The 56,774-nt window shown below is 39.5% G+C and carries 65 protein-coding genes and 2 pseudogenes (1 of these 67 running past the window's edge); 62 read left to right on the top strand and 5 right to left on the bottom strand.

Annotated elements, in window-relative coordinates; all coding sequences use genetic code 11:
- Together FN732_RS05135 and dnaE are read right to left on the bottom strand one after the other, a co-directional pair.
- On the bottom strand, positions 1-541 hold the 5' portion of the coding sequence (locus FN732_RS05135; protein ID WP_142935461.1) for an acetyl-CoA carboxylase carboxyltransferase subunit alpha. The gene continues 401 nt to the left of window position 1, outside the view; the window shows 541 of its 942 coding nt (coding positions 1-541); it begins with the start codon at positions 539-541; its stop codon lies beyond the left edge, outside the window.
- Between the two features lie 10 nt (positions 542-551).
- The gene (gene dnaE / locus FN732_RS05130) at positions 552-3,998 is read right to left on the bottom strand and encodes a DNA polymerase III subunit alpha (RefSeq protein ID WP_142935459.1); all 3,447 of its coding nucleotides are present in this window, start codon (positions 3,996-3,998) and stop codon (positions 552-554) included.
- Between the two features lie 131 nt (positions 3,999-4,129).
- On the opposite strand from dnaE, the gene pstC reads away from it, so the two are divergent.
- The 23 genes from pstC to FN732_RS05015 all read left to right on the top strand — a co-directional run bounded on the left by pstC (position 4,130) and on the right by FN732_RS05015 (position 23,923).
- On the top strand, positions 4,130-5,059 hold the full coding sequence (pstC, locus tag FN732_RS05125) for a phosphate ABC transporter permease subunit PstC (protein WP_142935457.1): 930 nt from the start codon (positions 4,130-4,132) through the stop codon (positions 5,057-5,059).
- A 3-nt stretch (positions 5,060-5,062) separates the two neighbouring features.
- Positions 5,063-5,905: a phosphate ABC transporter permease PstA gene (gene pstA, locus FN732_RS05120; protein ID WP_142935455.1), complete on the top strand. Its 843-nt coding sequence runs from the start codon at positions 5,063-5,065 to the stop codon at positions 5,903-5,905.
- A 9-nt stretch (positions 5,906-5,914) separates the two neighbouring features.
- The gene (gene pstB, locus FN732_RS05115) at positions 5,915-6,694 is read left to right on the top strand and encodes a phosphate ABC transporter ATP-binding protein PstB (protein ID WP_142935453.1); all 780 of its coding nucleotides are present in this window, start codon (positions 5,915-5,917) and stop codon (positions 6,692-6,694) included.
- A 142-nt stretch (positions 6,695-6,836) separates the two neighbouring features.
- Positions 6,837-7,172: an NADH-quinone oxidoreductase subunit A gene (locus FN732_RS05110; RefSeq protein WP_142935451.1), complete on the top strand. Its 336-nt coding sequence runs from the start codon at positions 6,837-6,839 to the stop codon at positions 7,170-7,172.
- Complete coding sequence (locus FN732_RS05105) at positions 7,169-7,639, top strand: NADH-quinone oxidoreductase subunit B (RefSeq protein WP_142935449.1); 471 nt, start codon at positions 7,169-7,171, stop codon at positions 7,637-7,639. Before FN732_RS05110 ends, FN732_RS05105 begins: the two co-directional genes overlap by 4 nt.
- 11 nt (positions 7,640-7,650) lie before the next feature.
- On the top strand, positions 7,651-8,118 hold the full coding sequence (locus tag FN732_RS05100; RefSeq protein WP_142935447.1) for an NADH-quinone oxidoreductase subunit C: 468 nt from the start codon (positions 7,651-7,653) through the stop codon (positions 8,116-8,118).
- A complete protein-coding gene (locus FN732_RS05095; protein WP_142935445.1) occupies positions 8,118-9,287 on the top strand; it encodes an NADH-quinone oxidoreductase subunit D in 1,170 nt (389 codons plus the stop codon). The genes FN732_RS05100 and FN732_RS05095 overlap by 1 nt, the downstream gene beginning before the upstream one ends.
- A 9-nt stretch (positions 9,288-9,296) precedes the next feature.
- Positions 9,297-10,241: a complex I subunit 1/NuoH family protein gene (locus tag FN732_RS05090; protein ID WP_142935443.1), complete on the top strand. Its 945-nt coding sequence runs from the start codon at positions 9,297-9,299 to the stop codon at positions 10,239-10,241.
- 12 nt (positions 10,242-10,253) lie between these two features.
- Complete coding sequence (locus FN732_RS05085; protein ID WP_142935441.1) at positions 10,254-10,775, top strand: 4Fe-4S dicluster-binding protein; 522 nt, start codon at positions 10,254-10,256, stop codon at positions 10,773-10,775.
- Positions 10,775-11,254, top strand: a complete 480-nt coding sequence (locus tag FN732_RS05080; RefSeq protein ID WP_142935439.1) for an NADH-quinone oxidoreductase subunit J — start codon at positions 10,775-10,777, stop codon at positions 11,252-11,254. Before FN732_RS05085 ends, FN732_RS05080 begins: the two co-directional genes overlap by 1 nt.
- Entirely contained in the window at positions 11,254-11,562 is a 309-nt protein-coding gene (gene nuoK, locus FN732_RS05075; protein ID WP_142935437.1) for an NADH-quinone oxidoreductase subunit NuoK, read from the top strand. Before FN732_RS05080 ends, nuoK begins: the two co-directional genes overlap by 1 nt.
- A gap of 2 nt (positions 11,563-11,564) precedes the next feature.
- A complete protein-coding gene (locus FN732_RS05070) occupies positions 11,565-13,394 on the top strand; it encodes an NADH-quinone oxidoreductase subunit 5 family protein (RefSeq protein WP_142935436.1) in 1,830 nt (609 codons plus the stop codon).
- A gap of 10 nt (positions 13,395-13,404) precedes the next feature.
- Positions 13,405-14,850, top strand: a complete 1,446-nt coding sequence (locus tag FN732_RS05065) for a complex I subunit 4 family protein (RefSeq protein ID WP_142935433.1) — start codon at positions 13,405-13,407, stop codon at positions 14,848-14,850.
- Between the two features lie 10 nt (positions 14,851-14,860).
- A complete protein-coding gene (locus FN732_RS05060) occupies positions 14,861-16,276 on the top strand; it encodes an NADH-quinone oxidoreductase subunit N (RefSeq protein WP_142935431.1) in 1,416 nt (471 codons plus the stop codon).
- A gap of 61 nt (positions 16,277-16,337) precedes the next feature.
- A complete protein-coding gene (locus FN732_RS05055) occupies positions 16,338-17,336 on the top strand; it encodes a 3'-5' exoribonuclease YhaM family protein (RefSeq protein WP_246051339.1) in 999 nt (332 codons plus the stop codon).
- The gene (gene purM, locus FN732_RS05050; RefSeq protein WP_142935429.1) at positions 17,308-18,345 is read left to right on the top strand and encodes a phosphoribosylformylglycinamidine cyclo-ligase; all 1,038 of its coding nucleotides are present in this window, start codon (positions 17,308-17,310) and stop codon (positions 18,343-18,345) included. Before FN732_RS05055 ends, purM begins: the two co-directional genes overlap by 29 nt.
- Entirely contained in the window at positions 18,342-18,989 is a 648-nt protein-coding gene (gene purN, locus FN732_RS05045) for a phosphoribosylglycinamide formyltransferase (protein ID WP_142935426.1), read from the top strand. Before purM ends, purN begins: the two co-directional genes overlap by 4 nt.
- Positions 18,989-20,209: a M16 family metallopeptidase gene (locus tag FN732_RS05040; protein ID WP_142935424.1), complete on the top strand. Its 1,221-nt coding sequence runs from the start codon at positions 18,989-18,991 to the stop codon at positions 20,207-20,209. Before purN ends, FN732_RS05040 begins: the two co-directional genes overlap by 1 nt.
- Entirely contained in the window at positions 20,190-20,681 is a 492-nt protein-coding gene (locus FN732_RS05035; protein ID WP_142935422.1) for a 2-thiouracil desulfurase family protein, read from the top strand. Before FN732_RS05040 ends, FN732_RS05035 begins: the two co-directional genes overlap by 20 nt.
- On the top strand, positions 20,678-21,754 hold the full coding sequence (locus FN732_RS05030) for an NAD(P)H-dependent flavin oxidoreductase (protein ID WP_142935420.1): 1,077 nt from the start codon (positions 20,678-20,680) through the stop codon (positions 21,752-21,754). The genes FN732_RS05035 and FN732_RS05030 overlap by 4 nt, the downstream gene beginning before the upstream one ends.
- Positions 21,751-22,440: a tol-pal system protein YbgF gene (gene ybgF, locus FN732_RS05025; RefSeq protein ID WP_142935418.1), complete on the top strand. Its 690-nt coding sequence runs from the start codon at positions 21,751-21,753 to the stop codon at positions 22,438-22,440. The genes FN732_RS05030 and ybgF overlap by 4 nt, the downstream gene beginning before the upstream one ends.
- Before the next feature lies 1 nt (position 22,441).
- Entirely contained in the window at positions 22,442-22,825 is a 384-nt protein-coding gene (locus FN732_RS05020; RefSeq protein ID WP_142935416.1) for a hypothetical protein, read from the top strand.
- Positions 22,826-23,923: an inositol-3-phosphate synthase gene (locus tag FN732_RS05015; protein WP_142935414.1), complete on the top strand. Its 1,098-nt coding sequence runs from the start codon at positions 22,826-22,828 to the stop codon at positions 23,921-23,923.
- Between the two features lie 15 nt (positions 23,924-23,938).
- On the opposite strand, the gene panD is transcribed toward FN732_RS05015, so the two are convergent.
- Entirely contained in the window at positions 23,939-24,319 is a 381-nt protein-coding gene (gene panD / locus FN732_RS05010) for an aspartate 1-decarboxylase (RefSeq protein ID WP_142935412.1), read from the bottom strand.
- Positions 24,320-24,429: 110 nt separating this feature from the next.
- Between panD and amrB the strand changes: the two genes are divergently transcribed.
- From amrB to fliQ, 37 genes are all read left to right on the top strand, one after another.
- The gene (amrB, locus tag FN732_RS05005; RefSeq protein ID WP_142935410.1) at positions 24,430-25,239 is read left to right on the top strand and encodes an AmmeMemoRadiSam system protein B; all 810 of its coding nucleotides are present in this window, start codon (positions 24,430-24,432) and stop codon (positions 25,237-25,239) included.
- Positions 25,240-25,276: 37 nt separating this feature from the next.
- Positions 25,277-25,549 carry an ArsR/SmtB family transcription factor gene (locus FN732_RS05000; RefSeq protein WP_246051338.1) on the top strand — a complete coding sequence of 91 codons (273 nt, stop codon included), beginning with the start codon at positions 25,277-25,279 and terminating at the stop codon, positions 25,547-25,549.
- On the top strand, positions 25,549-25,875 hold the full coding sequence (gene trxA / locus FN732_RS04995) for a thioredoxin (protein WP_142935406.1): 327 nt from the start codon (positions 25,549-25,551) through the stop codon (positions 25,873-25,875). The genes FN732_RS05000 and trxA overlap by 1 nt, the downstream gene beginning before the upstream one ends.
- 3 nt (positions 25,876-25,878) lie before the next feature.
- Positions 25,879-26,799, top strand: coding sequence for a thioredoxin-disulfide reductase (gene trxB, locus FN732_RS04990; protein ID WP_142935404.1), 921 nt, complete (start codon positions 25,879-25,881; stop codon positions 26,797-26,799).
- Position 26,800: 1 nt separating this feature from the next.
- On the top strand, positions 26,801-27,361 hold the full coding sequence (locus FN732_RS04985; protein WP_142935402.1) for a TlpA family protein disulfide reductase: 561 nt from the start codon (positions 26,801-26,803) through the stop codon (positions 27,359-27,361).
- A complete protein-coding gene (yihA, locus tag FN732_RS04980) occupies positions 27,361-27,945 on the top strand; it encodes a ribosome biogenesis GTP-binding protein YihA/YsxC (RefSeq protein ID WP_142935400.1) in 585 nt (194 codons plus the stop codon). The genes FN732_RS04985 and yihA overlap by 1 nt, the downstream gene beginning before the upstream one ends.
- Position 27,946: 1 nt before the next feature.
- Positions 27,947-29,509, top strand: a complete 1,563-nt coding sequence (locus tag FN732_RS04975; RefSeq protein ID WP_142935398.1) for a DNA repair protein RecN — start codon at positions 27,947-27,949, stop codon at positions 29,507-29,509.
- Positions 29,509-30,870, top strand: coding sequence for an ArsB/NhaD family transporter (locus tag FN732_RS04970; protein ID WP_142935396.1), 1,362 nt, complete (start codon positions 29,509-29,511; stop codon positions 30,868-30,870). Before FN732_RS04975 ends, FN732_RS04970 begins: the two co-directional genes overlap by 1 nt.
- Positions 30,871-31,377 (top strand): YqhA family protein, encoded by a 507-nt coding sequence (locus FN732_RS04965; protein ID WP_142935394.1) that lies wholly within the window; start codon positions 30,871-30,873, stop codon positions 31,375-31,377.
- Positions 31,378-31,386: 9 nt separating this feature from the next.
- Positions 31,387-32,415, top strand: a complete 1,029-nt coding sequence (gene fliG, locus FN732_RS04960) for a flagellar motor switch protein FliG (RefSeq protein WP_142935392.1) — start codon at positions 31,387-31,389, stop codon at positions 32,413-32,415.
- Positions 32,416-32,423: 8 nt separating this feature from the next.
- Positions 32,424-33,446: a flagellar motor switch protein FliM gene (locus FN732_RS04955; RefSeq protein WP_142935390.1), complete on the top strand. Its 1,023-nt coding sequence runs from the start codon at positions 32,424-32,426 to the stop codon at positions 33,444-33,446.
- Positions 33,370-33,897 (top strand): flagellar motor switch protein FliN, encoded by a 528-nt coding sequence (gene fliN, locus FN732_RS04950; protein ID WP_142935388.1) that lies wholly within the window; start codon positions 33,370-33,372, stop codon positions 33,895-33,897. The genes FN732_RS04955 and fliN overlap by 77 nt, the downstream gene beginning before the upstream one ends.
- A gap of 2 nt (positions 33,898-33,899) precedes the next feature.
- Positions 33,900-34,616 carry a flagellar basal-body rod protein FlgF gene (flgF, locus tag FN732_RS04945; RefSeq protein ID WP_142935385.1) on the top strand — a complete coding sequence of 239 codons (717 nt, stop codon included), beginning with the start codon at positions 33,900-33,902 and terminating at the stop codon, positions 34,614-34,616.
- An 11-nt stretch (positions 34,617-34,627) separates the two neighbouring features.
- Positions 34,628-35,428, top strand: a complete 801-nt coding sequence (flgG, locus tag FN732_RS04940; protein ID WP_142935383.1) for a flagellar basal-body rod protein FlgG — start codon at positions 34,628-34,630, stop codon at positions 35,426-35,428.
- Positions 35,358-36,356, top strand: a complete 999-nt coding sequence (gene flgA, locus FN732_RS04935; protein ID WP_142935381.1) for a flagellar basal body P-ring formation chaperone FlgA — start codon at positions 35,358-35,360, stop codon at positions 36,354-36,356. Before flgG ends, flgA begins: the two co-directional genes overlap by 71 nt.
- 11 nt (positions 36,357-36,367) lie before the next feature.
- Positions 36,368-36,997 carry a flagellar basal body L-ring protein FlgH gene (locus tag FN732_RS04930; protein ID WP_246051337.1) on the top strand — a complete coding sequence of 210 codons (630 nt, stop codon included), beginning with the start codon at positions 36,368-36,370 and terminating at the stop codon, positions 36,995-36,997.
- A 9-nt stretch (positions 36,998-37,006) separates the two neighbouring features.
- Positions 37,007-38,095 (top strand): flagellar basal body P-ring protein FlgI, encoded by a 1,089-nt coding sequence (locus tag FN732_RS04925; protein WP_142935377.1) that lies wholly within the window; start codon positions 37,007-37,009, stop codon positions 38,093-38,095.
- A gap of 13 nt (positions 38,096-38,108) precedes the next feature.
- Positions 38,109-38,390: a flagellar biosynthesis protein FlgJ gene (locus tag FN732_RS04920; protein ID WP_142935375.1), complete on the top strand. Its 282-nt coding sequence runs from the start codon at positions 38,109-38,111 to the stop codon at positions 38,388-38,390.
- Complete coding sequence (flhA, locus tag FN732_RS04915; protein ID WP_142935373.1) at positions 38,387-40,468, top strand: flagellar biosynthesis protein FlhA; 2,082 nt, start codon at positions 38,387-38,389, stop codon at positions 40,466-40,468. Before FN732_RS04920 ends, flhA begins: the two co-directional genes overlap by 4 nt.
- On the top strand, positions 40,465-41,589 hold the full coding sequence (locus FN732_RS04910) for a flagellar biosynthesis protein FlhF (protein WP_142935371.1): 1,125 nt from the start codon (positions 40,465-40,467) through the stop codon (positions 41,587-41,589). Before flhA ends, FN732_RS04910 begins: the two co-directional genes overlap by 4 nt.
- The gene (locus FN732_RS04905; protein WP_142935369.1) at positions 41,586-42,440 is read left to right on the top strand and encodes an AAA family ATPase; all 855 of its coding nucleotides are present in this window, start codon (positions 41,586-41,588) and stop codon (positions 42,438-42,440) included. The genes FN732_RS04910 and FN732_RS04905 overlap by 4 nt, the downstream gene beginning before the upstream one ends.
- Positions 42,441-43,058, top strand: coding sequence for a sigma-70 family RNA polymerase sigma factor (locus FN732_RS04900; RefSeq protein ID WP_142935367.1), 618 nt, complete (start codon positions 42,441-42,443; stop codon positions 43,056-43,058).
- Between the two features lie 21 nt (positions 43,059-43,079).
- Positions 43,080-43,655, top strand: coding sequence for a hypothetical protein (locus FN732_RS04895; protein ID WP_185954252.1), 576 nt, complete (start codon positions 43,080-43,082; stop codon positions 43,653-43,655).
- 46 nt (positions 43,656-43,701) lie between these two features.
- Positions 43,702-44,688 (top strand): hypothetical protein, encoded by a 987-nt coding sequence (locus FN732_RS04890; RefSeq protein WP_142935363.1) that lies wholly within the window; start codon positions 43,702-43,704, stop codon positions 44,686-44,688.
- Complete coding sequence (locus FN732_RS04885) at positions 44,685-46,607, top strand: tetratricopeptide repeat protein (protein ID WP_142935361.1); 1,923 nt, start codon at positions 44,685-44,687, stop codon at positions 46,605-46,607. The genes FN732_RS04890 and FN732_RS04885 overlap by 4 nt, the downstream gene beginning before the upstream one ends.
- On the top strand, positions 46,594-46,968 hold the full coding sequence (flgB, locus tag FN732_RS04880) for a flagellar basal body rod protein FlgB (RefSeq protein ID WP_142935359.1): 375 nt from the start codon (positions 46,594-46,596) through the stop codon (positions 46,966-46,968). Before FN732_RS04885 ends, flgB begins: the two co-directional genes overlap by 14 nt.
- Before the next feature lie 2 nt (positions 46,969-46,970).
- Entirely contained in the window at positions 46,971-47,378 is a 408-nt protein-coding gene (gene flgC / locus FN732_RS04875) for a flagellar basal body rod protein FlgC (protein WP_142935356.1), read from the top strand.
- An 8-nt stretch (positions 47,379-47,386) separates the two neighbouring features.
- Positions 47,387-47,671 (top strand): flagellar hook-basal body complex protein FliE, encoded by a 285-nt coding sequence (fliE, locus tag FN732_RS04870; protein WP_142935354.1) that lies wholly within the window; start codon positions 47,387-47,389, stop codon positions 47,669-47,671.
- A 10-nt stretch (positions 47,672-47,681) separates the two neighbouring features.
- The gene (gene fliF, locus FN732_RS04865) at positions 47,682-49,277 is read left to right on the top strand and encodes a flagellar basal-body MS-ring/collar protein FliF (RefSeq protein ID WP_142935352.1); all 1,596 of its coding nucleotides are present in this window, start codon (positions 47,682-47,684) and stop codon (positions 49,275-49,277) included.
- Complete coding sequence (locus tag FN732_RS04860) at positions 49,274-49,960, top strand: hypothetical protein (protein WP_142935350.1); 687 nt, start codon at positions 49,274-49,276, stop codon at positions 49,958-49,960. Before fliF ends, FN732_RS04860 begins: the two co-directional genes overlap by 4 nt.
- Positions 49,920-51,251 carry a FliI/YscN family ATPase gene (locus tag FN732_RS04855; protein ID WP_142935348.1) on the top strand — a complete coding sequence of 444 codons (1,332 nt, stop codon included), beginning with the start codon at positions 49,920-49,922 and terminating at the stop codon, positions 51,249-51,251. Before FN732_RS04860 ends, FN732_RS04855 begins: the two co-directional genes overlap by 41 nt.
- Positions 51,226-51,861, top strand: coding sequence for a flagellar hook assembly protein FlgD (locus FN732_RS04850; protein ID WP_142935346.1), 636 nt, complete (start codon positions 51,226-51,228; stop codon positions 51,859-51,861). The genes FN732_RS04855 and FN732_RS04850 overlap by 26 nt, the downstream gene beginning before the upstream one ends.
- A gap of 1 nt (position 51,862) precedes the next feature.
- Complete coding sequence (locus FN732_RS04845; protein ID WP_142935344.1) at positions 51,863-53,482, top strand: flagellar hook protein FlgE; 1,620 nt, start codon at positions 51,863-51,865, stop codon at positions 53,480-53,482.
- Between the two features lie 5 nt (positions 53,483-53,487).
- Positions 53,488-53,994 (top strand): flagellar basal body-associated FliL family protein, encoded by a 507-nt coding sequence (locus tag FN732_RS04840; protein ID WP_142935342.1) that lies wholly within the window; start codon positions 53,488-53,490, stop codon positions 53,992-53,994.
- 2 nt (positions 53,995-53,996) lie between these two features.
- On the top strand, positions 53,997-54,227 hold the full coding sequence (locus FN732_RS04835; protein WP_142935340.1) for a FliM/FliN family flagellar motor switch protein: 231 nt from the start codon (positions 53,997-53,999) through the stop codon (positions 54,225-54,227).
- Between the two features lie 245 nt (positions 54,228-54,472).
- On the top strand, positions 54,473-55,195 hold the full coding sequence (fliP, locus tag FN732_RS04830) for a flagellar type III secretion system pore protein FliP (RefSeq protein WP_425456873.1): 723 nt from the start codon (positions 54,473-54,475) through the stop codon (positions 55,193-55,195).
- On the top strand, positions 55,192-55,461 hold the full coding sequence (fliQ, locus tag FN732_RS04825; RefSeq protein ID WP_142935336.1) for a flagellar biosynthesis protein FliQ: 270 nt from the start codon (positions 55,192-55,194) through the stop codon (positions 55,459-55,461). Before fliP ends, fliQ begins: the two co-directional genes overlap by 4 nt.
- Positions 55,462-55,474: 13 nt before the next feature.
- On the opposite strand, the gene FN732_RS09720 is transcribed toward fliQ, so the two are convergent.
- Complete coding sequence (locus FN732_RS09720; protein ID WP_246051340.1) at positions 55,475-55,615, bottom strand: hypothetical protein; 141 nt, start codon at positions 55,613-55,615, stop codon at positions 55,475-55,477.
- On the opposite strand from FN732_RS09720, the gene FN732_RS04820 reads away from it, so the two are divergent.
- Together FN732_RS04820 and FN732_RS04815 are read left to right on the top strand one after the other, a co-directional pair.
- Entirely contained in the window at positions 55,557-56,240 is a 684-nt protein-coding gene (locus FN732_RS04820; RefSeq protein ID WP_246051335.1) for a flagellar biosynthetic protein FliR, read from the top strand. The two genes, FN732_RS09720 and FN732_RS04820, sit on opposite strands and share 59 nt — an antisense overlap.
- A pseudogene (locus FN732_RS04815) lies at positions 56,241-56,561 on the top strand (EscU/YscU/HrcU family type III secretion system export apparatus switch protein); the annotation flags it as partial.
- Here the strand turns inward: FN732_RS04815 and FN732_RS04810 are convergent.
- Positions 56,549-56,774, bottom strand: a pseudogene (locus FN732_RS04810) (integrase core domain-containing protein); the annotation flags it as partial. The pseudogenes FN732_RS04815 and FN732_RS04810 sit on opposite strands and share 13 nt — an antisense overlap.

Genomic DNA, 56,774 nt, shown 5'->3' with positions numbered 1-56,774 from the left:
ACATCTCAAGTAGGTTTCTTGCTATTGCTTCAGATTGACCGTGCTCCTCGGCCTCTATTCCCGGGAAAGCCCCAGGAGTATCAACTAACGTTATTATTGGTTTCTTAAACTTTTCAGCAAGCTTCATAACTCTTAGGGCTTTTCTGTAGTCCTCAGGAAGGGGCATACCAAAGTTTCTCTCTATCTTTTCTCTTGTTTCCCTCCCTTTCTCCTGGGCTATCACACAGACGCTCTCCCCTTCAAACGTACCAAACCCTGCTATTATTGCCTTTCCATCTCCACAGTGTCTGTCCCCGTGGAACTCAACAAAATCTGAAAATACAGCTTTTATAAAGTCTATCGAATGGGGTCTGTTGGGGTGGCGGGCAAGCTGAACCCTATCCCAGGCAGAAAGTCCTCTGTAGAACTCCTCTATTTTTCTCTCAAACTTTTTTTCTATTTCCTCAATTACTGCAGGGTCGTGTTTTCCCAAGCTCTTTAATTCCTCCAATTTCCTTCTCAGCCTGTCTACCTGTTTTTCAAATTCATACACTCCAGCCATTTTTTCAACCTCAGTTTACTCTTATTTGACCGTTTGGCAAGAGACCTTGAAGCTGTTTTAAAAGTTCTCCCTCAAGGGGTAATCTCAAGTCCGGGTCTATTTGCAATTTTGCAAAACAGTCCGGAAATTCAATTTCAACAACAACAGGTTTACCGTTAGGGGAAGAATTTTCCTCTAAGAAGCCTTTAATATCCAAGAGCACGTCTTCCGTTAGCTGAGAACTGTCCATCCTTAGAACAACTTCCCTCGTAGATTCGGAGATTACATTAGATAGGTGGTTAACCTCCTTTGCTATAACGCTCTTTGTCTCATCCTCTTCCCTGACCTGCCCTTTTATTGCTACCAAGTTTCCCTCTGTGAGAATTCCAGATACTTCTCTATATAGGTTGGGGAAAACGAGAACCTGGACAGTTCCATCCAAGTCTGTAATCTCAACAGTAGCCCAGAGGTCTCCCCTCTGAGTTCTCTTTGTTTTTACTTCAGTTACAGCCCCAACTAAAGAGACCTCCTCTCCGTCCTTCCAACTTTCCCTTTCACTCGTTGAGTTAAAACGAAAACTTACGATATCCCCGTACTCCTCAAGGGGATGTCCTGAGAGGTAGAAACCTATTGCCTGCCTTTCGTACTCCCACTTGATTTTGTCCATCCACTCTGAAACGTTTGGAAATTCCTTGTCAATTACTGAATTGTCATCCCCAAATAGACTCATCAGTCCCCTATTTTTTGTTTTTTGAATGCTCTGTGCAACTCCCATTGCCTTGTCTAAAACCTCATAGTTTGCTGCCCTTGAAATTCCCGTTGAGTCAAAGGCACCTGCCTTTACGAGGGATTCAATCACCTTTCTATTAACGACTCTTAAGTCCACCCTCTGGCAGAAGTCGTATATGTCCTTAAAGGAACCTTTCTCCTTCCTTACCTCCTCAATGTGAAGGGCTGCTTTCTCTCCAACGCCTTTAATTCCTGCAAGACCAAACCTTATTCCCCCCTCCTCTATGGTGAAGTAGGCTGAACTTCTATTAACATCGGGAGGGAGAATCTGAATGCCGTTTTCCCTGCAGTCCTTTATAAGCTTTACTATTTCGTCGGTTTTATCAAAGTCGATGGACATCATTGTGGCCATTAACTCTTTGGGATAGTGAGCTTTCAAGTAGGCCGTTACGTAGGCAAGGAAGGCGTAGGCTGCAGAGTGGGACTTGTTAAAACCGTACTCTGCAAACTTTGCTATATCATCAAAGAGCTTTTCTATCTTTTCTTTCGGGTATCCCCTCTCAACGGCACGGGATACAAATATTCCCCTCTGCTCGTCCATGATTTCTTTTTTCTTTTTACCCATTGCACGCCTTAGAAGGTCGGCTTCTCCCAAGGAATAGCCTGCAAGGACGTTGGCAATCTGCATTATCTGTTCCTGATAGATGAAGAGTCCATAGGTTTCCTTTAAAATTGGCTCAAGCTCTGGGAATATGTAGTCAACCTCCTCAAGACCGTGCTTTCTCTTGATGTAGCTCTCTGCCATCCCTGAGTTTAAGGGACCGGGACGGTACAGGGCCACAAGGGCAATGATGTCCTCAAAGATACTTGGCTTTAACCTCTTCATTAGGTTTCTCATTCCGTTTGATTCAAGCTGAAATACGCCGATAGTGTTTCCTTCCTGTAAGAGCTTGTAGGTCTTTTCATCATCCAAGGGGAGCTCCGTTGGAACTATCTCTACTCCGTGCCTTTCCTTTATGAGCTTTATTGTTCTGTCAATAATTGTTAGTGTTTTAAGTCCTAAAAAGTCCATCTTTAAAAGACCTAATGACTCAACCTGACCCATGTCGTACTGAGTTGTAATGTCTCCATCCTTGCTCTTTGCAAGGGGTATGTAGTTTGTAAGCGTCTCTGGAGCTATAACAACTCCTGCGGCATGGACTCCGGTTTGCCTTGCAAGTCCCTGTAATCTCTTTGCAATTTTTATTAATCTTTCAACAGTTTTGTCCTTTTCAATTAGCTCCTTTATCTCTGGAGCTCTCTCAACTGCATCCTCAACCGACTTTGCATCGTTTGGAATGAGCTTGGCTAACTTATCTACCTCCTTAGGAGGAATTCCCAAGACCCTTCCAACGTCCCTCACCACCATTTTTGTTTTCATCGTTCCAAAGGTAATAATCTGACAGACCTTATCCTCTCCGTACTTTTCACGGACGTACTGGATAACCCTGTCCCTTCCCTCCTGACATATATCAACGTCAATATCCGGCATTGTTACCCTTTCAGGGTTTAAGAACCTCTCAAAGAGGAGGTTAAACCTTAAAGGGTCAATGTCGGTTATTCCTATTGCGTAGGCAACAAGTGAACCTGCTGCTGAACCTCTGCCGGGTCCTACCGGAATTCCGTTCCTCTTTGCCCAGTTTATAAAGTCCCAGACGATTAGGAAGTATCCCGGAAATCCCATGTTGTTTATAATTTCAAGCTCGTGGTTTAACCTGTCGTAGTACTTCTTTACCGTTTCTCCATCCTTTATTCCCTGTTCCTTCAGTCTCCTTTCAAGTCCCTTCTCTGCAAGCTTTCTCAAGTAGCTTTCGTAGGTGTAACCTTCAGGAACTGAGTACTTTGGAAGGAGATACTTTCTGTTTTCAAAGGTTTCAAGTTTTTCATCTATCTTTTCTGCAATTTTTAACGTGTTAAATATTGCTTGAGGAATGTCCTTAAAGGTTTGAAACATCTCTTGACCATTCTTGAAGTAAAACTCCTTACTTGGGAACCTCATCCTCTTTTCGTCTGCAAGCTTTTTACCTGTCTGAAGGCAGAGGAGAACGTCGTGGGCCTCCCAGTCCTCCTTGTTGAGGTAGTGGGCATCGTTCGTTGCAACTAACTCAACGTCAAGCTTTTTAGAAAGCTCTATCAAGAACTCGTTTGCCTTCTTCTGTTCAGGAATTCCGTGGTACTGGATTTCAAGGTAGAAGTCATCTCCAAAAAGCTCCCTGTACCACTTTGCAGCCTCAACTGCCTCCTTCTCCTTTCCCATAAGGTATAGGGCTGGAACTTCCCCCTGAATACAGGCAGAGAGGGCAATGAGACCTTCACTGTACTTTTCCAATACTTCCTTGTCGATTCTCGGCTTGTAGTAGAATCCCTCTATAAAGGCGATTGAGCTTAACTTCATTAAGTTTTTCAAACCTGTATCGTTCTTTGCGAGGAGGATGAGGTGGTAGGTTCCCTTTTCACTGTCCTTTCCCCTATCAAACCTTGAGCCCTTTGCAACGTAAAACTCCTGACCGATTATCGGTTTTATTCCTGCTTCCTTACAGGTTTTGTAGAGCTCGTAGGAGGCAAACATGTTTCCGTGGTCTGTTACTGCAACTGCAGGCATTCTGTACTCTTTAGCCTTCTCTGCTAAATCCTTGATTTTTATTGCTCCGTCTAAGATTGAGTACTGAGAGTGAAGGTGTAGGTGGACGAAATCTCCCGGCTTTACCATCCTTGAACTCCTTTAACGTTTTGCAATAGGAAAAGTTATTCTACACTTTCCCCGTTAACAAATTCCTAACCTATTTGGAATAGTATTAACTCTATTGTTAAAATTGGCTTCACACTAAGAGGAGAAATGAAATGGAGTATAGAAGGGACCGTTTAGCGGATTGGCTCTTCGGAAATGTAGCCTTCGTTTCAGTTATCCTTGTTGTTCTAATTCTTTTTGCTCTCTTTATAGTTCTTTACAGTGAATCAAGGCTCTCCATAGAAACCTTTGGAGTTTGGAAATTTATCAAATCAACAGTCTGGAATCCTCCAATGAACAAATTTGGGGGAGCTCCTGCAATATTTGGAAGTGTTGTAAGTACAGTGATATCAATCATTATTGCTGTCCCCGTTGCCATTGGGATAGCAATTTTCCTAACTGAAATAGCTCCTCACTATCTGAGGACTCCCGTTGGTGTTGCAATAGAGCTTCTTGCTGCAATTCCAAGTATCATTTATGGAATGTGGGGACTTTTCTTCTTTGCTCCGTTTATGAGAGATAAACTACAGCCGATTATCCATGCAACTTTAGGGAAAATCCCCGTTATCGGAAGCTGGTTTTCCGGTTACACCCCCGGAATAGGACTTTTAACGGCGTCGATAGTCCTCTCAATAATGATTCTCCCCTTTACAGCTGCCATATCGAGGGATTCCTTCAAAATGGTTCCAGACATTCTAAAGGAGTCTGCCTATGCCTTAGGGGCTACAAAGTGGGACGTTATGAAGGATGTTGTTATACCTTACGCCAAACTTGGAGTTATTGGAGGGGTTATTCTCTCCCTTGGAAGGGCCTTAGGTGAAACTATGGCTGTTACTTTTGTCATGGGAAACCAACCGGTTATTCCCAAGTCCCTTCTGGAACCTGCTACATCGATAACTGTTACACTTGCCAACGAGTTTACAGAGGCAGATACCGACCTTTACCTATCGAGCCTATTCTACTTGGCACTCATTCTCTTTGTGATGAGTTTTCTCGTTATCTTTATTGGTAAGTTTGTTTTTCTAAAGAAGGTTGAGAGGTAGGAAGTGGACGCAGTTAGGAGAAGGAAGATTGTTAATGGTTTTATTTTAGTTCTCTCAACCCTTGCTGCCCTATTTGGAATAATGTGGCTCTTCTGGATATTGGGAACCCTTCTTTACAAGGGATTCTCAACCCTCTCCTTACAGGTTTTTATAGGAGACCCTCCTGCTCCTGGGGATAATACAGGTGGACTTAAACACGCAATAGTAGGACAAACTCTAATTGTTCTGACTGCTTCAGTAATAGGAATCCCATTTGGAATTCTTGCAGGTACTTACCTTTCTGAGTACGGAAAGAACAGTAGATTGGCAAACTTTGTCAGGGATTTATCCGACGTCTTAATGAGCGTGCCTTCCATCGTTGTTGGTACATTTATATATGCGATTGCCGTAAAGCCTATCGGCCACTTTTCAGGGTTTGCCGGAGCTCTATCACTTGCAATAATGATGGTTCCCATAATTCTTAGGACTACAGATGACATGCTGAGAATGGTTCCGCCGGAGCTCCGTGAGGCTGCATATGCCCTTGGAGCTACAAAGTACAAGGTTATTAAAGATGTTGTTTACAGGGCTGCAATAACAGGTATTCTCACAGGTGTGATTCTATCAGTTGCAAGAATTGGAGGTGAAACAGCTCCATTACTCTTTACCTCATTCAACAATAACTTCTTTACTTTAAATATGTTTCAGCCTATGGCTTCTTTGACTGTCACGATGTACGACTATGCAATGAGTCCTTACGAGTACTGGCAGAACTTAGCTTGGGCAGCTGCAATTATTCTTACCTTTGGTGTACTTGGAGCAAATATTCTTGGAAGGATTATCGCCCATTACAAGTTCAAAAGATAGGAGGGATTAATGGCCTTTGTTATAGAACCTACAGAGAGTATAAAACTTGAAGTTCAAAACCTCAACTTCTACTACGGGAATAACCACATTCTAAAAAATATTTCGTTCAAAATTCCTGAAAAGAGAGTTACTGCACTTATTGGTCCCTCAGGATGTGGAAAGACAACACTTTTAAGGTGCTTTAACAGAATGCACGACCTCTATCCCGGGAACAGGTACGAAGGAAAAATTCTCTTGGACGGAGAAAACATACTTGAACCGGACTACGACCTTATAAAACTGAGAATTAGGGTTGGAATGGTCTTTCAAAAGCCCACAGCTTTTCCCATGTCGATTTTTGACAATGTGGCCTACGGATTGAGGCTTCAGGGAATAAAGAACAGGAAGGAGCTTGAGGATAGAGTTGAAAAGGCGTTAAAGGATGCAGCTCTATGGGATGAGGTAAAGGATAAACTCAACAAGCCGGCAAGTGCCCTTTCAGGAGGTCAGCAGCAGAGGCTGTGCATTGCGAGAGCTATAGCAGTTGAGCCCGAGGTTTTACTTTTTGATGAGCCAACATCTGCACTTGACCCTATTTCAACGGCAAAAATAGAGGAGTTGGTTGTTAGCTTTAAGGATAAACTTACAGTTCTAATAGTTACACACAACATGCAGCAGGCCGCAAGGGTTTCAGACTACACCGCCTTTATGTACTTGGGAGAGCTTATAGAGTTTAATAGGACTGAGGAGATGTTCATTAAACCCAAGGAGAAATTGACAGAGGATTACATCACAGGAAGGTTCGGTTAAATCCCACCTGTTGAAAAACAATACCTCTTTTGTTATAAACTTTCTATCATTCAAAATACTTAATCTTTTGTTTTTGCAGATTGTTTACAAATTGTTTACATTTTAGTAAAATTCCAATATCACACTGTGAAGGAGAGGAAGAATGCTCTACAGCTTTATCGTGTTCATAATAGTTATGACATTGGCAGGTCTTTCTCTGTGGCTTCTGTCCGTTTCTATAGCTCCTAAGAATCCCCATCCTGTAAAGGAGGATACCTACGAGTGTGGCTTACCGGCTCCAGAACCTATCATTTCAAGTGTTAACTTTCAATACTACTTCTATGCAATCATCTTTATAGCCATGGATATAGCCGGTGTCTTCTTCGTCCTCTATTCCATTGGAAAGGGAGACCCTAAGTTTGGCTGGATATTTATTCTCTTCTCTCTTCTCCTTATGATTCCGCTTACCTACATAATGGTCGGAGGAAATAGAAAATGATTTTAAAGTTTTTTGATTGGAGCAGGTCAAATTCTCCCTGGGGAGTTCACTTTTGTAGTGGCTGCTGCTCTTTGGAAGTTCTTGCCCTTATGGGGCCAAGGTTTGACTGGGAAAGGTACGGATTTATGATGACCCCAAGTCCAAGACAGGCAGACTTCATAATTGTTACAGGTTTGGTTTCCAGAAAGGTTCTTCCAGTTCTCCTGAGAGTTTACCAGCAGATGCCAGAACCGAGGTACGTTTTTGGAATGGGAGCATGTGCAGCAGGCGGAGGGCCATACTGGGATTCTGACTTTGTAGCAGTTGATGTTTCCCAGTACATACCCTTTGATGTTTTTGTAGCGGGATGTCCCCCCAATCCGGAAGCAACCCTTGAGGGACTTTTGAGATTGAAGGAGATAATCAAAAGGGATAGGGAAAATGTAGCAAGGAAGTTTCCAAACAGGATGGAGGAAATTCAGTACTAAAGGGGAATAGTATGTTGGAAGAGGTAAAAGAAAGAGTTAAAAGTAAATTTGGTTTTGAGAGTGAAACTTACGACATAAATATGATTCTTATTCATGCTACGAGGGAGCGTATAAGGGATTTAATGAGGTTTTTAAAGGAAAATGGGTTTTCTTACGCTCATACAGTTTCGGTTGTTGACTACACTCCTAAAGGGAAGGGATTCCAAGTTAACTACATTGTTGAGGATGTATTCAACAAAAAACTCGTTATGGTAAGGGTAGAACTTCCTCCTGAGAATCCTTCCATTCCCAGTGTTTACGATATTTTTCCTCCTCTACAGCCTCACGAGAGGGAAGCATGGGAAATGTTTGGAGTTGAGTTTGTAGGACATCCACGATTAGAAGTTATGCTTCTCCCTGAGTGGGCTAAAGGATGGTTCCCACTCAGAAAGTCCTACGATTTCAAGAAGCATAGAAAGCCGAGTAAGGAGAAGAAATAATGGGAAACAGTATTAACTTGGCAGGTTATACATTTGTCGTTGAGGAGACAAAAGAGGTTAACGGAGAAGACTTAGGTCTCCTACAGGAGAAGATTTTACAGCTCAACTGGGGGGTTCAGCATCCAGCTTCTGGACCTATGAGGTTAAAGGTATGGGTTGATGGTGATGAAGTTGTAAAGGTAGACCCTGACATCGGTTACGTTTTGAGGCTTCTTGAAAAGCTGGTTGAGTATAGAACGTGGATAAATGCAATCGTAAACGTTGAGAGAGCCTGCTTTATTGATAATTTCGGGACTATGACGGGATACTCCATTGCTGCCGAGAAAATTGCTCAAGTGGAAGTTCCTAAGAAAGCAGATTACGTTAGGACTATTCTGTGTGAAGGGGGAAGGATAGTTAGCCATTTAATAGGCTTAGGGAGTTTTATCGGTGTTTTAGGAGTTGCAACCCCTATACAGTGGGCTCTCATTGCCCGTGAAAAGTTTTTAGATGCCTTTGAAATCTATTCGGGCCAAAGGATAGCAACGGCTTCTATTGTTCCTGGAGGAGTTAGATATGAACCCACAGGAGCATTCATCGAAAAGATGATTTTAGCCGTTGACTTTTTGGAGAAAGAGTTTATCCCGAGGTTTGGTGAAGTTTTTGTTGACAATCCAACGTTGAAACTCCGCTCTCAGGGTGTAGGAGTTGTTCCAAAGGAGAAGGCTGTAGAATGGGGACTCGCAGGACCTGCTCTCAGGGCTTCAGGTGTTCCTTCAGATATTAGAAAGGACTATCCGTATGCTGCCTATGGAGAGTTGGATTTTAACGTTGTTACGAAAGAGGAGGGAGATGCCTATGCAAGGTATCTTGTTATCTGGGAAGAACTTCAGGAATCTGCAAAGATAATAAGACAGGCAGTAGAGGGAATGCCTGAGGGTGAGTGGAGAACGAAGTTTCCGATTAAGGTTCCTCCGGGGGAGGCTTACGTCAACGTTGAGTGGGCCAGAGGCTGTTTCGGTTTCCACTTAATAAGTGATGGAGGAACAGGGCCTTACAGGTTGAAGATGAGGGCTCCCTCCTTTGCAAATCTCTGGGCCATGCCGGAGTTTATGAAGAACGTTAAGCTTGCTGACGTTCCCGTTATATTTGCTTCCCTTTACATGTGTCACGGTGATATAGACAGGTAGGAGGATAGTATGGAAGCTTGGCTTAAGGCAATTTTCTTTCCCGGTTTTCTCTTCTTGCTGATAGTTTTCTTGGGAATTTTCTACATGGAGAGGAAAGTCCTTGCAGATGTTCACTTAAGAACTGGTCCATACTACGTAGGTAAATGGGGAATTCTTCAAACAACGGCCGATGTTTTTAAACTACTCCAAAAGGAATTCATAATACAGAGGAGGGCGAACAAACTTCTCTTTTCCCTCATACCTTTTGTTGCCTTTTTAATGGTTGCAGCTCTAATTGCTTTTATTCCATTTTCTGAAAATAGTTACATAGTTAGTACGAGCTTTGACCTATTGATAGTTCTTGCTCTTGTTACAGGTATGCCTCCCGTTTTCTTCTATGCCGGTTGGGCCTCGAAGAGTAAGTACTCGTTTATTGGGGGACTTAGGGTAGTTAACCAAATGATATCCGGTGAGATTCCCCTCTGGCTCTCTGCACTGGCAGCAGCCGTTTTCTTCGGAACTCTAAACCACTTAGAGATTGTTCATAAGAGCTCCTTTTTGAGCTTTCTAATACTTCTTCCGGCTTTCCTGATTTTTATCACTGCCGCTTTGATAGTCACCGATAGGCCTCCGTTTGACATTCCAGAGGCAGAACAGGAGATAGTTTATGGATTTCTAACAGAGTTTGGAGGGTTTAATTACGCCATTTTGGTTCTCTCAAAGCTTATAGAGCTCTTCGCCCTCTATTCCGTAGCTGTTGTTCTATTCTTAGGTGGTTTTAAAGGACCAATCCTCCCAGGAGTTGTTTGGTTCTTGTTGAAAATCTTTTTCCTCTACGTCTTCACCTTTGTCGTTAGAGCCTCAACTCCCCGTATAAAGATGGACCAACTTTTAAGATTCTGTTGGAAGGCTCTAACACCTTTAGCTCTTTTGAACTTGGCTTTTGTTATTTTCGTAAAAATGTTTATTTCCTAAAAGGAGAGGAAGATGGGAGAGAAAAATGCTTTAAGAATACCGATAGAAGCAACAAAGAAGGTTTTGAGGGTTACAAAAGCACTCTTCTCGCCAAAGGCTACAGAGGTCTGGTGGGATAGAGGAGTTAGGAGGGAGCTCCACTACAGGGGTAAACACAGGATAAATGCAGAGCTCTGTATCGGCTGTGGAATGTGTGCAAGGGCATGTCCTGTTAAGTGTATAGATATGGTTCCCACAGGAGTAAAGAAACCAAGGGCTGTTCCAAAAGTTAGAGGAAACGAGTGTATGTACTGTGGTTTGTGTGAGGATGCCTGCCCAACAAAACCAGAAAAAGCGATTAAGTTAACTGACCACTACGAAATGATTATAGAACCTGCGACGTGGGATAACCTGCAGAAGTTTATCTTTGAACCAGAAAATTTGGACGAAGCAATAGAGAAAGCTAAAAAGATGGAAGAGTTAATAGAGAAAAAGAAACAGGAAGCTTTAAGGAAAAAACAGGCTCAATTAAAAGAGAAGAAAGGAGAGGAGTAATGGGAAACGTCTACTTTTGGATTATCTATGCCGTTATAGTTATTTCGGCAATAATAGCTCTTGAGGCTACCTCCCTCCTATGGGCTGCTATATCCTTCATCATTCTCCTATCTGAAGTTGCTCTCGTCTACTTTGGACTTAACATGCCGGTTCTTGGAGGAGTTCAGTTAGCAATTTATGCAGGAGGAGTAACGATTCTCGTTCTCTTTGCAATTATGATGGTGGGTGAAAGTTACAAGAAACCCTCTGGAAAAGCAGTAAAGGCAATTCTATTGAGCCTGATTCTACTCATCATTGGAACAGGATTTTCCTTCTTATCGGCCATAGATAACTTACCCTTTAAAGTTTACGAAACCTCCTATTTAGGAACTGTTTTTGTGGAGAAGTACTCTTTCTTCACAATTGTTTTAGGTTTCATTGTAGCGGCTCTTCTCTATATGGGAAATGCAATTATTACAAAGAAGAGGGAGGCTAAATAATGCTCTTGGAAGCTGATGTTCATCTCTATCTCTTTTTATCATTCTCCCTTTTGGCAGTAGGGGTTTACGGTCTCTTGTCGAGGAAATCCGTTATAAGAATGCTCTTTGCCGTTGAGATGGTAATCAATGCAGCAAACCTTAACCTGGCAGTTTTCTCCTCCCAGAGGAATGTTAATGGGGAAATCTTTACCTTCTTTACGATAGGTCTTGCTGCTTTAGAGGCAGCTGTAGGACTTGCAATCGTTATAGTCTTTTACAAGCGCTTTGGAGAGGTTATTCCATCAAAAATTAGGAACCTGAGGTGGTAGGAATGGAGAAGGTGGTCTACTTAACTATCGGGATATTTTTCCTTGGAAGTATCTTGGCCTTTCTAATTGGAAAATTTACCGAAAGGTGGAACTCATTCTGGGTGGCTGCACTAACTGGCTTAACTGGCTTCCTACTTACATGTTACATAGCAGTTAGTATGGGGGAACATCCTGTCATCCATGAATTTAACTGGTTTACCTTCGGTTCCTTTAAAGTTCCACTTGGGGTTTACGTTGATAGTTTATCAATAGTAATGGCTCTAATAGCTACTGGAATCGGCTTCTTAGATATTGTCTTCTCCAAGGGATACATGGAGGAGGACGAGTCACCTCACAGGTACTACTTTGAGAAACTCTTTTTTATTGGCTCTATGGTTGGACTTGTCTTTGTCAGTAACCTTGTAGGTCTCTACATATTCTGGGAAGGTGTCGGTCTATGTTCCTACCTGCTCATCGGTTACTGGTACTGGAAGAAGAGTGCAGCTGAGGCTGCCTTAAAAGCCTTCGTTATGACGAGGTTTGGTGATGTCTTTATGCTCGCCGGAATCTTAGTAGCCTGGGTACTCCTTGGAACTATGAACTTTCAGGAGCTTAATGCTCTTGCATTAGCTGGAGCCTTCAGTGTTAAGTTAGGTTTAATCATTTCAATTCTGATTTTTATAGGAGCCGTTGGAAAATCTGCCCAGTTCCCTCTGTTCCCGTGGCTCTTGGATGCTATGGAAGGTCCCACAACGGTTTCAGCTCTTATCCACGCTGCTACAATGGTTAACGCTGGAGTTTACTTAGTTGCAAGAATGTTTCCATTCTTTGATTACTCTCACGCCCTGATTGTTGTTGCGTTCGTTGGAGCTCTCTCTGCCTTCATAGCTGCAACAGGAGCTCTTGCCCATACAGAGATAAAGAAGATTCTTGCATTTTCAACGATGGAGCACCTTGCTTTAATGTTTGTGGCTCTTGGGGTAGGTTCAGCGGCAGCAGGTATATTCCACCTGCTAAACCACGCAATTTTTAAGGCCCTTCTCTTTTTAGCTGCAGGTGCTGTTATCCATATGACCCATCACCAGAAGGATGCCTTTAAATTGGGCGGCCTTATGAAGTACATGCCTCAAACGGCCGTTCTTTTCCTAATTGGTATCTTAGCCCTCTCAGGGGTTCCTCCGTTTAACGGGTTCTTCAGTAAAGACTGGATTTTGGGAGCCGTCTACGAGTACGGTAATCCCGTTATTTTTGGACTAACCTTCGTTGCTGCCGTTCTGTGTATAGCTTACGGTTTCAGACTCTGGTTTGTCGTATTTACAGGGGAACCTTCCGAATACTCAAAGAAAGCAAGGGAAGCCTATCCTGTAATGTTGATTCCTCTCTACGTTTTGGCCTCTCTAACTATTCTAATTCCATTCTTCAAGGAGAAAATAATCCACTATCTATTTGGAGAAGTTCACGAGCCATTCATTCTCAACCTCTTAGTGGCTACTCTAACAGTCATGTTTATTCTGTTTGGAATAGTTTTCCTCATTTACTACAAGAGGACTGTTGAGACCGTTAAATTCCTTGCCCATCCAATAGGTAGGGCGATAAATGAATTCCTCTACAAGGGATGGCTTGTTGATGATGGAATAAAGTGGTTGTGTAGGAACGTATTTTACGGTTCAATTGCAAAGGCAGTTGAGTGGTTTGACATAAACGTTGTTGATGGAGCAGTTAACGGTACGGCAAAGCTCTCCCTTTACTGTTGGGACAAGTGTAGAAAAATTCAAACGGGAGACATTATAGACTACCTTACTTACTTTGTTGCAGGGGTAATAACAATCTTCATTCTCATTCTATTCGTTTAAGGAGGAGTAGATGATTTTACTGAGCATGATACTTATTCCGGTTATTGTTGCTCCTCTTGCCTGGATAGGGGAAAAGGTTAACCGGGAGATACCTAAGTACCTATCTCTTGCAGTAGGAGTATTTCTGTCTCTCTGTACGGCTTATCTGATAATAAACTATCCTGGGAATGGCTTTGCCTTCAACGAGTTTTACAGGATATATCCTCCTTTTGACTTCAACCTTCACCTGGCAGTTGATGGAATATCTCTCGTTTTAATCGGTATAACGGCGTTTCTCTCTATAACTGTTACCCTTTCCTCCTGGCATACTGAAAAACCGGGAGCTTACTTTTTCCTCATACTTCTCTTCCTGGGTCCCATGGTCGGAGTCTTTGCTTCTCTAAATCTCCTCTGGTTCTTTATCTTCTGGGAATTTACATTGGTTCCAATGTTCTTCCACATAGGAATTTGGGGTGCCGAAAACAGAATATACGCTGCCATGAAGTTCTTTATCTACACCCATTTGGCAAGTGTTTTTCTCCTTTTGGGAATAATTGTTCTTTTCCTCTCAACTCATACATTTGAATTTGGAAAGCTCTTAAACGTCCACTTAGACCCTTCAATTGCTAAACTGGTCTGGATTTTAATGTTTATAGGTTTTGCAGTAAAAATGCCCGTAGTTCCGTTCCATACCTGGCTTCCAGATGCCCACGTTCAAGCTCCCTCTCCAATCTCTGTTTTTCTTGCAGGACTTCTGTTGAAAATGGGTGCCTATGGACTTCTAAGGTGGGAAGTGTTTTTAATGCCAAACACAACCAAGTTCTTTGCTCCTCTAATGGCCTTTATTGCCGTCTTAACGATATTCTATGCAGGTTTTAGAGCCCTTGCCGAAGACCACATAAAGAGAATGGTTGCTTACTCAAGTATAAACCATATGGGATTTGTTCTGTTAGGTCTTTCTGCAATTACCGCTGCCGGTATATCGGCAGCAGTCTACGAAATGGTTGGCCATGCCCTTGTTATATCACTCCTCTTTATGATTGCAGGATACGTTCACCATAAAACCCACACCTGGTACATTTCAGAGCTTGGTGGAATTATGAGAAAGATTCCAGGATTGATGACAATGTTTGTTATTGGAGTTTTAGCTGCAGTGGGGCTTCCCGGAACGGCAGGTTTTGTAGGAGAACTTGCGGTTATGCTTGCAGCCTTTGACTACTACGGTTGGGTAATGATTATTGTTCCTTTGGCAAGTGCTTTGAGCGCAGGCTTTTTCATGTGGATGTTACAGAGAGCTGTTTTTGGTCCTTTAAGGGAGACTTTAAAGGGGCTACCCTCACTTAAGGAGCTCCCCATGGTAGAGAATCTCCCCTTGGCACTTTACATAGCTGCCTTTATACTTGTTGGAGTTATTCCTTCTATCGTCTTTAACCTTTACAATCCAGTGATAAATACGTTTTCACAACTTTTTCAGTAGGGGGTAACCGGTGAACGTTAATTACTTAGCAGCCACAATGATTCTTGCCCTAACGGGTGCTTTTCTTCCCGTCATAAATAGAATTTTCAGGATATCTGGAATTCAAGGAGCTCTCATCTCCTCCGTTGGCTACGTGATTTCGCTATTTCTGGTTTTTATATCGAATAAGGGAAGAACAATATTAGACAACTTCTTTACTACAGATTCAGTTTCCATCCTAATCGGCTCCCTGATTCTGGTATCCTCATGGATGGTAATGTTGGTTGTCTACTGGATAACTGAAAAGGACAAGTTCGTAAACGAACTCATCTCGGCCTTGATGATTTCAACTGCCGGAGCTCTCCTTTTAGTAAGTGCTGACAACTTTGTCTCCCTTATTGTTTCTATGGAACTAATGACAATGCCAACCTACCTGATGGTTCTCTTTGTTTTCAACGATAAGTCCTTTGAAGCAGGAGTTAAATACTTCTTTAACGGTGCCCTTGCCGTCGGCTTTATGCTCTTTGGAATTTCCCTGCTCTACGGATTAACGGGCAGTTTTGAGTTTTCAAGTCTCGTTAGGAACCTCTTTTCAGACCCATTGGTTGCCCTTGCTGCTGTTTTTATATTTGCAGGGTTTGGTTTTAAAATTACAGCTTTCCCATTCCACTTCTGGGGACCGGACGTTTATGACGGAACCTGTCCGGGTGTTGCTGCACTTTTAACAGGTATCTCCAAGAGTGCAGCATTTATAGGACTAATGAGGGTTATCTATGAAGCTCTTCCTGTTATCTCTAACAATTTCTCCCTCATACTTGCAATAATAGCTGCTATAACAATGACTGTAGGTAACCTTTTGGCCCTTGCTCAAAAAAGGGTATCAAGGATTCTTGCTTACTCATCTGTAGCTCATGCAGGTTACACTTTAGTTGCCTTTGCAGCCCTGTCCGTTCCTATGAGCATTACGGGTATTCTCTACCACTCTGTTGCCTACGTTTTTATGAAAACTGCAGCTTTCCTCTGCTTCGCCGTTTTCCTCTTTATTTGGGGAGCTAAAACGATGGATGACTACAAAGGACTTGGAAAGAGAGAGCCTCTTTTTGGAGCCCTCTTCCTCATCTTCCTCTTTTCACTTGCAGGTGTTCCCCCTATGGCGGGATTTATAAGTAAGGTTTTCGTCTTTACTGCCGCCGTTAAGTCAGGAATGCTCTGGCTTGCCCTTATCGGTCTCCTCAACAGTGCCTTTTCAGTTGCCTACTACATATGGATTGCAAAGCAGATGTACCTTGAGGAACCTACGATAGAAAAACCGAGGAACGTCTCTCCCAACAAGAATTTAATATTGATTCCTTTAGCCGTTATGGCTGTATTCTTAATAGTTTTAGGTATCTGGATTAACCCAGTTGTAAACGCCTCTTCCCTCTATATAACAAGGATTGGTTTCTAATTTGGGGGATTTCCCCCCTTCCTTTATAATTTCCCTGAAAATTCAAAAGAAAGGAGTTTTCGTGTTTGTAAGAGACCTCTACAAGCTTCCTGTTGGAGCTCCGTTTTCGGGCTACTTTGTGATTGAACACGTAGAAATAAAAAGGCATAGAACGGGAGAGCCCTTTCTGCGGTTGGTTCTATCCGACAAAACGGGAACATTTACTGCTCTCTGGTGGAAGCCTCCTAAAGATGCTGACCTTTCAATATTTAGAAAGGGCGATGTAGTTTTCATTTCTGGCAGCATTGAGTACTTTAACGGGCAGCTGCAGCCGAAACTCTCTGAAATTAGGGTAGCTTCACCGGGAGAGTACAACCCACAAAAGTTTATCTGTGAAACAAAATTTCCCATAGAGGAACAGTTTACCGTTCTTCTTGAAATAATAGATAGCGTAGAAAACCCCTACTTAAAAAGGCTCTTAGAAAGCTTCTTCTACGATGATAAATTTGTGGAGAAGTTCTTGAAAACCCCTGCAGGTAAAACTATTCACCATGCCTGTATAGGAGGTCTTTTAGAGCATACGTTGGGAGTCGTTGAAATATGTGAAACGGTGTCAAGAAGGTACAAAAGCATAGATAGGGACTTGCTAATCACTGCTGCAATTCTCCATGATGTTGGGAAGGTCCACGAGTACAGCGTAGGGATTTCAATAGACAGAACGACAGAGGGAATTCTCTTGGGTCACCTCTACATGAGCTGTGAAATGGTTGCATTTAAGATAGCGGAAATTCCCGATTTTCCAAAAAGTCTGAAAACAAAACTCCTCCACTGTATACTTTCACACCATGGGGAGTACGAGCACGGTTCCCCCAAAAAGCCCAAGACATTAGAAGCTGTTACCCTTGCCTATGCCGATGCCTTGGATTCAAGGGTTAAGGGATTCGAAGAGTTTGTCGAGAGGGAACTTGGAAGTGGAAAAGGGTGGACAAAGCGCCATTTTGCTTTTGAGGTTCCCATATTCTTTGATGGAGAAATAAAGTACGGAGAGGAAGATGGAAAGGAAGAGAGCTCTAACCTATAAGGATGTAGGAGTTGACATTGAGGCAGGGGAGAGGTTAGTTGACAGGATAAAGCCCTTTGCCAAGAGAACTTTTGATAAAAACGTCTTAGCTGGAATAGGAGGGTTTGGAGCCGGTTACCTAATGCCGAAAGGTTACGAGGAACCTGTTTTGGTCTCTGGAACCGACGGTGTCGGGACAAAGCTGAAAGTTGCTCAAATGGCAAACGTTCACGATACAGTTGGAATAGATTTGGTAGCAATGTGCGTTAACGACATCTTAACTGTCGGTGCTAAACCTCTATTCTTCCTTGACTACTTTGCAACGGGAAAGCTGTCCGTTGATGTTGCTGCAGATGTTATTAAGGGAATTGCTAAAGGGTGTGAGCTGGCCGGATGTTCCCTTATCGGTGGGGAGACTGCCGAAATGCCAGACTTTTACCCTGAAGGGGAGTACGACCTTGCAGGATTTGTGGTTGGAGTTGTTGAAAGGAGAAAATACATAACGGGAGAGAGAATTGAGCCTGGGGACGTTGTTTTAGGCCTCGCTTCATCAGGAATCCACAGTAACGGTTATTCTTTGGTTAGGAAACTCTTCTTCGAAGTCTTGGAGCTAAAAATAGACGACTATGTTGAAGAGTTGGGTAGAAAAGTCTACGAAGCTCTGTTAGAGCCTACTAAAATTTACGTTAAAAGCATACTAAATTTGATTGAGAGGGTTGAAGTTAAGGGTATGGCACACATAACCGGTGGTGGAATTCCGGGAAACCTTGTCAGGGTCCTACCTAAAGGTGTCAACGCAGTAATCGAGAAGGGCACGTGGAAAGTTCCTCCCATCTTTAAGTTCATTCAGGAAAGGGGAAACGTTCCTGAGGAGGAGATGTTTAAAACGTTTAACATGGGAATCGGTTTCACAGTTGTTGTTTCTCCTGAACTTGAGAAAGAGGCTTTAGATATCCTTGAATCCTCAGGGGAGAGAGCTTTTAAAATCGGAAAAATTGTAGAGGGAGAGGGAAAGGTAGTTGTAGAATGAGGGTTGCCGTTCTTGCTTCTGGAAGAGGTTCAAACTTCTACCAAATAGGAAAGGCCTTCAAAGAGGGAAAAATATCCGGGGAAATAGTTGTCCTCATTACGAACAACAGAAAGGCAAGAGCAATAGAGAAGGCGGAAGAATTGGGGATAAATTGGGTCTTTTTAAACCCTAAATCGTTTCCATCAAGGGAAGACTACGATAAGAAGATTGTTGAGATACTAAAATTTCTAAAGGTTGACCTTGTCTGTTTGGCAGGCTACATGCTCGTAGTTACTCCTGTTTTTATAGATGCCTTTCCAAACAGAATTCTAAACATCCACCCCTCCCTCTTACCTTCGTTTCCAGGGCTAAAACCTCACTGGCAGGCTTTGACTTACGGCGTAAAAATTTCGGGAGCAACAGTTCACATAGTTGATAAGGGAGTTGATACTGGGCCGATTGTCGTTCAGGCTGCCGTTCCGGTTCTTCCAGAAGATATGGAGGACTCCCTCTCTGAGAGGATTTTAAGGTGGGAGCACAGGATATACCCTCAGGCTGTAAAGTGGTTTGTTGATGGGAGGGTTGAAGTTAACGGTAGAAATGTTTTGATAAAGAAAGCCGATTACTCTCAACTTCCGGTAGTTCCTGCTTTAGAGGACTTTTAATGGAAGTTTTCCAACTAAGTAATGGAATAAGAGTAATCCTAAAACCTGAAAGGGAGCTTGAAATAGTTTCCGGTAATCTCTTTTTCCCAATCGGAAATTCCTTTGACCCAAAGGGCAAGGAGGGAATAACCCTTTTAACGTTAAAAACGGCCGTTAAGAGGAGTTTGAAGAGAAAACCTGAGGAGTTCTACAGGATTCAGGAAGAAATTGGAGCTCCGTTCGTTTCTGACGTTTCTTTGGACTATTCACTGGTTAGGTTTCAGTCAACATCTAAGGACTTTTTAAATTATGGGGAGCTCCTTTTAGAGACGCTACTGAATCCTGGATTTACTGAGGAGAGTTTCTCCGTTGAGAAGGAGGCCCTTTTAGCTTCAATAAAGTCTAAGAAGGAAAGCCCCTTTACGCTGGCCTATGAGAAGATGATGGAATTAACATACTCCCAAACTCCCTATCAGAACCTCCCGTACGGAAGTGAAGGGAGCGTTTCCTCTTTAGATTTAGAAACGTGTAAGGATTGGTACAAGGGATTTTTAATCCCAAAGGGAAGTGTCCTCTCCCTTTGTGGAAATTTGCAAAACATGGAAAAATTCTTGGGTGATGTTGAGAAAATAGAATCCTACGAATTCAAAAGAGAAAGGTTTGAAAAGAGGATTACAGAGAGTAAGACGGAATTTGTTAGAAGGGAGGGTTCAGCTCAGACGTTTATCCTGATTGCTCTGAATGCTCCCTCTGTTAAGAGCGATTTCTACATTAAATACAAGCTATTGAACACAATCTTGGGGGAGGGAATAGGTTCTGTTCTATTTCAGGAGCTCCGAGAAAAGGAGGGTTTTGCCTACTCTACAGGTTCTCTTTATCCCTCAAGGTTAAATACTGGTAGAATTCTCATCTACATAGGAACTTCTCCTGATAAGAGGGAAACTGTAAGGAAAAAACTGAGAAGTATTCTTAGGCAGCTTCCAAGTTTTATAAATTCTGACAGTATAGAAAGGGCAAAGGAGTACTTTAAGGGAACTTATCTCCTTGACCATGAAACGAGGTCGAAGAAGTCGTGGTACTTAGGTTTCTGGGAAATTTTAGAGAAAGGTTATAAATTTGACTCTGAATTCTTGAGAAAAATAGAGGAAATAAAACTTAGTGAAATTAAGAACGTAGCAGAAATAGTTTCTGCTGAACCTATCCACGAGGTTGTTGTAGGAGATGAGGAAGTTAATAGTTAGTGCCTGTTTGGTTGGTTTTAACTGTAAGTACAACGGAAAGAACAACAGGTGTGAATCAATAGTGAAGGCCTTTAGAAGGGGACTTGTTGTCCCTCTATGTCCTGAACAGTTAGGAGGTCTTCCAACTCCAAGGCCTCCGGCCAAAATAACGGAGGGAGACGGATTTACAGTCCTCGACGGAAAATCGAGAGTAAAAACTGTTGATGGTTCCAACAGGGATGTAACTATAAGTTTCCTTAGGGGAGCTTACGAAACTCTCTATGCTGCAGAACTCTTAGGTGAAAACTGTATAGCCTGTATTCTAAAGGAGAGAAGTCCCTCCTGCGGAGTAAGGGAAATTTACGAGTACAAGTCGGACAATTTAAAGGAAGGAATGGGTGTAACATCAGCCCTTCTAAGGAGAAAAGGGTTTAAAATAGTTTCCTCAGAGGATAAGGAAGAAATTGAGAAACTCTTAAAGGAGCTTTTATGAGTAGGTTACCAAGATTGAGGATTAAAAACTTAGAGCCAAAGTACCCTATAATCCAGGGAGGTATGGGAGCAAAAGTCTCCCTCCACAAGCTGGCCTCTGCCGTTGCAAATGCCGGAGGAATAGGTGTAATTTCGGCCGTTCTCCTTCATGAAAAGGATAGGTCGAAGCCTAAAAAGAGAACCTGTAAAGGAATTGACGTTGAAAGTGTTGGACTTAAACCCTATCACTACGCCTGGGAGCTTGCCGAGGAGATAAGAAAGGCGAAGGAGCTCTCCCCCAACGGAATAATAGGTGTCAACATAATGTACGCCCTCACCCACTTCTACGAGCTCCTAATGACTGCCATAGATGCAGGTGCCGATTTAATCATTCAGGGAGCCGGATTTGGAAAGGACGTATTTAAAATATGCAACACCTTTGATGTTCCGTTAATAGAGATAGTTGCGACTCCGAAGGGAGCAAAGCTCTCAGAGAGGTTAGGTGCCTCTGCAGTTATTGTTGAAAGTGGAGAGGCTGGCGGGCACTTAGGAACTATGGAGAACCTATGGGATGTCCTCCCTAAAATTGTTGATGCTGTTGATATTCCCGTTATAGCGGCTGGCGGGATATTTGACGGCAAGGACATAGCAAGGGCCTTTGAAATGGGAGCTAAGGGTGTCCAGATAGCAACAAGGTTCATAGCAACGTACGAGTGTGATGCAGCCCCTGAGTTTAAGGAGTACATAATAAAGGCTAAACCTGAGGACTCAATATACATAAAGAGTCCGGTTGGTATGCCTGCCCATGCTGTGAGAAATCCCTTTACCGAACGTTTAGAGAGGGAAGGAAAAATTCCCCATAAGTGTCCGTTCAACTGTTTGAAAACCTGTTCAGGTGAGGATTCCATTTACTGCATAGCAGACGTTCTTTTAAAATCGGTTTCTGGCGATGTTGAGAGGGGACTTGTCTTTTCGGGAAGTAACGTTGGAAGGGTTAATAGAATGTACCACGTTAAGGAGCTCATTGAGGAACTCGTCAGGGAATGTGAAGAGGAGCTTGAGAGGAGAAACTTAAACTTTGGGGAGGAAAGATGAGAAAACGTGTGGGGATTTTGTTACTTAGCTCCCTCTTTTTTGGCTGTGCCACTGCCGTTCAGAATGAGTCTGTAAAACCGAAAAGCAACATTGATGAAGTTAAGGTTAAAGTTTCACAAAACAGGGAGAAGATTTCCTCCTTAGAAAATAGAGTAGCTAAGTTGGAAGATAGGGTCTCCTCAAACGAGCAGAACATTTACGACTTGAAGAAGGAAGTTGAGGAGATAAAACAGTTAATATCTAAGATTTCTGTGGGAGCTCCTCAAACTTCAACCTCCAAAGAAAAAAAAGTTCCTAAGGTTATCCAAATCGGTGCAAAGGACTTGTACAAACAGGCCTTTAATGCAATGGAGTCTGGAGACTTTGAGAAGGCAAAAAAACTCTTTGAGGAGCTTGTACAGCAGTATCCTGAGAGTGACCTGGCAGACAATGCTCTCTACTGGATAGGGGAGATTTACTACTCCCATAACGATTACGAAACTGCCGCTAAGTACTTTCAGGATGTTATTGACAAGTATCCGACCGGAAATAAGGTTCCTGCAGCAATGTTAAAGTTGGCCTTGTGCTACAGGGGAATGGGAGACAATGACAAGGCAAAGGAAATTCTCAACGAAGTCATAGCAAAGTACCCTGGAACACCTGAAGCAAACATTGCAAAGGTAAAATTAATGGAGCTGGAGAAGTAGTATGGAGATAGACGAAAGGGGAATAAAGGGGCTTGCCTGTAGGGCCCTCGACCTGTGGTTAAACCTTGAAGCTGGAAGGTGTAAACCTGACAGTCAGTACAATCAAGTTGTTGAATTCCTTAAACAGCGTTTTAAAGCTAAAGAGATTAACCCTCTCCTTTTAACCTTAGGACTCCTTGAAATGGCCTTGATAGAGGACGCCCTTAAGAACAAACAGTACATGAGTGAGGAGGAGAGGGAGAGGATAATTCAAGACGTAGTAGAATCCCTTGCTGAGAACTTTCCTAAAATTGTTGATGAGATGGTTAAGGAGCTTTCAACCTTGGAAAAGAGAATAACAGAGTTTAAAATGATTGCTGAAAAGTACAGAGCGGGAGGAGAGTAGATGTCTAAGAAAATTAAGCTTGCAATAGTTGGCGTTGGAAATTGCGCAAGTTCTTTGGTTCAGGGAATTTACTACTATAGGGATAAATCGGAGAATGAGATTTCCGGACTGATGCACTACGATGTTGGTGGATACAAGCCATGGGATATTGAGGTTGTTGCGGCCTTTGACATTGATAAAAGGAAAGTAGGTAAGGATGTGAGCAGAGCGATATTTGAAAAGCCCAACTGTACTAAAGTTTTTAATCCTAACGTTCCTGAGATGGGCGTTGAAGTTCAAATGGGCCCGATTATGGATGGGTTTGCCGAACACATGCTTGAGTATCCCGAGGAACAGAGGTTTGTACCTGCCGATAAGGAACCGGTTGATGTGGTGAAAGTACTCAAGGAGAGTGGAGCTGAAGTTGTTGTTAACTACCTACCCGTTGGTTCTGAAGAGGCTACAAGGTTTTACGCTCAGTGTGCCCTTGAGGCCGGTTGTGCCTTTGTAAACTGTATTCCTGTCTTTATAGCATCGGACAAGGAGTGGGCCCAAAAGTTTAAGGAGAAGGGGCTTCCAATAGTTGGAGATGATATTAAATCTCAGGTTGGGGCAACGATTACACATAGAGCTCTGGCTACTTTAATGAGCGACAGGGGCGTTCCAATAGATAGAACCTATCAGCTCAACTTTGGTGGGAACACAGACTTTTTAAACATGCTTGAGAGGAAGCGTTTAAAGACAAAGAAGGTTTCAAAGACGGAGGCTGTACGCTCAATTATTCCATACCCCGTTGAGGATAACAACATCCACATCGGCCCAAGTGACTACGTTCCTTGGCTCAAGGACAATAAGATTGCCTATATAAGACTTGAGGGAAGGTTGTTCGGTGATGTTCCTATGTACATTGAACTAAAGCTGTCCGTTGAGGATTCTCCTAACAGTGCAGGCTCTGCAATAGATGCAATTAGGTGTGCAAAGTTAGCTCTTGATAGGGGAATCTCAGGCCCTCTCTACTCAATTTCTTCATACACTATGAAACACCCACCTGTTCAGTATCCAGACTGGAAAGCAAAGGAGCTCGTGGAGAAGTTTATAGCGGGTGAAATTGAAAGGTAGGGAAATTCCCTACCTTTATACCAACAATCCGCCTGAAGTCTTGCTTACCTTAACAGGAGCGTTGTTCTCATCGACCAAAACTACCGTTGGAGAAAAGTTTCTTACTTCCTCTTCAGAGAGCTCACAGTAGCTTACAATTATTACAATATCTCCCTTTTGAACCTTCCTTGCAGCTGCCCCGTTTAGACAAACCTCACCACTTCCTGGTTCTCCCGGTATAACGTAGGTTGAGAATCTCTCTCCATTTGAAACGTTGTAGATGTCAACTTTTTCGTAGGGAAGTATGTCGGCAAGTTTGAGGAGCTCGCTGTCAATTGTTATACTTCCCTCATAGTTAAGGTCTGCCCCCGTTACAGTTGCCCTGTGGATTTTAGACTTAAACATAAATCTCTTCATCTAAAACTTCCCCCAGAGGGAATTTTCCAGCCTTAAATATAAGTTGCGTAGAAAAGTTTGGCACTTGAATTTAAATTATGAAATAAATACAGTCCAAAGTGGAGGGAGAGATGGTTAGGTATCCGGCAGTTGCAGGTCAATTCTATCCGGGAACTCCTCAGGAGCTTGAAATGTTTTTGAGTTCTCTTTGTAGGAGAGACGTTCCAAAGGTTAAGGCAAAGGCTGTTATTGTTCCCCATGCAGGTTACATCTACTCTGGAAAGGTTGCAGGTGAAACTTACAGTAGGGTAGAGATTCCTAAAAACAACGTAATTATGGGTCCAAACCATACCGGTTTAGGAAGGCCTGTGTCTGTCTTTACGGAAGGGGTTTGGATTACTCCGTTGGGAGAGGTTCCTGTTAATGAGGAATTTACGAGCGAACTCTGCAACCACTATCCATTTGAACCTGACACAACGGCCCACATATACGAGCACTCTTTGGAAGTTCAAGTTCCGTTTTTACAGTTCTGTTCAGGTTATAGGAGCGATTTAAGGATAGTTCCTGTTGTTTTTCAGCATATCTCTTTAGATGACTGTATTAAGGCAGGAAGGGCCCTTGCAAGCGTTATTTCTCAGGTAGATGAGGATACACTAATTGTTGTTAGCACGGACTTTTCACACTACGTTTCCCAGGATACGGCTGAAAGGCTTGATTCTTTAGCTATTGATGCGATTCTAAACCTTGACCCTGTGGAGCTCTACAGGAGGGTTCACTACTACAACATCTCCATGTGTGGAGTTATCCCTGCAACGGTAGGACTGACTGCAGCCAAGGAGCTTGGAGCTGAAAAGGCAGAGTTGGTAATGTACAGAACTTCGGGGGACGTTACAGGGGACTATAACCAGGTTGTTGGTTATGGAGGAATCATTGTATATTAACTATGATAGAATTCCCTTAAAATTTCGGAGGAGTTTTTTGGAGAGGGAAACAAAAATAGCCGATATCTTAAAGGCTCTTGCCCATCCAACGAGGGTGAAGATTGTTAAATACTTGTCCGATGGTGAAAAGTGTGTAAAGGATATTTGGCAGGAATTGAACGTTCCTCAACCAACGGTTTCCCAGCACATTAACATACTGAAGAATGCAGGAGTAATTTCATTCCGTAAGGACGGAGTAAAAACCTGTTACAGAATAGAGTTACCCGTTGTAGTTAAAATCTTGAAACTTTTAGAAGAGGAGGTAAAGTAATGGCAAAAGAAATCAAAACAGTCGATGAATTTGAAAGGGAAGTTCTTCAGTCAGATATCCCTGTGCTTGTTGACTTCTGGGCTCCATGGTGTGGACCTTGTAGAATGCTTGCTCCCACAATTGAGGAGCTCTCCCAGGAGTACGAAGGAAAAGTTAAAGTTGTTAAAGTAAACACAGATGAACTTCCCATGGTTGCAATGCAGTACGGAATAAGGGGAATTCCTACCGTTATACTCTTTGTTAATGGAGAGCCTGCCGATGTTAAAGTAGGACTTCAGCCTAAGGCTGTTTTTGAAAACATGATAGCCCGTTTCCTCGGGGAGTAGAGCATGATTTGGGATGTTGTGATAGTTGGTGCTGGCCCTGCAGGGCTGGCTTCTGCAATTTATGCTGGAAGGTCTCAACTTAAAACGGTTGTTCTTGACCAGGTTCCAGGTGGACAGCTCCTTATAACGGAGCAGATAGAGAACTATCCTGGTTTCTATGAAGGTATTACTGGATTTGAACTTTCAGAGAAATTCAGAAAACATGCAGAGAAGTTTGGAGCAAAGATAGAGACTGGAAAAAGTGTGGATTCTGTCGATGTTGAAGGGGATATTTTCATTTTAAAGTGCGGGAATGATGAAATAAGGGGAAAAACCGTAATCTGGGCTGCAGGTTCAACCCCAAGAAAGTTAAACGTTCCTGGAGAGGCAGAGTTTTTAGGAAGGGGAGTTTCCTACTGTGCCGTTTGTGACGGTTTCTTTTTTAAGGATAAAACCGTTGCAGTAGTTGGTGGGGGTGATTCTGCATTAGAGGAAGCCCTTTATCTAACAAAGTTTGCAAACAAAGTTTATCTGATTCACAGGAGAGATAAGTTTAGAGCTGTAAAAATTATTCAGGATAGGGTAAGGAAAAACGAAAAAATAGAACCTGTACTGAATAAGGTTGTTGAATCCATAAATGGAAAGGACTTTGTAGAATCCCTTACTCTTAGGGATACTGTATCCGGTGAATTATCGGAACTGCCAGTTGACGGTATTTTTATATTCATTGGAAATGAACCGAACGTCTCCCCTGTTTTACACTTAGTGGAAACGAACGAACAGGGATTTATTCTTACAGATGATGAGATGAAGACAAAAATGCCAGGTCTCTTTGCCGCTGGGGACGTTAGGTACAAGCCACTGAAACAGGTCGTTACGGCCACTTCTGATGGAGCAGTTGCAGCAATGTCTGCCACAAAATTCTTAGAGGAGAAGGAAGGTTAGGATGAAAAAGCTCCTATCCGTTGCTCTTTTGTTGTCTCTTGTCTCAATTACAGGGTGTCAAAAGGAAACGGGAAAGGTTGAGAAAACTACAGAGGTATCATCAATCTCACAGGAGAGTAGAGGAACGAGAGCTTACGATTTTAAATTTACAGATGTGAACGGGAAGACCCATAGACTCTCAGATTTTAGAGGGAAAGTTGTTATTGTTCAATTCTTTGGAACTTACTGTCCACCCTGTAGGGCAGAGATGCCTGTTCTTGACAGGATTTATAAGAAGTACGGTGGAAAAGTTGTAGTTATTGGGCTTTCTGTTGACTATTCAGGTAGAGCTCCTGAAGAACTAAAGCCCTTCGTTGAAAAGATGGGAGTTAGCTACACTGTAGCTCCTGCACCGGAAAAGGCTTGGGATGAGTTTGCAGGGAAAATTACGGGACTTGACTCAATCCCTCAAACCTACATAATCGATAAGAGAGGGTTTATTAGGTACTACGAGGTTGGATTTGCTCCTTCCTACGAGGAGCTCTTTGTAAGGGCTGTAGACCAGCTTTTAAAAGAGGGATAATGAAAGTTAAAAATGTGGAGCTCTACAAAGCAGTCTACTCACCTGAGGACTTACCCCAGACTCCCTTTAACGAGGTGGCCTTCGTTGGAAGGTCAAACGTTGGAAAGTCCTCCCTTTTAAATACCATTGTAAACAACTTTAAGCTTGCAAGGGTGAGCTCTGAGCCTGGAAAGACCCGTTCGATTAACTTCTATTTAGTTAATCAAAAGTTCTTCTTAGTTGACCTTCCCGGTTACGGCTTCGCAAGGGTTCCGCTTAGGGAACAGAAGAGGTGGAAGGAACTTATAGAAAGTTATTTAAAGGGTAGAGACAGATTAAAGGGTATCTTTCTCCTAATTGATTCAAGGGTAGGACCCACAGAGAAGGACAAACAGATGAAGGATTGGTTGGACTTTTACTCTATTCCCTACGTTGTAATTGCAACGAAGGTTGATAAGTTGAAGTCCTCAGAGAGAAAGAAGCTTGAAGAAAAAGTCAGAAGAGCCTTTAAGGATGATTCAGTTAGAATAGTTCCCTTCTCGTCAAAAACCCGCGAAGGTAGAGAGCAGGTTCTAAAAATTCTGAACAATTGGGTCAGCAGTTAGTATGCTTGAGGAACTCAGAGTTAATTCCTTTGGTGGTATAAGTGGAGAGCTCTTCCTCTCTCCAAACTTTAACGTTATTATCGGTGAAACTGGAACGGGTAAATCCCTTCTCGTTTCATCAATTAAGTTTTTAATGGGAGAAAAGTTCCCGTTTGTTACAGAAGATACCTTTGTAGAGGCTGTCTTAAGGGTAGATGGGGAGGAGATATTCGTCAGGAGGGACTTTAAGGGAGGGCGCTCGAGGTACTTTTTAAACGGTATGAGAGTTCCACAGAGGAAAATTTACGAGGTTCTATCTCCTCTCTTTTTTATTCAGTCCCAAAGGGAGGGTATAAATCTACTAAAACCCTCCTATCAACTTAAAATACTTGACAGATTTTCGAAGACCGAAGGTCTCCTTGAAGAGTTCAGAGGAGTTCTAAAGAAGTATAGTAGTAAGCTTTCGGAACTTGCGGAGTTAAAGGAGCAGGAGAGGTTAAGGGATAGGGAAATTGATATTTTGAAGTTTCAAATAAACGAAATTGAGGAAGTTAACCTTCAGATAGGAGAGGAGGAGGAGCTCTTAGAGCTCCGGGAAAAACTCTCCAAAATTGAGGAGATTAGAAAGGTTAGGGAAACTTCGCTCTTTCTGCTCTACGAAGGAGAGGTGTCCGTCCTTTCGCTTCTCTCAGATGTTATTAGAGAGTTTGATTCCTTAAACATGTACGGTGAAATTTCAGAAAAGCTCTCCTCTGTCTACTACGAAGTTGAATCGATAGTTTCGGAAATTGAGAGAAAAATGAATCCTCCAGAAACTGAACTTTCCTTGGAGGAAATAGAGGAAAGACTCTACAAAATAGAAAAACTTAAGAAAAAGTATGGAAGTTCCTATGAGGAAATTTATGACTTTCTAAATAAATCGAAAGAGAAGTTGGAAAGGCTTGAGAATGTTTCCTACGAAATTGAAAATTTAGAAAGGGAGTTGGAAGAAATAAAGGAGAAACTTTATCAGATAGGTAAGAAAATAAGCATTAAGAGAAAAGAAGGTAGTAGTTTGCTGAAGAAATACTTAGAGAGGGAATTTTCAGAGTTAGGCCTCAATTCTGCAAGGTTTGAGATTGAATTTCAAGACCTTAAAGAACCTTCTCCTGTTGGCCTTGAAACTGTAAGATTCCTGTTTTCTGGAAATCCAATTTTACCCTTGTCTCCAATTTCTGAATCAATTTCAGGAGGAGAACTCTCTCGATTTCTCCTTTCAATTTTATCCATCTTTTCCCTACCTTCTGCTACAATGGTCTTTGACGAGATTGATTCGGGCATGTCTGGTAAAATACTCAAGAAGGTTGCAAGAAAACTGAAACTTATTTCGAGGAATCAACAAGTTATAGCTGTAACTCACTCGCCTCAGGTTGTTGCTCCAGCAGATAGGGTTTTTAAATTAGAGAGAACAGGGAATGGGAAAGTAGAAGTAAACGTTTTAGAAAACTCCTCTCTTGTAGAGGAAATTTCGAAAATGATATCTGGAGACGTTACACAGGGAAGTATTAGAGCTGTTAAAGACCTTTTAAATAGCTGGGAGGAGTGATGGAAGGGGCTGTGAAGGAAGTCAGTGGTCTTTTAGGAGCTTTTCACATTCACCTTTCTAAAACGGAGATGGCGGAGTTAAGCGTTCTTCTCTTTCTATTTACGTACGCAATGATACTCTTAGAAAAGTTTTTCCATAGAACGATTGCTGCTCTTATAGGAGCTTCCCTTGTTCTAATTATCGGTGTTATAACTCCGGAAAAGGCCTGGGAATCTGTTGACCACAATACAATCTTTCTCCTATTTGGAATGATGAACATCGTTACCGTTATGGGAAAGAGTGGTTTCTTCCATCTTGTTGCAGCAAAAGCTGTTAAGTTAACAAAAGGTTCTCCATCAAGGGTTCTATGGATATTTTCTCTGCTTACAGCTCTCTTTTCTGCATTTTTGGATAACGTTACAACTGTCCTCTTTATGGCTCCTGTTATGATTAACATTGCGGAAAAGCTTAAATTGAACCCTATTCCATACCTCATTGCAATTGTTTTAGCATCAAACACAGGTGGTACGGCAACCTTAATTGGTGACCCGCCAAACATAATCATTGGAAGTATTGCAGGTAAGACCTTCAATGACTTCTTAGAGGAAGTAGCACCCTACGCTACCCTTGCCTTCTTAATTGGTCTTGCAGTAATGCACTTCTTGATGGCTAAGGGGGGATTTCTAAAAGCTCAAGTTTCGGGAGATGAGCTGTCAGACATACTTTCGGGAGAAGTTGATGAAAGGCTCTTAGACAGAAAGCTTATGAAGAAATCTGTAGTCACTTTCCTGATAACAATCATACTCTTTATAGTTGGACACGATTTAGGGCTTGAGCCAGGAATTATTGCTCTTGCGATGGCCACGATTTTATCCTTAATAAGTGGCCTCTCTCCTGCCTGGATTTTGGAAAAGGTTGAGTGGACAACGTTAATCTTCTTCATGGGACTGTTTATGGTTGTTGGAGCCTTAGAGGTCAACGGTGTGTTTGATATAGCTGCTCACTGGCTGATAAAGGAAATAGGAAACAACATCCACGAAGGGATAATAATTGTAGGATTCGTCTCAGCAGTAATTTCTGGATTTGTGGATAACATACCATTTACAATGTCTATGGCTTACGTTTTAAAAGGGATGGAGCTGCAGATGGGTTCAATTATGGACCCTCTCTGGTGGGCACTCTCCTTGGGAGCTTGTCTTGGAGGAAACCTGACTTTAATCGGTGCTTCTGCAAATATTGTTACTGCAGACATTGCTGAGAGGAACGGATACAAGATTGATTTCTTCAGGTTTATGAAGTACGGAACACCTGTTGCCGCAATAACTGTTGTTATTGCAATTGTTCTCTTCTACATAGAACACGCTGTATTTGGGGGTTTCTAAGTGAAACTTTTAGAGAGAGTTTTTGAAGGTTTTTTATGGAGAACGAGGTGGCTTGTAATATTTGCAGTTCTCTTTTCTCTCCTTGCATCACTTTCCCTCTTCATTGTAGCTTCTATGGAAATATACGAACCGGTCTATTCCCTCGTTGAAAGGGGTTTTCACATTAGTTCAGATGAACATGAAACCCTTGTAGGCTCAATAGTAGGTGCTATAGACCTCTACTTAATTGCTACCGTTTTAATAATTTTTTCATTAGGTCTCTACGAGCTCTTTATAAGCAGAATTGACGAAGCTGAGAGTGATAAGAGGTCGAGTAAGATACTTGCAATTCACAGTTTGGATGATTTAAAGGAGAAATTGGCAAAAGTTGTCCTTATGGTTTTAATTGTTACCTTTTTCAAGTATGCAATTCATATTAAATACGAAACTCCTTTAGAAACCTTATACCTTGCAGCAGGTGTTCTTATGCTCGCTTTAGCCCTCTACTTCAGTCACAAGAACCATTAAAGGTGGTTTATGGAAGAAAAGAAAGTAAAAACAGAGAGAATTACAGGAGTTCAAAAAGCTGCTATTTTAATCCTGTCCCTTCCTGAAGACATTGCCGTTAATGTTATAAGAAACTTGAAGGATTATGAAATCGCAAAGATTGCCAAGGCGATTCTTTCTTTAGGAACAGTAAAGAAGGATATGGTGAAACTCGTTATCGAGGAAGCTTACAGTGAGCTGTCAGAAATTGCTCCTCTGAAGGCAGCTCCTGATGAAGTTAGGAGGCTTTTAGAAAAAGCCCTTCCTCCTGATAAGCTCAACGAACTTTTAGAAGAAACAATGCTTGCAGAATCGGAAAAACTCATATTTGAGGAGCTTAAAAAACTCGACCCAAAGTTTATAGCAAAGCTCATAGAGAAAGAGCACCCTCAAATTATTGCCATAATACTCTCCCAGTTACCTCCTATGAAGGCAGCCGAAGTTATTCAGTACCTTCCTAAGAGACTGGGAGTAACTAACGTTCAGGAAGAGGTTGTAAAGAGGTTGGCGCAACTTGAAAAGATTTCAATGAAAACGTTGAAGATTGTTGTTGAGGCATTGGAGGAGGAGTTGGCAAGTATTGGAGGAGGAAAGGAACAGGCACTAAGCGGTTTGGATATTGCTGCTGAAATAGTTAACAATCTACCAAAAGAGATTGCTCAGGAGCTCCTTGACCAAATCAGAAAGGAAGACCCATCCCTTGCAGATGCCATTGAAGAGAGGATGTTCAAGTTTGAGGATATTATTAAACTTGATAATAGAGCAATTATTGAGATACTTAAGTCGGTTGATAAGAATGACCTTCTGTTAGCTCTTAAAGGAGCTCCTCAAGAAATTCTTGATAAGTTCCTCTCAAACATGTCAAAGAGGGCAGCTCAGATGTTCTTGGAGGATTTAGAAGCTTTAGGTCCTGTTAAAAAATCGGACGTTGAAGCGGCACGGAAACGAGTTATTGCTGTAATTAAGAAGCTTGCGGAAGAGGGTAAAATAGATATCAGCGGTTCTGAGGAGCTCATTTAGGGGGATGAATGTCTGAGGATTTCCTTTCTCAGGAAGAAATCGATGCCCTCTTAGGGGAAAAAAAGGAGGAAAAGGAAGAGGAGAAAATAGCTCCCCTTGACTTTTCAAAGTTAGAACACGTAAAGAAAGGGGGAGTTCCAGGATTAGATCTCCTTTTTGAGAAGTGGTTGAAGATTTATGGAGAGGAGATAAGAAGATTGATTCCTCAAGTTGCAATGGTATCAAAGGAAACAGTTTTTATAACCCGTTTTCAGTCGTTTATGTCGAAAATCCCTATGCCTGCCAGTTACAGTATAGCTTCTATGAAACCTTTAAAGGAAAATTTCCTATTAGTGCTCGATTCAAGGTTAGTTTTTGTAATTATAAGTGTCCTTTTTGGAGGACCTGCTAAACCCTTTAAGGTGGAAGGAAGGGAATTTACCCGGTTAGAGCTTAAAATTATACGCAGCGTTGTAGAACTTACTTTAGAGACGTTTGAAAGTGTGTGGAAAAATATCTATCCAGTAGAGCTGGAATTAAAAGGAATAGAGCTGAATCCAACCCTTGCGAGAATTGCTTCTGGAAATGAGAAGGTTATCGTTGTTGAATGCTCTATGGATATTGAAGGTTATGAGGCACCCTTTTTTTTCTGCTTTCCTCAGAGTATGTTTATGCCGATAAGGGACATAATTTTTTCCGAGTCCTTCCTCACAGAAAAGGACCCTATTTGGGATGCCCAGCTTAGAAAAAAAGTTCTTAAAACAAAAGTGAAATTGACTTTAGAGCTTGCAAGAAAAAAATTAAGAATGGGAGATATTTTAAACTGGAAGGTTGGAGATAAAATTAACCTTGAAGTTTCTAAAAAAGACCTGTTCAGACTTTACGTCGAGGAGACTCCTAAGTTTCTCGTTAGACTTGGAAAGGTTAAGGATAAATATGCAGCTCTAATTAGTAAGTTTATATCTGGGGACGGAAATGGCAGAAGAGGAAAAGAACCTGGAAGAGACAGCAGAACAGAAGGGGAAAACACAGGAGGAGAAGCCAAAGGCTGAAGGAGAGGAAGTAAATCAGGAGAACTTGGCTAAGGAGTGGGAAGAGTCTTTAAAACAGCAACAGGCCTCTAACTCCTATAATCAGGAAGAGCAAAATCAAGAGGAGTTGGCGAAACAGTGGGAAGAGGCCTTAAAAGAGCAGGAATTAAAGAGTACTCCTGAGGAAACCAAACCATCTGAAAAGTGCGAAAAGGAATTTGAGCTTCTAAAGGATATTCCCCTTGAAGTAAGTGTTGAAGTTGGTTCAACAAAACTTCCGTTGGAGGAGATTTTGAAACTCCATACAAACAGTGTTGTTGAACTTGACAGATTTATTGATGAGCCTGTTGATATAAAAATCAACGGTAAACTGGTAGCAAAGGGAAAGCTCTATCAGGTTGAGGATAATTTTGGTGTTGAAATCGTTCAAATTATTACTCCCGAGGAGAGATTAAAATTAATTGAGGAGTAAATATGGCTTTAACTGTTCAATCACTTTACATTTTAGCTTCTGGGGCTGAGAGGGCCAAGGAGCAGTTAGATATAGTTTCAAACAATGTTGCAAATGTGGATACTCCTGGATTTAAGAAAATTCTTATGGAGGAGTTTTCTCAACACATACCCAAAAATAGGGGAGATGCTTACAATTTAATGGTTTTCCCGAGATTTAAAAGAACCGATGTAATTCTGTCTCAGGGAGCTCTCCGAAAGACTGGTAACCCCTTGGATTTAGCTTTAAAGGGAAGTGGTTTCTTCGCTGTAAAAGGAAAAAGTGGAGAGATTTATACGAGAAACGGTCACTTTTTTGTTGATTCAGATGGAAAGTTGGTTGACCAAAATGGAAATCCTGTTTTAGATATCTCCGGAAAGGAAATTTTCCTTACAGAAAGTGAAAAGATTACCGTTACTTCTGATGGGGAAGTATATGAGGGTAATAGAAAAGTTGGTATCCTAAAAATTGTTGACTTTCAAAAAGTCAAGCCCTTAGGGGATTCCTACTATCAGGGAATAGGAACTCCAATGGCAACCGATGCAAAAATTCTCCAGGGATTTTTAGAGAACTCCAATGTGAGTCCCATTAAGGAGATGGTGGAGCTAATAGAGGCTCAAAGGAGATTTGAGATTTACGGTAATCTCATGAGAGCGCTTGATTACGTTAACGTTAAGAGCACAGAAATAGGAAAATTATAGAGGAGGGAGATATGCTTAGAGCTCTCTGGACATCAGCATCGGGAATGGAGGCTCAACAGACAAATTTAGACGTTATATCCAACAACATAGCTAACGTTAATACGGTGGGATTTAAAAGGTCAAGGGCGAATTTTGAGGATTTAATATATCAAGATATTAGAGACCCTGGAGTTATGAGTTCAGATGAGAACAGGGTCCCCTCAGGAATACAGATTGGTTTAGGTGTGAAACTTTCCGATGTGAGTAAGATTTTTACTCAGGGTAGTCTCATAAAAACAGATAAACCATTGGACATAGCAATACAGGGACATGGATTTTTCAAAATAGAACTTCCCGGAGGAGGGGAAGCCTATACGAGAGCTGGAAACTTCCAGCTTGACGATGAGGGCTACGTTGTAACTCCTGAGGGGTACAAACTCTATCCAAACATTCAAATTTCCTCTCCTGAAACTGTTGTTAGCATATCCATATCTCCAAATGGAAAGGTTTACGTTGTTAGAAACACCGGTGGAGAGCAGGTAACTGAAGAGGTAGGCCAGATTAAACTTTACAGGTTCATGAATCCAGCTGGATTGAAGGCCTTGGGTGGCAATTTATTTGCAAAAACTGACGCCTCAGGTGAACCTATTGAGGGAGACCCTAATACGGACGGTTTTGGTAAATTAACCCAGGGTTTCCTCGAAGCTTCCAACGTTAACATTGTAGAAGAGATGGTTAACTTGATAGTCGCTCAAAGAGCTTATGAAATTAATTCAAAGGGAATACTCACGGCAGATGAAATGCTTAGAACAGTTGCTAACCTTAAGTCGTAGTTTCTTCGCTATCTTAGCACTTATTTTTTCCTTCTCCTTATGTTATGGAGCTGAAATAGAGCTTAAAAGTAAAGTTACTGTAAGTTCAAATTATGTAACTTTAGGGGATATCGCTCATATTAAGGGAAGCAATTTTGAGAAAAAACTACTCTCTGAAATTAAAATAGGAAATGTTGGAATTTGTAGCAGAAGAACTTTATCAAAGGAGGAGATAGCTAAGCGGATTGCAAATTTTTTAAGGAAGAATGGAGTTTCCTTTAGAGAAATTCGTATTACAGGGACGGATTATACAACTATAAAATCCCTATGTGTTGAAATTGATAAGGAACATATTAGGAAATTAGTAGAAGATTTCATAAAAAAGAACTACTCTAAATATGAGGTTATTTCTGTACCGGGACTGAGTGTTAAACTACCCACCAATAACTATAAGGAGAAACTGATACTTGACTCTCTATCTGACAGATATGCGAGATTCATTTATGAAATTTACACTAACGGTAATCGATTTAAAAAATTCTGGATACCAGTCAGAATTGAAAAAAAAGTAAAGGTAGTAGTTGCTGTTAAACCTATTCCAAGGGGAAGTAAAATTGACCCTCAAGATGTAGCAGTTAGGGAAGTAAGGAAAAGTAGGGCAAGAGGAGGAACAGATAATTTAAAAGCTATTGTAGGAGCAACAGCAAGGAGGGATATTCTCCCTGGCGAAGTCATAAAGGAGAGGGACATTACACCTAACTTTGCCGTTAGGAAGAACCTTCCTGTTAAGGTTGTTTATAGAAGGGGGAGTTTAAGGATAGAGCTCCTTGGAATAGCCAATCAGGATGGCCTTATAGGGGATATAATTAAAGTCAGAAATCCATCTACTGGAAAAGTGATACTATGCAGGGTAATTGGAAATGGCTTAGTAGAATTTGTATCGGATTAGTTATCTTTGTTGTGGCTTCCTGTGGAACGGAGAAGAAGGAACCTGTTGTTTTTCCCAAAACACCTCCTCCTGAAGTTAGCAAAAAGGAAGCCTCTCCAGGTTCTTTATTCAACGGTTACGATAACCTATTTTCTGACCCTAAAGCACACAACGTTGGTGATGTAGTAACAATTAATGTTTACGAAAATCTCTCCGGTTCCGGCTCGGCAAACACCTCTTCTGGGAAGAAGAGTTCCTACAACATTAATGTTAATAAACCTAAATTCTTTGGTAAGCCATTTCCAGGTAAGAGTAAAGATCCGTTAGTTGGATTCTCTACCTCTCCTTCTGAGTCCTTCTCAGGAAAAAACTCAACATCAAGAAATGCAAAGCTGATAGCAACCATATCTGCAAGGGTTGTTAAGGTCTATCCAAATGGAGACCTATTCATAGTTGGAGAGAAAACGGTAAAGATAAACGATGACGTTCAAGTTTTAAGAATTTCAGGAATTGTAAGACCAAGTGATATAGGTCCCGATAACACAATACCCTCTTCAAAGATCGCCAACATGTATGTTGAGTACAACGGGAAAGGTTACTTTAACGAAACTCAGAGGCCGGGATGGTTGGCAAGACTCCTATCAAAAATCTGGCCATTTTAGAGGTAGAGCGTGGTAAGAATCCTTATTACTCTTTTACTAATAATCTCTAATGTCTCATTTGGAGCAGAGGTAAATGTAGGAACGTTGGTAAACGTTGAAGGAGTGAGACCTAACTATCTAACCGGTTATGGAATCGTTGTTGGACTAAATGGAAGCGGAGATGGAACAACCAGTGTCTTCACTCTCCAAAGTATTGCCAACATGCTCAGGAGAATGGGAATATACGTTGACCCAAAGGCTGTAAAGACAAAAAATGCTGCTGCTGTCATAGTAACGGCTAAACTGCCTCCCTTTGCAAAGCCTGGAATGACCTTTGATGTAGAGGTAGCATCATTAGGAGATGCGAAGAGTATAGCCAACGGTGTCTTAATAAGGACTCCTTTAATGGGAGCAGACGGTAAAATCTATGCATTTGCTCAGGGTCCTGTCTCAACAGGAGGAGGATTCAGTGAATCAAACAAGGGAGGAAAAGTTCAAAAAAACTTTCCTACAGCAGGTATCATTCCCAACGGAGGAATTGTTGAAAGGTCGGTTCCATTTGAGTTGAACGGTCAAAAGACAATAGTCCTTACTCTTAACTCTCCTAACTTTTCCTTAGCCTACGAAATAGCCAATGTAATAAACAAGCACTTTAACATGAATTTGGCAAGAGCAGCAGATTCAGCTACTATAAGGGTTAGTTTTCCTCCTGAAACAGATAAGGTTCGTTTTATATCTGAAATTTTGAACTTAAAAGTCAAGACAAATCCAGAACCAACAATTGTAATTTATGAAAAGACCGGAACAGTTATTATGAGTGGGGATGTAAAAATAGACCCTCCAGTTTATGTTTCCCATGGGAACATTTACGTATCTGTGACTAAAACTCCCGTGGTTTCCCAACCTTCTCCCCTTTCAAGTGGAAATACTACGGTAGTTCAAAACGTTAAAACCCAAGTTGTTGAAGAGAACGGGCGAATATTCTCCATAAACTCTCCTTCTCTAAAGGACCTTGTTGAGGCTCTAAACGAATTAGGAGTCTCTCCTGGAGATTTAATAGCAATTATACAGGCAATTAAGGCAGCTGGAAAATTACATGCAAAAGTTATAATCATGTAGGGAGGAACGTGATTTGAAGGTAAATATTCCGGTATACTGGGATTTAAATGAAATTCATAATAGAAAAAATTTGAAGTTTGCAGTCTCACAGTTTGAGGTTTATCTTGTTCGTGAGTACTTAAAGGAAGCAAAAAAATCAATCCCTGATGGGTTATTGGGTACTTTCTCCTCTTCCATGTACTACGACCTTTTCAACATGGAGCTCTCCCAAATTATTGGTGATTCTTTAGGAAGAAATTTTGAAACTTTTTTCGAAAAGGCTATCAATACCTACACAAAGTTGGGAAGTAAATGAAGGATACACTTTCCGTTTACTACTTAAAAATTCTAAAGTATTCCGATTTTGTTTTTGTACTTCTTATACTGGCCGTTCTTGCCAGTCTGGTTCTTCCCATCCCTCCATTTTTGCTCGATATTTTGCTCACCTTTAGTATTACATTCTCTCTCATCATACTTATGACGACCGTTTATGTTAAACACCCCCTGGAGCTCTCCTCTTTTCCATCCCTACTTCTACTTGCAACTCTACTAAGATTGTCCCTAAACGTTGCCACAACAAGGAGAATCCTCCTTCACGGAAACGAAGGACCAGATGCTGCCGGTAATGTTATTAAAGCTTTTGGTCAGTTTGTAGTTGGGGGTAACTACATCGTTGGAATGGTTGTCTTTTCCATATTGGTTGTTATCAACTACATCGTTATTACAAAGGGAACTGAGAGAATTTCTGAAGTAGCTGCAAGGTTTACCCTTGATGCCATGCCTGGAAAACAGATGAGTATTGATGCAGACCTCAATGCAGGACTCATAGATGAAAAAGAAGCGAGAAGGAGAAGGGAAGAAATTGCAAGGGAGGCCGATTTCTACGGGGCAATGGACGGTGCCTCTAAATTTATTAGGGGTGATGCTGTAGCGGGAATAATAATTACCCTCATAAACATAATTGGAGGCCTTCTTATCGGTATATTTCAACATGGAATGAGCTTTTCTGATGCTGCAAAAACATTTACTCTCCTAACTGTAGGTGATGGGCTGGTTTCTCAGATTCCCTCCCTTGTGACTTCAACGGCTGCAGGACTTATGGTTACAAGGGCAGCAGCAGAAACAGACTTGGGACATGAAATATTCAAACAGCTTACTCAGTACTACAAGCCGTTGTTTATGGGAGCCCTTACTCTCGCTGTTATTGGCATTGTTCCCGGTATGCCGACTCTTCCTTTTGAGCTGCTTGCAGCACTTGTAGCGTCTGTTGGATACATGGTTTACAAGTACGAAACTGTAAAGAGAATTGAAGAAGCAGAGAAAAAAGCAAAGGAACTCCTCAAGCAGGGTAAGGAGGAGAAGAAGGAGGAAGAGTTCATTGTTCAACCGGAACCTATCACTCTGGAATTGGGTTATTCGTTAATTCCCTACGTTGATGAAAGTCAAAACGGCGAACTTGTAAGGAAAATTAAGAATTTAAGAAAGCAGCTTGCTAAGGAGTTGGGAATTGTTATTCCTCTTGTTCACATTAGGGACAACTTAGAATTGAAGCCTAACGAGTACAGAATCCTCCTAAAGGACATTGAAGTAGCCCGAGGTGAGGTTGAGCCTGGAATGTATCTGGCAATAGATACGGGGGGTGTGAGAGGGAAAGTAGAGGGTAAGTTAACGAAGGAACCAACTTTTGGTTTGACTGCGTATTGGATATCTGATAAAGAAAAGGATAAAGCAAAACTTTTAGGCTATACCGTTGTTGATGTTCCAACCGTTTTAGTTACACACCTCTCTGAAGTTATAAAGAGACATGCCCACGAAATTATAAGTAGAGGTGATATCAAAGACTTAGTTACGAAGCTTTCAAGAAAGTACCCTATTGTCAGGGATATGGTTCCCGAGCCGGTTTCCTATGGAATTTTGACGAAAGTGGTACAAAACTTACTTAGGGAAGGGGTCCCTGTAAAGGACTTACTTACAATTATAGAGGCCATTGCCGATAATATTGAGAAGACAAATGACCCAGATATACTAACAGAGTTTGTTCGCCAGGCTTTGTCTCGTTTAATTACCAGCTTGTACGCTCAAAATGGAACCTTAACTGCCCTATCCCTTTCTCCTGAAGCAGAAAATTACATACTACAAAAAGTAAAGGAAAACAACGGATATCTACCTCCTTTAGACCCTGTTTTTGTTCAAAATTTAGTTAAGAGCATTGGTCAAAATATTCGAAAGTTCGTAACACAACATCTCACTCCCGTTATTTTGACCTCTCCCGCTGTTAGAAGGTACGTTAGAGGTATAATTGAACCTTACATGCCGAGCATAGCTGTTCTTTCCTACAGTGAGATTGAACCAGGAGTTCAACTAAACATCGTTGGAGTTGTAGAAGGAAAATGAGCATAAAGGTTTATGAGGGTGAAAACTTAGACGAACTTATAGAACGGGCAAAAAAAGAATTAGGTGATATAGAAATCCTGTACTATGAAGTTGAAAAGAAACCCTCCTTTATTCCCTTTTTGAGAAAGAAAACTTACAAGCTCTTTGTTACTAAAAAGGAACAAAAGGAGAAAATTGAAGAGGATGAGATAAAAAAAGAAATTGAAGAATTAAAAAATATGTTGCTATCTGTAAGTGAGGAAATTTCTAAGTGTTCTTTTCAGCCTGTTATTTCCTATGAGGAATTGGAAAGCAGAAATGTAACTCAAAATTTAAATGAATTTACAGGCGATGCTTTAGAACTTATAGATTTGCTTGTAAAAAAGGGTGTTGATTTAGAGGTCGCCATTGAATTGGTAAAACATTCATGTGGCTTAGATATTGAAACGGATAAACTCGACCTCAGTACTGCTACATTTAGAGAGGCTCTTATTAAGGGATTGGAGGAAATTCTCTCCTTTACTGGTGATTTAAAAATTTCTGAGGGGGAAAAAAGAGTATTTGCCTTTTTAGGTCCAACAGGTGTTGGTAAAACAACCAATTTGTTTAAACTTGCAAGTAAATTTGTAATAGAACAGCAGTTAAAGGTTGGGGTAATTAGTACAGATACTTTTAAAGTAGGAGCCGTTCAGCAAGCAAGGGTTTATGCTTCCATTTTGAACGTTCCGTTTTTTGTTGCAACTGACCCAAAGAAATTAAAGGAGATAGTAAATAATCTTGAGAACTTGGATGTAATTCTGATAGACACAGTAGGTAGAAGCCACTATGATTACTTTAGATTGGGAGAAATAAAAGCAATACTTTCTGGCGTTGGAGCCCCCATAGAAAACTTCCTTCTAATATCGTGTAATTATGATACTAGAGAGGCTATGGAAGTAGTCAATAAGTACAGAAGCTTTTTCCCTATAAAGTACCTTTTCTTCACAAAAATAGACGAAACTTCACAACCAGGGGTTCTTATTAACGTTGGGTATAGGTCTAAATTGCCAGTCTCTTATCTCAGTACAGGGCAGAGGGTTCCTGAGGATATAAGAGTTCTTTCCCCAGCTATTGTTGCAGACTACCTTTTAGGAGAAAGATGAAAACCCAGGTAGACAATTTATTAAAGCTGGTTAAGGAAAAGGAGAATAGAGGGTACAGGAAAGTCCTCTCTTTTGCTAGTGGAAAGGGAGGTGTAGGTAAAACGACAGTTTCTACTTCAATGGCGTACGTTCTTGCTAATTCTTTTGAGAAAAGAGTTCTGCTTCTCGATTGTGATATAGGGTTGGGAAATACCCACATTCTTTTAGGTTTAACTCCAGAGAAGAATCTGAAATCTGTATTAAAAGGAGCCAGTATCGAGGAGGTAGTTCAAAAGGTCTATAACTTCGATGTTGTTTTAGGATTTTCAGGTATTGACTCGTTTGATGAAATAGACTCCTACGAGGCCTCAAATTTGGTTCTACAACTTGAAAGAGTAATTGAAAATTACGACTACATTATTATCGATAACTCTGCCGGTATATCGAGGTTTACTTTAAGTTTCTGTAGAGCATCTTCAGAAACTTACGTAATCACAACTCCAGAACCTACAGCCTTAACCGATGCTTATGCTTTTATCAAGAGCATGAACAAAATATTCAACTATAATAGGTTTAAAATTATAGTTAACATGACCTCAAGTAGAAGGGAGGGTTTTGATACATTTAGTCGTCTTGAATCATCTGTAAGGAAATTTCTTGGATTTGATATAAAACTTGCAGGTATTCTTCCTGAGTCCTCACATGTAAGAAGCACTCTTAGAAGAGGTTCCTTAGTAGTAAAAAGTTATCCCTCAGACCAGTTCTCCTTAGAAGTTAAAAGAATAGCTCAGTTAGATACTGGTGAAGTTGTAAAGGAGGAGAAGGAGAGTTTTATAAAAAGAGTCTTAAAATTTTTAAAAGAAGGGATTTAAATGTATAGAAGGACAAAGACAAAGAAAGAAATTGTTTTAGAGAATCTTCCTTTAGTAAAGAAAATAGCAGGTTCTATCTATAGGAGAATTCCGGAAGGAATTATCGATTTTGATGAGCTTGTTAACACTGGAGTTATAGGTCTAATAAAGGCGGTAGAAAATTACAATGAGAAGAAGTCCAGCTTTTCCACTTATGCTTACATAAAAATTAGAGGCGAAATTTTAGACTATTTAAGGAAGCTTGACCCCCTTCCTAGAAACATTAGAAATAAAATAAAAAAATCTGATTGGAATGAGATAAAGGACGAAGTTTCCTTCTTTATATCTATAGAGAGAGAACTCTTTAATGGTTCTGATACCTTAAAAATTAAGGATACATTAGTTTCTAGTGTTATAAATCCTGAAACTGACCTCATAAAAAAGGAATTGACAGCGTTACTTTCAAGGGCTATTGGGGAATTATCAGAGAGGGAACAGCTGGTTCTTCAACTTCTGTTTGTTGAGGAACTTGATTTGAAGTCAGTTGCTGAAATTTTAGGAGTTACCGTCTCGAGGGTTTCTCAAATTAAGGCCGGAGCTCTTAAAAAGCTAAAGGATATTTTTAAGACTTTGGTATAATTAAAATGTAGTTTTGTAAAGTTGATTGAGGATAAAATGAACCTTTTAAGGATAATATTTAATAACCTTATTAATGGAAAAAAAAAGAAAATGCCCATTCACCCCTCTACCTCATCTTTTGAAGAAATCTTTAAAAGCTTTGCTTGTAATAACGAATCGAATGAGAAAACTAATTCCACTATCAGAGGGAAATCAGAGACAAAAATTAGTGAAGATACCATATTATTCAGTCAATTTCTAATGAAAGGTTTTAAAATTAACGATTTTATTAACATAAATAGTTGTGTTAAAAAAAATAACCTAAAGAGGAATATTAAATTTGTATCTAAAAATTCCAATATTGATAATACTGGAAAGATAAACAAAATAAATAATAAAATAATTTTGAGGAAAGATAAGCTACTATTTGGTGTTAACTTAGTTAAAACTGTTAAAAATTTCAAAAGAAATACTTTTTTAGAGGAACCTCAAAGAAAATTGGTTGGTTATTCTAACAACCAACTTTTAGTTCTCAGAAAAGAACCTAAATTTTTAGGACATAAGGTGAACCTTTACAAAACAAACTTATCTAAAGAAAAAAAAAAGATTAATAAATAGTGAGAAAACAGAAGATAGATTAGATAATCTTCTCTTGAATGTTCCTTTGGAAACGAGAGAATTTACTCATAGGAATTTAATTAAGAAACTAAAGGTATCTAATAATGAGAATTATGGGAAATTTAGTAAGTTTTCTCCTGTTAGAAAGGTTAAAAGAAGTTCATTTGGTAGAGAAAATATTTTTAAAACCGGCCAAAGTAAGCTAATAAGTAAAAAAATTCCCTTAATCAAACTGTATAACATTAATAGAGATACACCAAAAGTTTCTAACTTAAATGATTTTCATCGTAACAACAATTTAAACGTTAAAGAACCACTTAACAGTTCGGTGAACCGAGAAGTAGACTTTCAGGTATTTGAAAATCTCTTAACCTCTTTAGGAAAGAGGGATAATACTAAAAATTTTGTTAGTCCAGCTAACGTTAATCATAAACATAAAGTTTTTACATCTATTCCTTTTAAGAAAAGAAATAAAATTTTTAGTACTAATCTTAATAAGATAAAATTTGAAGGTTCCTATTATTTAAAGGATAATTTTAAAAACGCTATAGATATTATTCAGGGAAGATTTAACTCCAATGAGAGAAAGAATTCAAGAGAAAAGTTTGAAAATAAAAGTTCAACAAATGAGTTAAATTTATTTAGTAATAAAGACCTGTTTTTTAATGTCAACGATAAAACAGACATTCATACTTTTGCCGATCAAAATAACAATTTGTATCATGAAAGCAATTCCGAAGGAAATCTTAATAATTCTTTCACTAAGAATAAAGAATTAATTTTTCCTCGTGACACACAGTTGTTTTCTTTAAACTATTCGGATAAAAATTTGAGTCTTAAACTCAACTTACAGGGTAGAATCATAAATTTGCAAGTTCTAACCCAGTTTTCAATCTATCCTGATTTATCCTCTGAGTTAGCTTCTATAATAAGGAGCCATGGTTTCATTCCAGGGAAATTGTATATAAAATCTAAAAAGGTTAATCATACACTGACTCCAGAACTTAAAGATAAATTGGAGTTAAAGGTTTGAAATACCTGTTTTCCTGCATCTTAAGCGTTTTACTGCTGTGTTCTGCTCATGCAGTTAATATTGATAAGGATTATCAAATTTATAAAAAGGGTATAAGACAGTATAAAATAGGTTCCTATTCTATTGCATTAGATTATTTTCTCAAGCTATTAAAGCCAGATTCTAAATACTACGCAAATGCCCTTCTAATGCTTTCAAAAACCTATTATGCAATTGGTAGAAAGACGGGAAATAAGAAATTTTTCTGGCAAGCTTTAAACTACCTTCAGCTTTATTTTATAAATTTAGGCAATAAAGCTTTACCTTGGGACTACTACTATACCAAGGCGAAAATATATGAAGCCCTTTCCTTTTACGAACAGGCATTAGCAGTTTATAGGGTTGCTTTTCTTAAGGCAAAAACTCAGAAGGAAAGAATCGATACTACAATAGGAATCATCAGAACAGCTCTGTGGAGCCAAAGAATAGATATAGTGGATGAGTATTTTATACTAGTTTCGACCTCTCCTAATTTAAACAGTATTCAAAAAAGGGAGATTCTATTTTTAAAGGGGTTGATTCTCTTTTTAAAGGGGAACTATGAAAAAGCTCTTCCTTACTTCTTTAGGTTATACAAGGAATTTGAAGAATATTTAATAGACAATCCAGAGTACTACTTTATAGTAGCTGAGGATATATATAGAACAGGGAAACTTAATCTCTCTGAACAAGTTTTTAGAAGAATCGCTTCTTTGGTTAAAGACCCGCTAGTTGTTAGAAAGAGCTATATACGTTTAGGTGATATAGAGTTAAAGAAAAACAACTATAAATTGGCATTTATTTATTACTATTCCGTAATTAGGGATTTTCCTACAAGTGAAGAAGCAGAAGTAGCAAGATTAAAGATTATTCCTTTAATGGATATTCCTGTTGTAAAGTACAGAGCTCTTCTTTCAAAGGACCCTGCTTTTGAAAATCCCATTTCCTATATAACGAAAGTCCTTGTTAACTATAGAACTACTTACGTTGGAATATACGCTTTGTCAGATTTTGGTTATTTAGTTTTTAAACTTGGAGCTCCCAAAAACATATTCGATAGGTTAACCTGGGAAGTTTCCCTCATTTTCCCTGAGCAAGTTAAGTTCGAACAAAAAGAATTTCTGAAAAGACTCTGGGAACCCTATTTGTTAAAACTTCCTTCAGAAAAGATGTGTCTGTTGTATCGTTCTAATCCCCGATTTTTCCAATTTACTTTTGATAAAAATATTTTAATAAAAATAGAAAAGGATTTAAAAGCTTGTAATCAAAGGAAATTACGAATAGAGCTTCTTAAATTCATTTTAAATAAGTGGAAAAAGGACAGTGATAGACTGCTTTTGGCCGAAGCTTTATTTGAGGACAAGGATTTTCAAGAGGCCATAGAAGTTTTAAAGAAAGTTAAAAATAAAAATTTATGCTTGTACATAGTATTAAAAGACAAGATTGAGATTATTCTTGGAAATAACCTAAATATAGACACTAAAAGACTGAGGTTTTGTGAAAAAAGATTTCCAACTGACGTTAATTCAATTTTAATTTATTACAATTCTGTTAAGAATAATTTTAATAACGCCTATAAAATTTTAAAATTAAATAAAGGTATTTTAGATGAGTATCAAAATGATATTATTACAAAGATGTCTATTCTGAAATTTTTAGAGTTGTCCCTCCAAAATGATAATTACTTAGCTGTTTTTTCTGTTTCTAAAAGTTTAATAAAGAAGGGATATAAGGATTGTCTTATCGGAAGTTTTTATACAATATCATCAACGAGACTCGGGAAACTTGACGATGCACGTAGGGGGTATGCTTTGATAAAGGGGTGTGTAGATAATATGGCAATTGTTTCAAGGACAGCCTACGAAGACTTATTATTGGAGGAAAACAATGGAAATCTTTAAGAGTCTTTTACCGTTAGAAGAGGGAATTACATATTTTTTTAGACGTTCAGAAGTTATACAGGGAAATATAGCCAACGTTGATACTCCAAATTACGTTCCTAAAGACCTCATATTTGAGAAGGAGTTTAAGAAGAATCTCAGTTTGAAGAGAACTGACCCGAAACATATGGACCCATACTTCACAACTTCTGTAAAGTTTAAAGAAATTAAAGATGAAACATACTCAGGATATGATTCCAATGAGGTAAATCTTGATAGAGAGTTGGCTAAGTTTGCTGAATCTAACGTTATGATAAAGGCTCTTAATGAAATTTTGAGAAAGGAGATTGGAAAAATTAAACTAGCTATTCAGGGGAGATAGGTATGATTTTCAAGGGATTAGAAGTATCCTTGACTGGAATGCTTTCACAGAGAGTTAGAATGCTAACTTCTTCAAGTAATCTAGCCAACGCAAATTCTATAGATGAAAATGGAAAACCCTATAGAAGGAAAGTGCCAATTTTTGAAGCTGTTTTAGAAGACGAAGGAGGAGTTCCAGTTTACAGGGTGAGGGTTAAGAAAATTGTGGAAGACCCGTCTTCCTTTAGGTTAAAGTATGACCCAAAAAATCCCCTTGCTGATGAGAAGGGATACGTACACTTACCCAATGTTGATCCTATAAAAGAAATGGTTGATATGATTTCGGCAGTTAGAAGCTACGAGGCAAATTTAACGGCTTTCAATACCTATAAAAACAGCTTATTAGATACATTAAACATCTTAAAAGCTTAGGGGGAGATATGAAAATCTTTCTTGATTCCAATATTCCAAATCAAGTCTTAGGACAGAAATATAAAAATCAAAAGTCCGGTTTTGAAGAAGTCTTAGAAGGCTTTTTAAAGGAAGTAAATCAGAATCAGATTAGTGCCAGAAATGTAGAGAATCTCCTGTCCCAAGGAAAAATAAAAAACTTTGAAGAGGCGATGTTTATTATTGAAAAGGCAGATATTTCCTTAAGACTTCTAACGGAAATTAGAAATAAGGCTTTGGAAAGCTATCAGGAAATTATGAGAATGCAGGTATAGGGAGCTCTCCTTGAATTTTGAAGAATTAAAGGCTAAATTCCAGAAGTTTCTAAAGGAAAATGCAACTCCAAGGAATATTGCTCTGACCTTAGGAGCTCTTACTTTGCTTTCTTTTCTTGGATTTATTCTAATTACTCATTCTCCTGAAAAGGATTATGCTGTTTTGTATACCCATTTAAATCCCGATGATGCAGGTGAAATCCTTTCTGTTTTACAGGAAAGTCACATTCCATACAAAGTTGAGGGTGATGGTTCTATTATCTTAGTTCCTAAGGATAAAGTCTATGAAGTAAGGCTGAAATTGGCAGCTAAGGGAATCCCTCACGGTAAAACAGTTGGTTTCGAAATATTTGATGAACCCAAGTTAGGTATAACCCAATTTCAAGAAAACGTTAACTATTTAAGAGCTTTAGAAGGGGAATTGGAAAGAACAATTGAATCAATAGATGCCATTGAGGAAGCTAAGGTCAATATAGCTTTACCGAAGGATTCCATTTTTGTAAGGGAAACTCAAGAGCCGAAAGCTTCTATTCTAATAAAACTCTGGCCTGGTAGGGATTTAACCCCTGAACAGGTTAAAGCAATAGTTTTTTTGGTTTCTCATGCCGTTCCTGGTTTGAAACCTGAAAATGTTGAAGTTGTCGATAATAGGGGGAGGGTTCTTACTGACTTGTTAGATATTAACAATGAAAATCAGGTCCTATCCTCTAAGGAGCTCCAGATAAAAAAGCGATTAGAGAGAGACATAGAGAGAAAAGTTAGAGCTATGCTTTCTCGAGTTTTAGGAAGTGGTAAAGTGGTAGTAAGTGCTTCTGTTGAAATAGAAACAGGAAGCGTTAAAAGAAAGGAAGAGATATACAATCCGGATATGGTTGCTGTTGTCAGTCAGAGAAAGATAAAAGAGAAGGAGAAGGGACAGAAGAAAGAACCCCAAGGAATTCCCGGTTCTACTACTAACGTTCCTCCTGTTGTTAATACGGGTTCTCCATCTCAAACAACAGAAAGGGAGAAGCAGGACGTAACCACCAACTATGACGTTTCCAAAACAGTTCAGGAATCAATATTACCAATTTTTAAAATAAAGAGAATAACTGTCGGTGTTTTGATAGACGGTAAGTACAAAAAAATTGTTAACAAGGATGGTTCTATTGAATATAAGTTTGTACAAAGACCTCCTGATGAAATGAAAATCTATGAAAGTATAGTAAAAAGTGCTATAGGTTATGACCCAAAGAGAGGAGACCAGGTGACGGTGGCAAGTGTTCCTTTTGAGTCTAAGCTTTTAAGTCAACAAGGGGCAGAAGTTGGAAGAAAGTGGAATGTATGGTACTTTGTTGCAGCAGGTTTCATTCTGTTGATGACAACTGGAGTTATGGTAGTTATTTTTAGAAAGAGAAAGGTTCCACCTCCTCAGAAACCTATGGAACTTCCTGGGGCTGAAACTCTCTTAGCTGAGCTTGAGACTAAGAAAAAAGAGGGAGAATTTGAGGAAATTAACCTGCAACAAAACCCTAAATACCTAAAACTTGTAGAAATAGGTAAGGATTATCCTGAATTGTTGGCAAATGTGATAGGAAAATGGTTGAAAGAGGAAGGAACTAAATGATAAATCTAGACGATTTTTCTGTATTTTTTTTAGAGAAAAAGGATGTAAATAAGAAAGAAGAGGAACGGAATATTGAAAAAGAATTGGAAGATTTAAGATTACATTATCAGAATGAGATATTACTATTGAAGAAAAAGTATGAAGAAAACTTAGAGAAGATAAAGGAAGAGTATTACCAACGTGGATTTCATGAGGGAATGAGGAGTAAGGAAAATGAACTAAGAAAGTATTTTACTCAAGAGTTAGAAAGGATTGCTCAAGAGAAGGAAGCAGAAATATCAAAGTTTATGGAGTATTTAAAGCAAAATTTAGTAAAATTTGAAGAACATAATAAGGAAACCATCTTAAAGTTGCTTAATAGTCTTGTGGATTCACTTTCTGAGATTTTTGAATACCTGTATATTTCTAAAGATAACTTGTCATTTTTAGAAAAAAAGATTAAAGAGCTGATAAAAACTTTTGAAGATGAGAAATTTCTTTATTTAGAAGCAGGAAAAAAGCTGTATGATTTTTTAGAAAAATCTGAATTATCCAAGTTAAACATTAAACTTAACCAGAGTTTATGGGATTACGATTTCAAACTTAATTTTAAAGACTTTGAGATTGAATCAAAATTTTCGGAAAAGATGAAGATATTAAAAGATGAATTTGAAAAAGAGATTAAAAAACTTACCAAAATTTAAGGTGATAGGAAAAGTCCTTGCTGTTAATGGCTCTATTGTAGAAGCAAAACTGCCTCGTGTCCATATTGGTGATTTCTGTGTGATAAACAACTCTCAAGGGGCTGAGGTAGTTGGTTTTAAAAATGGAAAAACCCTACTAATGTCCTATGACGATTTATCTGGAGTTACCATTGGTACCAAGGTAGAAGCTAAACTTTCGGGATTGAAAATTCCAGTCGGAAAGAACTTATTGGGTGCAGTAATCGACCCGTTTGGAAATGTGCTTAACGGAAAAAGTTTTGTTCCTACAGACTTTGTTCCTTTAAAGCCTTCTCCTGTAAATCCTCTTGAAAGGGAGAGAATAAAGGAACCGTTAGATGTAGGTATCAGGGTTGTTAATTCTCTTTTAACATTAGGTAAAGGACAGAGAGTAGGAATCTTTGCCGGAGCAGGAGTTGGAAAAAGTACTTTACTGGGAATGATTTCTCGGTTTACAGATGCTGATGTTAATGTAATTGCTTTAATAGGGGAGAGAGGAAGAGAAGTTAAGGAATTTATTGAGGATAATTTAGGTAAAGAAGGAATGGAAAAGTCTGTTGTTGTTGTTGCAACTTCTGATATGCCACCCTTAGCGAAGGTTCGAGCAGCTTATACCGCATGTGCCATTAGTGAATATTTCTCATCAAAAGGAAAAAATGTACTGCTACTTGTCGATTCCTTAACAAGATTTGCTATGGCTCAGAGGGAAATAGGACTGTCAGTTGGAGAACCTCCAACCTCGAAGGGATATACACCTTCTGTTTTCTCTTCCTTAGCCAAGCTGATAGAGAGAGCAGGAAACTTTTCCCACGGAGGGAGTATTACAGGAATTTTTACAGTTCTTGTTGAGGGGGATGAAATTGCTACAGACCCAATAGCCGATGCTTCGGTAGGTCTTCTTGATGGTCACATAGTTCTTTCCAGAGAGATGGCTAATAGAAGATTATTTCCTGCTATTGATATTTTACAGAGCATAAGTAGGCTGACTCCTTACCTGGTGGATGAGAACGTACAAAAGTTGCAGTCTGTAATTTTCCGATTGGAAAGTACTTATAGGGAAAATAGGGAACTCATTCAACTGGGAATTTACAAGAAAGGAACGTCCCCTTTAGTTGACCTTGCTATCTATGGACATGAAAAGTTAGAATCATTTATAAAACAGGACATGAAGGAAAGAATAAACCTTGGAGACTCCTTTCAGGAGCTTAGTAATTTGGTAGAATTAATTCAGAAGGAGGGAGAAAAGTATGGATGTAGGGAGTCTTTACTTTAATAAAAGTAAACCAAAGATTGTCGATGCAGGATACGATAATTCCAAGATGTCTAGAACAGATTTTATGAAAGTTCTCCTAACCCAGCTCCAATGGCAGGATCCTTTAGAAGCTGAGAATATAGATGATATGATAAATAACTCTGTTAAACTTAGAGAAATGGAAGTTTTGGATACCTTTGAAAATAATATTGATAAGATGATTGAATCAATCAAGACCGTTTCTCTATTTTATGCTTCTAACTTTATTGGGAAAAAAGTTATTTATGAGGGGTCAAAGATTGTTGTAAAGAATGGAAAAGGGCAATTTTCCTTTAATTTAAATTCCCCTGCTTCAAAAGTAGATATTTTAGTAACTGATAACGTAGGGAACGTTGTAGATAGGAAGGAGTTTTTCAATCTTACCGCTGGAACTTATCCTGTTGAAGTAACTTTAAATGATGGTTATTACAATGTGATAGTTGAATCAGAGAATTCAGATGGAAGTAAAGAAGAGTTAAAAATAGAATCAGAAGTTAACGTTTCTGCAGTAAGAAAAGAAAACGATAAAGTGGTTTTAGATACGGAGATTGGGGAGATACCAATAGAAAATATTATTGGTTTAGGAGGATGATATGCTTCAATCGTTCTATACTGCTTTTACAGGTTTAAGTGCCGATAAGAGGTGGCTATCCGTTATTTCAGATAACATTGCAAATGTTAATACAGTTGGTTTTAAATCGGAAAGAGCAATTTTTGAGGATTTACTGTCACGAAGTTTAACAACAATTAAGAATGGAGCTCCAGTTAACCAAGAAATTGGAGGTGGAACTTTTGTAAGTGCCACCGTTAAGGATTTTAGTCAAGGAACGTTTATGAATACTAATAATCCTTTAGACCTGGCTCTGGATGGAGAAGGTTTCTTTATGGTTAAGGATAATGAGGGAGCTACTTACTACACCCGTAATGGACAGTTTAGGCTTGATGCTAATGGAAACGTAGTGAACATGCTTGGAATGAAAGTTCAGGGATGGATGTTGGATGAAAATGGGAATATATCTGGAGCCCTTAGCAGTATCAGTATTCCAATGTCTATAGACCCTAAAACTACTACCTACGTAGCTTTTAAAGAACCAAGCAACTTGGACTCAAGGGCCGAATTTATAGAGGACAATCCCAATACTGCCGATGTAGATGAGTCTATTTTCAATCCCGCTAACTCAGACACGTTTAATTATGTTAATAGTGTAACTATTTATGATTCTTTGGGAAATCCCCATCAGCTTGACTACTATTTCATTCATAAACAGGATTCAACCGGAAGTTACTGGCTTATTTATTCTTCGATTGACGGGAAACCCGTGGAAATACCCAAAGATGGAAACAATTACGCTTTTCTGAAGGTTAAGTTCCAAACGAACGGTTCCATAGACCCGGTAAACATAAAAGGGTATGGAAAAGTTTCTGATAACTCTGGTGAAACACTCACAGAAAGCTCGGATAATGGAGAATTCACTCTTTCAAATACTCCTGTGGTTCCAGGAAGTATTGGAGAGATAACGTACACTATCGGTGGACAAAACAGAACTCTATTAGATAACGGAAAGGGCCAGTTGATTGATAAAGAAACAGGAGATGTTAGAGGTACTATAGATTACTCCTCTGGAAAAATATTTATTTCTGAACTTGCTGGCAACGGTTCAACTGATAGTATCAACGTATCTTCGTATCAATACTACGACTCTTCTGAGTCCACTAACGCGTTAGATCCAAAAAGAATTCAGACGGCTGCCGTCGATTTGGACGGTGGAGCTGCTCCAATAAAACTTTCCTATAACTTACTTCAGTTAAAACAGTTAGCTTCTGACTTTATGTTCTATGCAGAACAGGATGGTAACAGTAAGGGAGATTTGGTATCTATCTCGGTAAGTGAAGATGGGCTTATTAATGCTACTTATACAAACGGAAAAGTGAGAAATATCGCAAGGTTAGCAGTTGCTACTTTTAAGGATAAGGAAATGCTGGTTAGGAAAGGAAGTTGGCTATACGTGCCTAACATGCAGACTTACACTCCAGTAATTATGCCTGGTGGAGCTGTATCAAAAATAAGAAGCGGTATGCTTGAAATGTCAAACGTTGATATAGCGAATGAGTTTATTAACCTTATAACGGCTCAACGTTCGTACCAGGCAAATGCCAGAGTTATTACCACAGATGACCAAATTCTCCAGGAAACTATGAACATAAAGAGGTAATCTAAATGGCTGAAGAGGAAAAAGCTCAAGAGGAGAAAAAAGGCGGTAAAGGGAAATTAATTTTTCTTATACTGTTAGTTTTGATTTTGGCAGCAGGAGGTGGAGCTGCGTATAAGTTTCTCGTTTTAGATAAGAAAAAGGCTGCTGAGACGAAAGAAAAGCAGGCTGAAAAAATTATAGAGGAGATAAAAGCTACCGAGAACGTAGGAGTAATGTTTGACTTAGGAACATTTGTAGTAAACTTGGCTGACCCAGATATAGAAAGGTATCTAAAAGTTTCTATTGTTTTAGAACTGAAGGACCAGAAGGTTCAACAGGAAGCACAGAAGAGGCTACCTGAGATTAAAGATGCCATAACAACACTGTTACTGACTAAGAGGAGCTCAGATTTGAGAACTCCTGAAGGAATAGAGTACTTAAAGGAAGAAATAGCTAAGAGAGTCAATGCAATTCTTCCTTTAGGTGGTGTAAAGAATGTGTACTTCACAGAGTTTATAATTCAGACAGGTTAAACATGCGAAGTTTAGAGGAATTTAAGGAGATACAGCTTAAGTTAACTCTTATTTTAGGAAAGAAAGAAATGTACCTTTCTAAGGTTTTGAATTTGAAAGAGGGTGATTTAATAGTTTTTGATACGAAGCTCGATGACTATTTAAAGGTAACTTTAAATGAATCAGACTTTGGAGTGGCCGAAATTATAGTAATAAATAACAAATTCGGTTTGAGGTTGGTTGACCTTGTCTGAAGAATATTTAAGATTCCTACTTAATTCTTTATCCTTAATAGTTGCTTTATTAGTAATGTATATCTTCCTAAAATTTAAGGGTATCTTTGGGCAGAAATTTTCTCAAAAATTTTTGAATAAAAACATCCTTGTGCTTGATAGAGTATTTCTTACGAAGGACTCTCAATTGTTACTATTGAAAGTTAACAAAAGGATTTTCTTGATTTTCTCAGGTAGAGAAAATGCCTATATCCTGAAAGAGTGGGATGATGAAAAAAACAAGCTTTCTTCTTTTAACGAGTCTTCTTCTGATTCCACAAAATAGTTATGCTCAAAATATTTCTCAGGTGATGGACAGTCTCGGCAATGTTGATATAACGCTGAAAATTTTATTTTTAATAACAATTTTAGCCTTAGCTCCCTCCATCTTGATAACAGTGACAAGTTTCACCAGAATTGTAATTATCCTCTCCCTTTTAAGACATGCTTTAGGAACTCCTCAAACTCCTCCCAATCAAGTAGTTATTGCTCTTTCTCTGTTTTTAACTTTTTTCTCAATGGCTCCGACCTTTAAAAAAATAGACAATGTGGCTCTTAAACCCTATTTAAATGGTAAATTATCCGATGTTGAAGCTGTAAAAAAAGCTACTTTACCGTTAAAGGAATTTATGATAAGAAACACAAGAAAGGAAGATTTGAAACTCTTCTTAGACATAAGGGGAGAAAAACCCAAAAATCCAGAAGAAGTATCTATGGTTACCCTCATTCCAGCTTTTATGGTAAGTGAAATTAGAACTGCCTTTGAATTTGTCTTTGTTGTATTTTTACCATTTATAGTTATAGACCTATTAGTAGCAAGTATACTTATGTCAATGGGAATGATGATGATTCCTCCAATGATGTTATCATTACCTTTTAAACTTATACTGTTTGTTGTTTCTGGAGGATGGGAATTACTCGTAAAGTCAATTTTGGTGAGCTATAAATGACGGTTGACGAGGTAATAACTCTTGGTCAAAGGATGTTAGAAATCTCCTTAATAGTAGGAACCCCTGTTTTACTAACTACGTTTATTGTTGGAATTGTCATTAGCATAATTCAGGCTGCAACTCAAATTCATGAAATGACTTTAACATTCATACCTAAAATATTAGCTACTCTTTTAGTTATATTTGTATTGGGTAGTTGGATGTTTATAAAGCTTGTTGAATATACAAAACAGAACTTTCAATACTTATTAAGTATTGTAAAATGAACGACTTTATTAATTACTTTTCTTCCCACTTTGGAGTATTCCTGTTAGTTTTAGCAAGAATGTCTTCGTTGTTTCTTTCTTTTCCTTTGGCTTTAATGAACTTTCTACCTCTAAATATAAGGATTATATTTTTATTATCTCTGTCCTTTTTCATTCTTCCTTATATAGAAGGAGTTTTTTATCTGTCCGAAATTTCCTTAATTTCCTTTCTTTTATTAGTTCTAAAGGAGATTCTAACAGGTTTTTTTCTCTCCCTCGTAACATGGATATTTTACAGTATTGCTGTTTATTCAGCTGAACTGATAAGTTATATGATGGGGTTAACCATTGTTAATATTTTTGACCCAACCTTTGGAATGGTTTCCGTTCTCGGAAGATTTTTCATTTTTCTATTTCTAATTGTGTTTTTCTCAACAGGAGCATATCAAATTTTCTTTGGAGCAATTTTTGAAAGTTTTAAAATTATTCCAATAGGTGGATTCCCTATCTCTGATTCACTACTAAAATTTTTCATTAGAGAAGGAACTCTTTTGTTTTACCTTGGTTTTAAATTGGCCTTTCCCTTCATTTTCACTCTCTTCGTTGTTAACCTCGCTTTAGCACTCATCAACAGGCTGATTCCACAGATAAACGTATTTATAGTAGGCCTTCCTTTACAGCTCTATATAGGAATCCTTTTTCTCCTTTTAGGATTTAATACTCTAATACACTTTTTTAGAATTCTAAATGAAAGATTTATTGATGAATTGTTGTCAGCAATAAAATTACTTGGGGGTTAGTTGGCAAAGGACCCATCGAAAACGGAAAAGGCGACACCGCGGCGGCGCCAAAAGGCAAGAGAGGAAGGACAGGTTCTTAAAAGTCAGGATGTTCCAATAGCTTTTTCACTAATCATTACCTCTTTAGCTTTAATTTTTTACATGCCATTTGTTTTTAATAAGTGTAGGGATTTAACGTACTATTCTCTTTCTCAGGTATACACTTTAAATATTCAACATATTCTATTCGCTTCAGTTTATATTTTTTTTCTGACGATAACTCCTCTTTTTATTCTATTACTTTTGACAGGTATATTCTCTAATGTAATTCAATTTGGTTTTATTTTTACGTTAAAAACTTTAATACCAAAGCTCTCAAATATCAATCCTATGTTCTCGTTCAATACATGGTGGACACCCTGGTGTTTTTTAATATATTCCTCAAACTTCTCTACTGGAGTCTTATAACCAAGACCTTGATGAGGCCTAACGAAGTTGTAAAAGTTCAGATACCTAAATAACTTCCTGTTCATTTCATCAACTTTCGGCTCAGTC

Origin of the sequence: Balnearium lithotrophicum, from assembly GCF_900182585.1 — a bacterium.
Lineage (GTDB): Bacteria > Aquificota > Aquificia > Desulfurobacteriales > Desulfurobacteriaceae > Balnearium > Balnearium lithotrophicum.
This window is presented reverse-complemented; position numbering and strand designations above follow the sequence as displayed.

Coding starts and splice junctions, on each gene's coding strand:
- flgF (WP_142935385.1), top strand. CDS start 33,900: ATGGCTTTAACTGTTCAATCACTTTACATTTTAGCTTCTGGGGCTGAG.
- FN732_RS09720 (WP_246051340.1), bottom strand. CDS start 55,615: ATGAAAAAGGACAGAGATAATAAAAATATAATCCTTATATTTAGAGGT.
- FN732_RS04910 (WP_142935371.1), top strand. CDS start 40,465: ATGAGCATAAAGGTTTATGAGGGTGAAAACTTAGACGAACTTATAGAA.
- FN732_RS04855 (WP_142935348.1), top strand. CDS start 49,920: ATGAATTTGAAAAAGAGATTAAAAAACTTACCAAAATTTAAGGTGATA.
- purM (WP_142935429.1), top strand. CDS start 17,308: ATGGAAAGGAAGAGAGCTCTAACCTATAAGGATGTAGGAGTTGACATT.
- FN732_RS04845 (WP_142935344.1), top strand. CDS start 51,863: ATGCTTCAATCGTTCTATACTGCTTTTACAGGTTTAAGTGCCGATAAG.
- FN732_RS05080 (WP_142935439.1), top strand. CDS start 10,775: ATGGGAAACGTCTACTTTTGGATTATCTATGCCGTTATAGTTATTTCG.
- FN732_RS04975 (WP_142935398.1), top strand. CDS start 27,947: ATGCTTGAGGAACTCAGAGTTAATTCCTTTGGTGGTATAAGTGGAGAG.
- flgG (WP_142935383.1), top strand. CDS start 34,628: ATGCTTAGAGCTCTCTGGACATCAGCATCGGGAATGGAGGCTCAACAG.
- fliN (WP_142935388.1), top strand. CDS start 33,370: ATGGCAGAAGAGGAAAAGAACCTGGAAGAGACAGCAGAACAGAAGGGG.
- FN732_RS05030 (WP_142935420.1), top strand. CDS start 20,678: ATGAGTAGGTTACCAAGATTGAGGATTAAAAACTTAGAGCCAAAGTAC.
- fliE (WP_142935354.1), top strand. CDS start 47,387: ATGAAAATCTTTCTTGATTCCAATATTCCAAATCAAGTCTTAGGACAG.
- fliQ (WP_142935336.1), top strand. CDS start 55,192: ATGACGGTTGACGAGGTAATAACTCTTGGTCAAAGGATGTTAGAAATC.
- FN732_RS04820 (WP_246051335.1), top strand. CDS start 55,557: ATGAACTTTCTACCTCTAAATATAAGGATTATATTTTTATTATCTCTG.
- yihA (WP_142935400.1), top strand. CDS start 27,361: ATGAAAGTTAAAAATGTGGAGCTCTACAAAGCAGTCTACTCACCTGAG.
- flgC (WP_142935356.1), top strand. CDS start 46,971: ATGATTTTCAAGGGATTAGAAGTATCCTTGACTGGAATGCTTTCACAG.
- fliG (WP_142935392.1), top strand. CDS start 31,387: ATGGAAGAAAAGAAAGTAAAAACAGAGAGAATTACAGGAGTTCAAAAA.
- FN732_RS05095 (WP_142935445.1), top strand. CDS start 8,118: ATGGGAAACAGTATTAACTTGGCAGGTTATACATTTGTCGTTGAGGAG.
- flhA (WP_142935373.1), top strand. CDS start 38,387: ATGAAGGATACACTTTCCGTTTACTACTTAAAAATTCTAAAGTATTCC.
- FN732_RS05105 (WP_142935449.1), top strand. CDS start 7,169: ATGATTTTAAAGTTTTTTGATTGGAGCAGGTCAAATTCTCCCTGGGGA.
- FN732_RS04835 (WP_142935340.1), top strand. CDS start 53,997: ATGCGAAGTTTAGAGGAATTTAAGGAGATACAGCTTAAGTTAACTCTT.
- FN732_RS05040 (WP_142935424.1), top strand. CDS start 18,989: ATGGAAGTTTTCCAACTAAGTAATGGAATAAGAGTAATCCTAAAACCT.
- amrB (WP_142935410.1), top strand. CDS start 24,430: ATGGTTAGGTATCCGGCAGTTGCAGGTCAATTCTATCCGGGAACTCCT.
- trxA (WP_142935406.1), top strand. CDS start 25,549: ATGGCAAAAGAAATCAAAACAGTCGATGAATTTGAAAGGGAAGTTCTT.
- FN732_RS04860 (WP_142935350.1), top strand. CDS start 49,274: ATGATAAATCTAGACGATTTTTCTGTATTTTTTTTAGAGAAAAAGGAT.
- FN732_RS04850 (WP_142935346.1), top strand. CDS start 51,226: ATGGATGTAGGGAGTCTTTACTTTAATAAAAGTAAACCAAAGATTGTC.
- FN732_RS05020 (WP_142935416.1), top strand. CDS start 22,442: ATGGAGATAGACGAAAGGGGAATAAAGGGGCTTGCCTGTAGGGCCCTC.
- purN (WP_142935426.1), top strand. CDS start 18,342: ATGAGGGTTGCCGTTCTTGCTTCTGGAAGAGGTTCAAACTTCTACCAA.
- dnaE (WP_142935459.1), bottom strand. CDS start 3,998: ATGGTAAAGCCGGGAGATTTCGTCCACCTACACCTTCACTCTCAGTAC.
- trxB (WP_142935404.1), top strand. CDS start 25,879: ATGATTTGGGATGTTGTGATAGTTGGTGCTGGCCCTGCAGGGCTGGCT.
- FN732_RS04955 (WP_142935390.1), top strand. CDS start 32,424: ATGTCTGAGGATTTCCTTTCTCAGGAAGAAATCGATGCCCTCTTAGGG.
- FN732_RS04840 (WP_142935342.1), top strand. CDS start 53,488: ATGGCTGAAGAGGAAAAAGCTCAAGAGGAGAAAAAAGGCGGTAAAGGG.
- FN732_RS05035 (WP_142935422.1), top strand. CDS start 20,190: ATGAGGAAGTTAATAGTTAGTGCCTGTTTGGTTGGTTTTAACTGTAAG.
- FN732_RS05085 (WP_142935441.1), top strand. CDS start 10,254: ATGGGAGAGAAAAATGCTTTAAGAATACCGATAGAAGCAACAAAGAAG.
- FN732_RS04970 (WP_142935396.1), top strand. CDS start 29,509: ATGGAAGGGGCTGTGAAGGAAGTCAGTGGTCTTTTAGGAGCTTTTCAC.
- FN732_RS05070 (WP_142935436.1), top strand. CDS start 11,565: ATGGAGAAGGTGGTCTACTTAACTATCGGGATATTTTTCCTTGGAAGT.
- ybgF (WP_142935418.1), top strand. CDS start 21,751: ATGAGAAAACGTGTGGGGATTTTGTTACTTAGCTCCCTCTTTTTTGGC.
- flgB (WP_142935359.1), top strand. CDS start 46,594: ATGGAAATCTTTAAGAGTCTTTTACCGTTAGAAGAGGGAATTACATAT.
- FN732_RS04905 (WP_142935369.1), top strand. CDS start 41,586: ATGAAAACCCAGGTAGACAATTTATTAAAGCTGGTTAAGGAAAAGGAG.
- fliP (WP_425456873.1), top strand. CDS start 54,473: ATGATGAAAAAAACAAGCTTTCTTCTTTTAACGAGTCTTCTTCTGATT.
- FN732_RS05065 (WP_142935433.1), top strand. CDS start 13,405: ATGATTTTACTGAGCATGATACTTATTCCGGTTATTGTTGCTCCTCTT.
- FN732_RS05015 (WP_142935414.1), top strand. CDS start 22,826: ATGTCTAAGAAAATTAAGCTTGCAATAGTTGGCGTTGGAAATTGCGCA.
- FN732_RS05110 (WP_142935451.1), top strand. CDS start 6,837: ATGCTCTACAGCTTTATCGTGTTCATAATAGTTATGACATTGGCAGGT.
- FN732_RS05090 (WP_142935443.1), top strand. CDS start 9,297: ATGGAAGCTTGGCTTAAGGCAATTTTCTTTCCCGGTTTTCTCTTCTTG.
- flgA (WP_142935381.1), top strand. CDS start 35,358: ATGAAATTAATTCAAAGGGAATACTCACGGCAGATGAAATGCTTAGAA.
- FN732_RS04985 (WP_142935402.1), top strand. CDS start 26,801: ATGAAAAAGCTCCTATCCGTTGCTCTTTTGTTGTCTCTTGTCTCAATT.
- FN732_RS05100 (WP_142935447.1), top strand. CDS start 7,651: ATGTTGGAAGAGGTAAAAGAAAGAGTTAAAAGTAAATTTGGTTTTGAG.
- pstB (WP_142935453.1), top strand. CDS start 5,915: ATGGCCTTTGTTATAGAACCTACAGAGAGTATAAAACTTGAAGTTCAA.
- panD (WP_142935412.1), bottom strand. CDS start 24,319: ATGAAGAGATTTATGTTTAAGTCTAAAATCCACAGGGCAACTGTAACG.
- FN732_RS04900 (WP_142935367.1), top strand. CDS start 42,441: ATGTATAGAAGGACAAAGACAAAGAAAGAAATTGTTTTAGAGAATCTT.
- nuoK (WP_142935437.1), top strand. CDS start 11,254: ATGCTCTTGGAAGCTGATGTTCATCTCTATCTCTTTTTATCATTCTCC.
- pstC (WP_142935457.1), top strand. CDS start 4,130: ATGGAGTATAGAAGGGACCGTTTAGCGGATTGGCTCTTCGGAAATGTA.